This is a genomic window from Roseibium sp. MMSF_3412, assembly GCF_030733265.1.
In the GTDB taxonomy this organism is placed as follows: domain Bacteria; phylum Pseudomonadota; class Alphaproteobacteria; order Rhizobiales; family Stappiaceae; genus Roseibium.
Genome location: NZ_JASHJI010000010.1, coordinates 57,672 through 113,947, shown reverse-complemented (window position 1 = coordinate 113,947; position 56,276 = coordinate 57,672). Strand labels below are relative to the sequence as shown.

General features: G+C 59.2%; 52 protein-coding genes, 1 tRNA gene and 1 riboswitch (2 of these 54 cut by a window edge). Of the genes, 41 read left to right on the top strand and 12 right to left on the bottom strand.

The features are described from left to right. Both RBB49_RS17945 and RBB49_RS17940 read left to right on the top strand, forming a co-directional pair. Positions 1 to 472, top strand: partial view of a YebC/PmpR family DNA-binding transcriptional regulator gene (locus RBB49_RS17945; RefSeq protein WP_306144239.1) — the 3' portion only. It extends 275 nt beyond the left edge of the window; the window shows 472 of its 747 coding nt (coding positions 276-747); the start codon falls outside the window, past its left edge; the stop codon is at positions 470 to 472. Between the two features lie 111 nt (positions 473 to 583). After that, the gene (locus RBB49_RS17940) at positions 584 to 889 is read left to right on the top strand and encodes a MazG-like family protein (protein ID WP_306144238.1); all 306 of its coding nucleotides are present in this window, start codon (positions 584 to 586) and stop codon (positions 887 to 889) included. A gap of 3 nt (positions 890 to 892) precedes the next feature. On the opposite strand, the gene RBB49_RS17935 is transcribed toward RBB49_RS17940, so the two are convergent. Then, positions 893 to 1,654, bottom strand: a complete 762-nt coding sequence (locus tag RBB49_RS17935) for a sulfite exporter TauE/SafE family protein (RefSeq protein ID WP_306144237.1) — start codon at positions 1,652 to 1,654, stop codon at positions 893 to 895. 188 nt (positions 1,655 to 1,842) lie between these two features. Between RBB49_RS17935 and ruvC the strand changes: the two genes are divergently transcribed. From ruvC to serA, 18 genes are all read left to right on the top strand, one after another. Beyond that, positions 1,843 to 2,358, top strand: coding sequence for a crossover junction endodeoxyribonuclease RuvC (gene ruvC / locus RBB49_RS17930; RefSeq protein ID WP_306144235.1), 516 nt, complete (start codon positions 1,843 to 1,845; stop codon positions 2,356 to 2,358). After that, on the top strand, positions 2,355 to 2,972 hold the full coding sequence (gene ruvA, locus RBB49_RS17925) for a Holliday junction branch migration protein RuvA (RefSeq protein WP_306144234.1): 618 nt from the start codon (positions 2,355 to 2,357) through the stop codon (positions 2,970 to 2,972). Before ruvC ends, ruvA begins: the two co-directional genes overlap by 4 nt. Then, complete coding sequence (locus RBB49_RS17920; protein WP_306144233.1) at positions 2,969 to 3,214, top strand: endonuclease; 246 nt, start codon at positions 2,969 to 2,971, stop codon at positions 3,212 to 3,214. Before ruvA ends, RBB49_RS17920 begins: the two co-directional genes overlap by 4 nt. Further along, positions 3,204 to 4,244: a Holliday junction branch migration DNA helicase RuvB gene (ruvB, locus tag RBB49_RS17915; RefSeq protein ID WP_306144232.1), complete on the top strand. Its 1,041-nt coding sequence runs from the start codon at positions 3,204 to 3,206 to the stop codon at positions 4,242 to 4,244. The genes RBB49_RS17920 and ruvB overlap by 11 nt, the downstream gene beginning before the upstream one ends. 117 nt (positions 4,245 to 4,361) lie before the next feature. After that, a complete protein-coding gene (locus RBB49_RS17910; protein ID WP_306144231.1) occupies positions 4,362 to 6,473 on the top strand; it encodes a methyl-accepting chemotaxis protein in 2,112 nt (703 codons plus the stop codon). A gap of 81 nt (positions 6,474 to 6,554) precedes the next feature. Next, positions 6,555 to 7,019 carry a tol-pal system-associated acyl-CoA thioesterase gene (gene ybgC, locus RBB49_RS17905; protein ID WP_306144230.1) on the top strand — a complete coding sequence of 155 codons (465 nt, stop codon included), beginning with the start codon at positions 6,555 to 6,557 and terminating at the stop codon, positions 7,017 to 7,019. Positions 7,020 to 7,285: 266 nt separating this feature from the next. Beyond that, positions 7,286 to 7,993 carry a protein TolQ gene (tolQ, locus tag RBB49_RS17900; protein ID WP_306144229.1) on the top strand — a complete coding sequence of 236 codons (708 nt, stop codon included), beginning with the start codon at positions 7,286 to 7,288 and terminating at the stop codon, positions 7,991 to 7,993. Positions 7,994 to 7,995: 2 nt separating this feature from the next. Then, complete coding sequence (locus RBB49_RS17895) at positions 7,996 to 8,448, top strand: biopolymer transporter ExbD (protein WP_306144228.1); 453 nt, start codon at positions 7,996 to 7,998, stop codon at positions 8,446 to 8,448. A gap of 6 nt (positions 8,449 to 8,454) precedes the next feature. Further along, positions 8,455 to 9,384: a cell envelope biogenesis protein TolA gene (locus RBB49_RS17890; RefSeq protein ID WP_306144227.1), complete on the top strand. Its 930-nt coding sequence runs from the start codon at positions 8,455 to 8,457 to the stop codon at positions 9,382 to 9,384. 236 nt (positions 9,385 to 9,620) lie between these two features. Continuing rightward, a complete protein-coding gene (gene tolB / locus RBB49_RS17885) occupies positions 9,621 to 10,934 on the top strand; it encodes a Tol-Pal system beta propeller repeat protein TolB (RefSeq protein WP_306144340.1) in 1,314 nt (437 codons plus the stop codon). Positions 10,935 to 11,087: 153 nt separating this feature from the next. Continuing rightward, the gene (pal, locus tag RBB49_RS17880; RefSeq protein ID WP_306144226.1) at positions 11,088 to 11,573 is read left to right on the top strand and encodes a peptidoglycan-associated lipoprotein Pal; all 486 of its coding nucleotides are present in this window, start codon (positions 11,088 to 11,090) and stop codon (positions 11,571 to 11,573) included. 254 nt (positions 11,574 to 11,827) lie between these two features. Continuing rightward, the gene (gene ybgF / locus RBB49_RS17875; protein WP_306144225.1) at positions 11,828 to 12,790 is read left to right on the top strand and encodes a tol-pal system protein YbgF; all 963 of its coding nucleotides are present in this window, start codon (positions 11,828 to 11,830) and stop codon (positions 12,788 to 12,790) included. Continuing rightward, entirely contained in the window at positions 12,774 to 14,138 is a 1,365-nt protein-coding gene (tilS, locus tag RBB49_RS17870) for a tRNA lysidine(34) synthetase TilS (RefSeq protein ID WP_306144224.1), read from the top strand. Before ybgF ends, tilS begins: the two co-directional genes overlap by 17 nt. A 180-nt stretch (positions 14,139 to 14,318) precedes the next feature. Beyond that, the gene (gene ftsH, locus RBB49_RS17865) at positions 14,319 to 16,235 is read left to right on the top strand and encodes an ATP-dependent zinc metalloprotease FtsH (RefSeq protein ID WP_306144223.1); all 1,917 of its coding nucleotides are present in this window, start codon (positions 14,319 to 14,321) and stop codon (positions 16,233 to 16,235) included. Between the two features lie 174 nt (positions 16,236 to 16,409). Next, positions 16,410 to 17,753, top strand: a complete 1,344-nt coding sequence (glmM, locus tag RBB49_RS17860; protein ID WP_306144222.1) for a phosphoglucosamine mutase — start codon at positions 16,410 to 16,412, stop codon at positions 17,751 to 17,753. 218 nt (positions 17,754 to 17,971) lie between these two features. Continuing rightward, positions 17,972 to 18,766, top strand: a complete 795-nt coding sequence (locus RBB49_RS17855; RefSeq protein ID WP_306144220.1) for an outer membrane protein — start codon at positions 17,972 to 17,974, stop codon at positions 18,764 to 18,766. Between the two features lie 174 nt (positions 18,767 to 18,940). After that, entirely contained in the window at positions 18,941 to 20,119 is a 1,179-nt protein-coding gene (locus RBB49_RS17850) for a phosphoserine transaminase (protein WP_306144219.1), read from the top strand. A gap of 75 nt (positions 20,120 to 20,194) precedes the next feature. After that, positions 20,195 to 21,781: a phosphoglycerate dehydrogenase gene (gene serA / locus RBB49_RS17845; protein WP_306144218.1), complete on the top strand. Its 1,587-nt coding sequence runs from the start codon at positions 20,195 to 20,197 to the stop codon at positions 21,779 to 21,781. Between the two features lie 117 nt (positions 21,782 to 21,898). On the opposite strand, the gene RBB49_RS17840 is transcribed toward serA, so the two are convergent. Further along, positions 21,899 to 22,810: a DMT family transporter gene (locus RBB49_RS17840; RefSeq protein WP_306144217.1), complete on the bottom strand. Its 912-nt coding sequence runs from the start codon at positions 22,808 to 22,810 to the stop codon at positions 21,899 to 21,901. A gap of 167 nt (positions 22,811 to 22,977) precedes the next feature. Between RBB49_RS17840 and RBB49_RS17835 the strand changes: the two genes are divergently transcribed. From RBB49_RS17835 to RBB49_RS17815, 5 genes are all read left to right on the top strand, one after another. Next, positions 22,978 to 24,249 carry an MFS transporter gene (locus tag RBB49_RS17835; protein ID WP_306144216.1) on the top strand — a complete coding sequence of 424 codons (1,272 nt, stop codon included), beginning with the start codon at positions 22,978 to 22,980 and terminating at the stop codon, positions 24,247 to 24,249. Between the two features lie 196 nt (positions 24,250 to 24,445). Further along, a complete protein-coding gene (locus RBB49_RS17830; protein ID WP_306144215.1) occupies positions 24,446 to 25,738 on the top strand; it encodes an adenylosuccinate synthase in 1,293 nt (430 codons plus the stop codon). 245 nt (positions 25,739 to 25,983) lie between these two features. Next, positions 25,984 to 27,756: a hypothetical protein gene (locus RBB49_RS17825; RefSeq protein ID WP_306144214.1), complete on the top strand. Its 1,773-nt coding sequence runs from the start codon at positions 25,984 to 25,986 to the stop codon at positions 27,754 to 27,756. Between the two features lie 63 nt (positions 27,757 to 27,819). Further along, a riboswitch (TPP riboswitch) is annotated at positions 27,820 to 27,926 on the top strand. A gap of 299 nt (positions 27,927 to 28,225) precedes the next feature. Beyond that, positions 28,226 to 28,912, top strand: coding sequence for an ABC transporter permease (locus RBB49_RS17820; RefSeq protein ID WP_306144339.1), 687 nt, complete (start codon positions 28,226 to 28,228; stop codon positions 28,910 to 28,912). Positions 28,913 to 28,934: 22 nt separating this feature from the next. After that, complete coding sequence (locus RBB49_RS17815) at positions 28,935 to 29,876, top strand: ABC transporter substrate-binding protein (RefSeq protein ID WP_306144213.1); 942 nt, start codon at positions 28,935 to 28,937, stop codon at positions 29,874 to 29,876. Between the two features lie 111 nt (positions 29,877 to 29,987). On the opposite strand, the gene rpoH is transcribed toward RBB49_RS17815, so the two are convergent. Beyond that, positions 29,988 to 30,878 carry an RNA polymerase sigma factor RpoH gene (gene rpoH / locus RBB49_RS17810; protein WP_306144212.1) on the bottom strand — a complete coding sequence of 297 codons (891 nt, stop codon included), beginning with the start codon at positions 30,876 to 30,878 and terminating at the stop codon, positions 29,988 to 29,990. A gap of 176 nt (positions 30,879 to 31,054) precedes the next feature. Continuing rightward, complete coding sequence (locus RBB49_RS17805) at positions 31,055 to 32,080, bottom strand: RluA family pseudouridine synthase (RefSeq protein WP_306144211.1); 1,026 nt, start codon at positions 32,078 to 32,080, stop codon at positions 31,055 to 31,057. On the opposite strand from RBB49_RS17805, the gene RBB49_RS17800 reads away from it, so the two are divergent. Both RBB49_RS17800 and RBB49_RS17795 read left to right on the top strand, forming a co-directional pair. Then, on the top strand, positions 32,079 to 32,435 hold the full coding sequence (locus RBB49_RS17800) for a hypothetical protein (RefSeq protein WP_306144210.1): 357 nt from the start codon (positions 32,079 to 32,081) through the stop codon (positions 32,433 to 32,435). The two genes, RBB49_RS17805 and RBB49_RS17800, sit on opposite strands and share 2 nt — an antisense overlap. A gap of 155 nt (positions 32,436 to 32,590) precedes the next feature. Beyond that, positions 32,591 to 32,666 (top strand) — tRNA-Glu (locus tag RBB49_RS17795). A gap of 158 nt (positions 32,667 to 32,824) precedes the next feature. Here the strand turns inward: RBB49_RS17795 and RBB49_RS17790 are convergent. From RBB49_RS17790 to RBB49_RS17780, 3 genes are all read right to left on the bottom strand, one after another. After that, a complete protein-coding gene (locus tag RBB49_RS17790) occupies positions 32,825 to 33,601 on the bottom strand; it encodes a DeoR/GlpR family DNA-binding transcription regulator (RefSeq protein ID WP_306144209.1) in 777 nt (258 codons plus the stop codon). A 58-nt stretch (positions 33,602 to 33,659) separates the two neighbouring features. Further along, a complete protein-coding gene (locus RBB49_RS17785; RefSeq protein WP_306144208.1) occupies positions 33,660 to 34,982 on the bottom strand; it encodes a hypothetical protein in 1,323 nt (440 codons plus the stop codon). Between the two features lie 141 nt (positions 34,983 to 35,123). Then, positions 35,124 to 35,729, bottom strand: coding sequence for a DUF1134 domain-containing protein (locus RBB49_RS17780; RefSeq protein ID WP_306144207.1), 606 nt, complete (start codon positions 35,727 to 35,729; stop codon positions 35,124 to 35,126). 173 nt (positions 35,730 to 35,902) lie between these two features. On the opposite strand from RBB49_RS17780, the gene RBB49_RS17775 reads away from it, so the two are divergent. From RBB49_RS17775 to RBB49_RS17745, 7 genes are all read left to right on the top strand, one after another. Next, positions 35,903 to 36,340 (top strand): YHS domain-containing (seleno)protein, encoded by a 438-nt coding sequence (locus RBB49_RS17775; RefSeq protein WP_306144206.1) that lies wholly within the window; start codon positions 35,903 to 35,905, stop codon positions 36,338 to 36,340. A gap of 196 nt (positions 36,341 to 36,536) precedes the next feature. Then, a complete protein-coding gene (gene chpT, locus RBB49_RS17770; RefSeq protein ID WP_306144205.1) occupies positions 36,537 to 37,181 on the top strand; it encodes a histidine phosphotransferase ChpT in 645 nt (214 codons plus the stop codon). 133 nt (positions 37,182 to 37,314) lie between these two features. Further along, positions 37,315 to 40,113, top strand: coding sequence for a hybrid sensor histidine kinase/response regulator (locus tag RBB49_RS17765; protein WP_306144204.1), 2,799 nt, complete (start codon positions 37,315 to 37,317; stop codon positions 40,111 to 40,113). After that, positions 40,110 to 40,607: a chemotaxis protein CheW gene (locus RBB49_RS17760; protein WP_306144203.1), complete on the top strand. Its 498-nt coding sequence runs from the start codon at positions 40,110 to 40,112 to the stop codon at positions 40,605 to 40,607. Before RBB49_RS17765 ends, RBB49_RS17760 begins: the two co-directional genes overlap by 4 nt. A gap of 33 nt (positions 40,608 to 40,640) precedes the next feature. After that, positions 40,641 to 41,006, top strand: a complete 366-nt coding sequence (locus RBB49_RS17755; protein ID WP_306144202.1) for a PleD family two-component system response regulator — start codon at positions 40,641 to 40,643, stop codon at positions 41,004 to 41,006. Positions 41,007 to 41,027: 21 nt separating this feature from the next. Further along, positions 41,028 to 42,248 carry a chemotaxis response regulator protein-glutamate methylesterase gene (locus RBB49_RS17750; RefSeq protein WP_306144201.1) on the top strand — a complete coding sequence of 407 codons (1,221 nt, stop codon included), beginning with the start codon at positions 41,028 to 41,030 and terminating at the stop codon, positions 42,246 to 42,248. Continuing rightward, a complete protein-coding gene (locus RBB49_RS17745) occupies positions 42,245 to 43,129 on the top strand; it encodes a protein-glutamate O-methyltransferase CheR (protein WP_306144200.1) in 885 nt (294 codons plus the stop codon). The genes RBB49_RS17750 and RBB49_RS17745 overlap by 4 nt, the downstream gene beginning before the upstream one ends. 24 nt (positions 43,130 to 43,153) lie before the next feature. On the opposite strand, the gene RBB49_RS17740 is transcribed toward RBB49_RS17745, so the two are convergent. Further along, positions 43,154 to 44,047 (bottom strand): LytTR family DNA-binding domain-containing protein, encoded by an 894-nt coding sequence (locus tag RBB49_RS17740; RefSeq protein ID WP_306144199.1) that lies wholly within the window; start codon positions 44,045 to 44,047, stop codon positions 43,154 to 43,156. Between the two features lie 302 nt (positions 44,048 to 44,349). Between RBB49_RS17740 and RBB49_RS17735 the strand changes: the two genes are divergently transcribed. Beyond that, complete coding sequence (locus RBB49_RS17735; RefSeq protein ID WP_306144198.1) at positions 44,350 to 45,318, top strand: MBL fold metallo-hydrolase; 969 nt, start codon at positions 44,350 to 44,352, stop codon at positions 45,316 to 45,318. 137 nt (positions 45,319 to 45,455) lie between these two features. On the opposite strand, the gene ctrA is transcribed toward RBB49_RS17735, so the two are convergent. Beyond that, positions 45,456 to 46,148, bottom strand: coding sequence for a response regulator transcription factor CtrA (gene ctrA, locus RBB49_RS17730; RefSeq protein WP_029064643.1), 693 nt, complete (start codon positions 46,146 to 46,148; stop codon positions 45,456 to 45,458). 370 nt (positions 46,149 to 46,518) lie between these two features. Here ctrA and fliI point away from each other — a divergent pair, with 370 nt between their 5' ends. From fliI to RBB49_RS17715, 3 genes are all read left to right on the top strand, one after another. Then, positions 46,519 to 47,844: a flagellar protein export ATPase FliI gene (fliI, locus tag RBB49_RS17725; protein ID WP_306144197.1), complete on the top strand. Its 1,326-nt coding sequence runs from the start codon at positions 46,519 to 46,521 to the stop codon at positions 47,842 to 47,844. A gap of 28 nt (positions 47,845 to 47,872) precedes the next feature. After that, the gene (fliJ, locus tag RBB49_RS17720) at positions 47,873 to 48,280 is read left to right on the top strand and encodes a flagellar export protein FliJ (RefSeq protein ID WP_306144196.1); all 408 of its coding nucleotides are present in this window, start codon (positions 47,873 to 47,875) and stop codon (positions 48,278 to 48,280) included. Positions 48,281 to 48,491: 211 nt separating this feature from the next. Continuing rightward, positions 48,492 to 48,929, top strand: a complete 438-nt coding sequence (locus RBB49_RS17715; RefSeq protein ID WP_306144195.1) for a paraquat-inducible protein A — start codon at positions 48,492 to 48,494, stop codon at positions 48,927 to 48,929. 33 nt (positions 48,930 to 48,962) lie between these two features. Here the strand turns inward: RBB49_RS17715 and RBB49_RS17710 are convergent, their stop codons facing one another. Continuing rightward, on the bottom strand, positions 48,963 to 50,036 hold the full coding sequence (locus tag RBB49_RS17710) for a DUF2336 domain-containing protein (RefSeq protein WP_306144194.1): 1,074 nt from the start codon (positions 50,034 to 50,036) through the stop codon (positions 48,963 to 48,965). Between the two features lie 289 nt (positions 50,037 to 50,325). Between RBB49_RS17710 and RBB49_RS17705 the strand changes: the two genes are divergently transcribed. Next, positions 50,326 to 52,638, top strand: a complete 2,313-nt coding sequence (locus RBB49_RS17705; protein WP_306144193.1) for a mechanosensitive ion channel domain-containing protein — start codon at positions 50,326 to 50,328, stop codon at positions 52,636 to 52,638. A 23-nt stretch (positions 52,639 to 52,661) separates the two neighbouring features. On the opposite strand, the gene RBB49_RS17700 is transcribed toward RBB49_RS17705, so the two are convergent. Together RBB49_RS17700 and RBB49_RS17695 are read right to left on the bottom strand one after the other, a co-directional pair. Then, positions 52,662 to 52,856: a helix-turn-helix transcriptional regulator gene (locus RBB49_RS17700; RefSeq protein ID WP_306144191.1), complete on the bottom strand. Its 195-nt coding sequence runs from the start codon at positions 52,854 to 52,856 to the stop codon at positions 52,662 to 52,664. Beyond that, the gene (locus tag RBB49_RS17695; RefSeq protein ID WP_306144190.1) at positions 52,856 to 53,254 is read right to left on the bottom strand and encodes a hypothetical protein; all 399 of its coding nucleotides are present in this window, start codon (positions 53,252 to 53,254) and stop codon (positions 52,856 to 52,858) included. The genes RBB49_RS17700 and RBB49_RS17695 overlap by 1 nt, the downstream gene beginning before the upstream one ends. 338 nt (positions 53,255 to 53,592) lie before the next feature. Between RBB49_RS17695 and glpD the strand changes: the two genes are divergently transcribed. Both glpD and glpK read left to right on the top strand, forming a co-directional pair. Further along, positions 53,593 to 55,113: a glycerol-3-phosphate dehydrogenase gene (gene glpD, locus RBB49_RS17690; RefSeq protein WP_306144189.1), complete on the top strand. Its 1,521-nt coding sequence runs from the start codon at positions 53,593 to 53,595 to the stop codon at positions 55,111 to 55,113. 72 nt (positions 55,114 to 55,185) lie between these two features. Then, on the top strand, positions 55,186 to 56,276 hold the 5' portion of the coding sequence (gene glpK, locus RBB49_RS17685; RefSeq protein WP_306144188.1) for a glycerol kinase GlpK. The gene runs 403 nt beyond the window's last position; 1,091 of the gene's 1,494 nt are visible here — the first part of the coding sequence; it begins with the start codon at positions 55,186 to 55,188; its stop codon lies beyond the right edge, outside the window.

Genomic DNA, 56,276 nt, shown 5'->3' with positions numbered 1-56,276 from the left:
AGGTGTTGCCGTGGTCGTTGAAGCGCTGACCGACAACCGCAACCGCTCGGCCTCGAACATTCGCTCCTATTTCACCAAATGCGGCGGTTCTCTCGGGGAGACCGGTTCTGTTTCCTTCATGTTCGACCGGGTCGGAGAGGTTATCTACAAGCCCGAGGCCGGAGAGGCCGAAGCCGTGCTTGAAGCTGCCATCGAGGCCGGCGCGGAAGACGTGCAGTCCGACGAAAGCGGCCACACGATCTACGCCGCCTTTGAAGATCTGAACGATGTCGCCAAGGCGCTGGAAGAAGCGCTGGGCGAAGCGGACTCCACCAAGATCATCTGGAAGCCGCAGAACCTGACACCGGTCGATGCCGACAAGGCGCAGACCCTGATGAAGCTGATCGACATGCTGGAAGACGACGACGACGTGCAGAATGTCTATTCGAATTTCGACGTGGACGAGGAAACCATGGCGGCGCTCGCCTCCTGAGGTTTGCTGTTCCTGGTTTGTAAACCCCGGCCCGGCCGGGGTTTTTTGTGACCACGCGCGGTGCCAGCTGCGTGCGGCTGACCGTCAAGACAGAGCGCATCAGAGAAATCCATGGATAAAATATACGATCTGACGAAGGCCGATCCGAAATCGCTTCAGGAGCGGGCCCTGAAACTGTCCGAGGAAGCAGGTGAACTTGCACAGGCGGTCTTGTCTGTGACGAAGGCACCGGGAAGCGCCTACAAGAACCACTCGCTTGCCGATGTGCGCGAGGAAGCGGTCGATGCCGCGATCGTGTCGCTCAGTCTTCTGGCGCATGTCTCCGACAGCCGTGAAGATTTCGAAGCCGAGCTCGACAGGCTGATGACGCTCAAATGCGCCAAGTGGAGCGAAAAGCTCGAGCCCCGCGAAAGCTGAGATTCATCGCAACAGGAAATCGAGCGCCGGCATGCTGGTCAGCGCGGCGAGCGCAATCAGCACATAGGCAGTCTTTCTGTAGACTGCCGGTCTTGCCCTGCCGAAGCCCCTTGCCCCCAGAAAGAGCGCCAGTCCATAGACCGGTGCCGCGACGATGAGCAGGCGCGCCACGTCAGCCGTGAAAAAGCCGTGCATTGCATAGGCGGCGAAAGTTCCGACGCTCGCCAGGGTGAAAAAGACAATCAGGTTGGCCCTGACCACCAGCGGATCGCTGGAACTGGAGAGCCACATGGCGACGACCGGCGGGGCTGAGACCTGCGAGACGCCGCCCAGGACACCCGATACCCCGCCTGTGGCGAACGAAACGGCGGGATGAGGCGGGCGATGGTACCGCCAGCCGGACATGAGCAGACCCAAAAGGCTGACGACGATCGCGAAGATGATCCAGCGCAGCACCAGGACATTCGCGGTCGCCAGCAGCCAGGCTCCCAGGTGAACGAAAAGGATCGCGCCGAGAACGGCGGGCAGCACCGTGCGCCACAGGCAGGTCTTCACCGCGCGGACCAACAGCGGCAGCGTGACGATGCTGTCGACGACCAGGAAGGTGGCTGCGGCAACCGATGGCGGCAAAATGCTGGCAGCGACCGGTATGAAGATCATGCCGGCGCCAAAACCCGTAAATCCGCGCACGCACCCGGCAACAAACAGGACAATTGCGAGGAACAGCAATAGGTCGGGAGAAAAGGGTTCGAACAGGGCGGACATCCAGGCTCGCAGGCACTCGGAGACAAGGCGGTGACTGGGCCATCATTGACCGATTTTTTTGCGATTGCGACCAATTCCGCATGAACTTTGTCCATCCGGTGTGGCCGAACCGGTTTTGGACAGTCTTTCAGGCGGTCCTGCCCGCTTTCGCTGGCATCGGTGCTCAAGTTTTGTTACCGCTTTGTTCCATGACACATGCGATTCGATTGCTCGGTATTGACCCGGGACTGCGGCGCACCGGCTGGGGCATGATCGAGACAGCCGGAAACCGGTTGTCGTTCATTGCGTCGGGAACAGTGACGTCCGACAACAAGAAGAGCCTTGCAGAGCGCCTTGTCGAATTGCATGACGGGCTGTCCGCGATCGTGCGTGAGCATGATCCGATGGAAGCGGCCGTTGAACATACATTCGTGAACAAGGATGCCGGCGCGACGCTGAAACTCGGTCAGGCGCGCGGCATAGCGTTGCTCGTGCCGTCTCTTGCCGGCCTGCCGGTCGCCGAATATGCGCCGAACCTTGTCAAGAAAACGGTGGTCGGCACGGGCCATGCGGAAAAGGAGCAGATCCGCGCGATGGTGAAGATCCTCATGCCCAGGGCAACCTTCAATTCAGACGATGCCGCTGATGCGCTGGCCATCGCCATCTGCCATGCGCAGCATCGCGGCAGCGGGTCGGCACGCCTCATGGCGCAGGGGGCGGCATGATCGGCAAACTGAAAGGCACCATCGACAGTTACGGTGAAGACCACGTCATTCTCGATGTGCATGGCGTCGGCTACCAGGTGCACTGTCCCTCCCGTATCCTGCAGGGGCTGCCGAGGCCCGGAGAAGCTGCCGTCCTGTTCATCGAAACCATCGTGCGGGAAGACATGATCCGTCTTTTCGGTTTCGGACACGAGGCTGAGCGCGAATGGTTCCGCATTCTGATGACGGTTCAGGGCGTTGGTGCCAAGGTCGCGCTCGGTATCCTCGGTATCCTGAAGGCAAGTGAAGTTGCGAACGCAATCGCGCTTGGCGACAAGGCCACCATCTCACGGGCGCCTGGTGTCGGCAAACGCGTTGCCGAACGCATATTGAGCGAACTCAAGGACAAGGCCCCGGCCCTGGCGAGCGTCGATCAGGGGACGATTGCCGTGTCGCAAAGTGTTACCGACAATGTTGCCGCGCGTCCGGTCGCCGAAGCTGTCTCCGCGCTGGTCAATCTGGGCTATGCGCAGGCGCAGGCGAGCGCCGCCGTTGCCAAGGCGATGCAATCGGCCGGCGACGAGGCATCGACGGAAACCCTGATCCGACTTGGCCTGAAGGAACTTGCCGGATGATCGCGTTCACCTATGCCGTCATTGCCGTCGTGTTCGTCGTGCTGGGTATCGGCGGGATCATGTATCTCGACCACAAGTTCTCCCAGTCTGTCGGGGACCGGCAATTTGCCATCAAGGGTCGGCGCATCGATACGGATGATCCCTTTGTGCGCAGCCAGTTCCGGAAATTTTATGCTTTCAGGGTCGCGTGGTCGATCCTGCTCATCGTGCTCCTGTTTGTTGTGGTAAGCCATGTCGGATGATACCCGGATTGTCACGCCCGAAATCCGCGGTGACGAGATTGACAGCACCATGCGTCCGCAGGCGCTGGACGACTTTGTCGGTCAGGCGCAAGCACGCGCAAACCTGAAGGTGTTTATCGGGGCGGCGAAGGCGCGCGGTGAAGCGCTCGACCACGTTCTGTTCGTCGGTCCGCCGGGCCTCGGGAAAACAACACTTGCACAGATCATGGCGCGCGAGCTGGGCGTCAACTTCCGGGCAACCTCCGGCCCCGTTATTGCCAAAGCCGGGGATCTGGCCGCACTTCTCACCAATCTGGAAGAACGGGACGTTCTTTTCATTGACGAGATCCATCGTCTCAATCCGGCGGTCGAGGAAGTGCTCTACCCGGCGATGGAGGACTACCAGCTCGATCTGATCATCGGTGAAGGTCCTGCGGCCCGCTCGGTCAAGATCGATCTCGCCAAGTTCACGCTTGTGGCGGCGACGACGCGGCTCGGGCTGCTGACAACACCTTTGCGGGACCGTTTCGGAATTCCGGTCCGTCTTCAGTTCTACACGGTCGAGGAGCTGGAACACATCGTCAAGCGCGGCGCTGCGATCCTGGGCATCGGCATGGCGGAAGACGGTGCGCGCGAAATCGCAAAGCGCTCACGCGGGACACCGCGTATCGCGGGACGGCTCCTGCGCCGGGTCCGGGATTTCGCGGTCGTGGAAGGCATTGATCGCGTGGACATGGCGCTTGCCGACCGGGCGCTCCTGCAGCTTGAAGTCGACAGCGCAGGCCTGGACGGGCTCGATCGCAGATATCTCAAACAGATTGCCGTCAATTTCGGCGGCGGTCCCGTCGGGATCGAGACCATCGCGGCGGCGCTGTCGGAGCCGCGGGACGCGATCGAGGAAATCGTCGAACCCTATCTCATCCAGAACGGATTCCTGCAGCGCTCTCCAAGGGGGCGTCTGCTGACCCCGATGGCGTTCTCGCATCTCGGTCTTGCAGCACCGGAGAGGTCTGAGGTGTCGCAGATGGGCCTCTTTACCGACCCGGACTGATCCGTTCACCTGAAACAATTCGCCGTTCCAAGCATTCACCTTCTCGGATAGGTGGTATGGTTAAGCATTTGTTGGCGAATTTATTCTAATTGTCCTCGTAATTATTCGGGGGTCTCGATGCGCAAACGTCTTTCTTCAAAACTGGCACTCATGTTCCTGGCCGGGGCACTCACCATGTGTGTGGCAATCGTAACGGTCACATCAACCTTGTCGCGGGATGTCGCGAACGGCCAGGCGGATAACAGCCTGCAGAGTGCGACCAAGGCCAAACAGAAAGTGCTCGAGCTGGCGCTCGACCAGATCACGTACAGTGCCAAGTTCTTCGTCTCGCTTGAAGAGGCCAAGGACAGCCTCATGAAGACAATGGTCGGCTGGAAGAACTTGAAGGAGGGTCAGAATGAAACGCTTCGCAAGATCTTCGTTGAAGACAATCCGAACCCGCCGCATGAACGTCACCTTTTGACCGAGCCGGCTGAATCCAACTACTACGTGAACAATCACAAGGTTGTTCACCCGGTTTATCAGGACGTCATCTCGCAGGGCCTTTTTTCCGACGCGGCCCTCGCCAATCCGGACGGCTTCATCACCTACACCTACAAGAAGGGTCCCGAATTCGCCTTTCACGTCGAAGACGAGAGTATAAAAGGCAACCCGGTGCAACTGGCCATGGGCAGCCTCTACGAGGCGGCCAAGGCGGAAACGCTTGAGGCCGGCCAGATTTATTCCTCGGGCTTCGTGGCCGGACCCGGCAATTCGGTGTCGCTCGTCCTTGCAGCTCCGGTGTTCTATCTCGACCGTTTCTTCGGTGCAGTCGCGTTCACCGCCGACATGCAGAAGCTCGCCTCGCTCCTCAATGAGCCGACCGGGATCGGTTCGAGTGAACAGATCTTTCTGGTCGATGCCTTCGGGAAACTGGTCAAGCTCGATGGGGCCGGAGATGCCGCCATCGTTCACAACATGGCGGACATCGCATCGGGTGACCGCCTGATCAGCCTTGACGGAGCCGACTATCGGTTCGCCGAGGCGGAGAACACCTTCGAAAACACGCCCTACGGTGTTGTGCAGGCAGTGAAGCAGACGGAGCTATCCGCCGCGGCCGACCGCATCACCTATGGTGCCGTCATTTCAGGCTTCCTGTGTCTTGTCCCGATCGTCGGCCTGATCTGGTGGATCACGCGCCGCATGTTCGCGCCAATGGAAAACCTGGCCGTCGCCGCCAGCCGGATTGCCGATGGCGATCTTGAAGTTGCCGTCGAGGCGACGGAGCGCCAGGACGAGATTGGCCGCATGGCGCGCTGTATCGAGGTGTTCAAGGACAATTCCGTCGAACGGGAACGACTCGCGGCGGAACGCAAGGTGGGCCACATCGCCCGCGAGAAGCGTGAAAAGCTGATCGATTCCCTGATCGCGGATTTCCGTGCCGAATCCCAGTCGGTCCTGGAACTGGTGGAAACCAACATCGCGCGCGTTGAAGATGTGTCCTCGGCCCTCAACGAGCGGTCGGCGTCCGCGTCCGAACAGGGTCAGACGGCCGTTTCAACGTCGGAAAACGCCTCGTCAAACGTTCAGGCGGTGGCTTCGGCCACCGAAGAGCTGAATGCTTCCATTTCGGAAATCTCGCGGCAGGTCGAGACAACGGCATCGATCGTGGAACAGACGACGATGGCGGCGCAAAGCTCGAACTCCAAGATTTCGGGACTGGCAGAAGCTGCCAACAAGATTGGCGACGTCCTGTCGCTCATCTCCGAGATTGCGGAACAGACCAACCTTCTTGCGCTGAACGCAACCATTGAAGCCGCGCGGGCCGGTGATGCCGGCAAGGGGTTTGCGGTCGTCGCGTCCGAGGTGAAGTCTCTTGCCGGTCAGACCGCCAAGGCTACGGAAGAAATCTCCGCACAGATTTCCGCGATCCAGGCATCGACCTCGGAAGCGGTCGAGGAGATTGCCCGCGTTTCGGAATCGGTCGAGGAGGTCAATTCCTACACCACGACGATTTCCGATGCGGTCCAGCAGCAGGGATCGGCCACAAGCGAGATTTCCCGCAACGTTGCAGAAGCCGCAGACGGAACGCGCAGCGTTGCCACGACGGTCGTGTCCCTGAACCAGGGTGTCGAGGAGAATTCGGCCGCGGTCGGGGACATGCTTCAGGCCACGATCGAGATGAAGCAGCAGGCCGAACACCTGCGCGCCTCCGTCGAGAAATTCCTGTCCGAGGTTGCAGCCGCTTAAGTCAGCGCCTAGGTATGCAAAGGCCGCCCGGTCCTCAGACCGGGCGGCCTTTGGCTGTTTGAACGAAAGGACCGTTTCGCAATGCATTGGCCGGACTTGTCTGGACGCCTCGAAGACGGCGGTCACGTGCTTCCCGTTCGCGTCTACTACGAAGACACCGATTTCACCGGCATTGTCTATCACGGTGCCTATGTGCGTTTTTTCGAGCGGGCGCGGTCGGATTTCCTGCGCCTCATCGGCATCCACCACAAGGCTCTTGCCGATGGCAGGCACGGTCCTCCGCTGGCCTTTGCCGTTCGCGGGATGACGCTCGACTTCCAAAAGCCGGCCCGAATCGACGATACGCTGGAGATCCACACAAGCCTTTCCGAATACAGGGGAGCCAGAATAAAACTGGATCAGCTGGCCTACCGGGGCGAAGAACTGCTGGTTTCAGCCGCCGTGACCGTTGCCGTGATCACCGGCGAGGGGCGGCCGACACGCCTGCCCGTGTCGCTGTCGGAAAAACTCGCCGCGCATGCTCCGAGCGATTTTCCCGAAGAATGAATGATTTTAGCGAGAGTTAAGGCCACCCGGCCAAAAGAACACGGTAAAATGTTGTAAAACAGATCGCCGCGTTAATCTTGCAGTAACCTTAATTGATTCCTTTTAAGAAGGGCGCGCTTTACGCGGCAAAGTCCCAGTTTTGACAAATTCAAACGTCACAGAGGCGGCTGGCGATCGAATGCTGGCGTTTTGAAACCGGCCTGTTGCGGCAGCGTCCGGAGACTTAGGAAAAGACAACGTCAGACGGCCAAGGGGTCATTGAATTTATGGAAACACTTGTCCAATCGACATTGGCAGCGCCGGAAGGCGATCTTTCTTTTTTCTCGCTGTTCTGGCAGGCGCATTTCGTCGTGAAGGTCGTGATGATCGGCCTCTTGGCGGCATCGGTCTGGTGCTGGGCGATCATTGTCGACAAGGTCCTCCTGATGGGCCGTACACGGCGGCAGATGACCCGATTCGAAACGGTGTTCTGGTCGGGCCAGTCCCTGGAAGAGCTCTACGGAACGCTCCACAACCGGGTCAATCACTCCATGGCGGCACTGTTCGTTGCGGCGATGCGCGAGTGGAAACGCAGTCACGAGGGAGCCAAACCCGCGATCGGTTCCTTGCAGCAACGCATTGACCGGGTCATGGATGTCACCATCCAGCGGGAAGCCGAACGGCTTGAAGCAAGGCTGTTGATCCTTGCGACCGTCGGGTCGGCTGCGCCATTCATTGGCCTCTTCGGAACGGTCTGGGGCATCATGACCGCCTTTCAGGCGATCGCGGCTTCGGAAAGCACAAATCTTGCCGTTGTCGCGCCGGGGATCGCCGAAGCGCTGTTTGCAACGGCGCTGGGGCTGCTTGCCGCGATCCCTGCGGTGATTGCCTATAACAAGTTCGCCTCCGACGTCGGCAAGGCGGTCGCCCGCATGGAAGGTTTCGCAGACGAATTCTCCGCGATCCTGTCCCGGCAGATCGACGAAAGGGGCTGACGATGGCCATGCAGGTCGGTAGCGGGCAGGCAGGAGGCGGGCGTCGCGGACGCCGCCGCAGACGCGCGATTCTGATGACCGAAATCAACGTCACGCCCTTCGTGGACGTGATGCTCGTGCTCCTGATCATCTTCATGGTCGCAGCGCCGCTTTTGACGGTCGGCGTGCCGATCGATCTGCCCGAAACGCAGGCGAAAGCACTTGAGGGAGATACGGAGCCGATCACCATCTCGGTGAATTCGGCCGGTGAAATCTTCATACAGGACACGCCGATCATCCTCGATGAAGTGGTGCCGAAACTCGAGGCCATCGCGGCCAATGGATACGAGGAGCGTATCTATGTGCGCGGTGACCAGGATGCCGATTACGGAACAATGATGAAACTCATGGGCCGCATCAATGCGGCCGGTTTCAAACGCTTGGGCCTTGTCACTCTGGAAGAACGGGACTCGTAACGCGTCATGCGCGCAGGTCTCATCGCGTCTTTGACCGGTCATACGGTTATTTTGGTCTGGGGCCTGGTGGCCTTGCCGGGCGCAGAGAGCTTTCCGGAACCGGTTGTCGATTCCCTTCCGGTCGAACTTGTGTCGCTCAGCGAACTGACGGAAATCCAGATCGGCGAAACCGACGGTGACATCGAAGCCGCTCCAGCACCGAAGCCTGTCGAGAATCCGCAGCCCGAACCGCCCGAACCGGCAGAAACCGTAGCGCCTGAACCTGCGCCAGTCGCCGCAACACCGCCGCCGCCGACACCGGCACCGGCACCGGCTCCCACGCCGGCACCCGAACCCATCACCGCGCCCGACCCCGAGCCTGAACCGGCTCCTGTTGCAGAACCTGCACCGGAGCCCGAGCCCGCGGAAGAGCCGCAGCAGGCACCGCCCGAGCCTCAGCCGATCGTTACCAGCGCGGTTCCGAGGTCCAAGCCGGCGCCGCCTACGCGCACCGAGGAAAAGCCGGAAGAAATCCAGGTCGCCGATAACCCGGATCTCCTGAACAAGGTCAACCAGGCGCTTGCCAACACGTCCACGTCCCAGGCGCCGGCATCGGCCGGGACACGCAACGGCGTGCAACATGCCGGACTTTCGGCGAACGAGAAGGATGTGATCGCGCAGATGATCCGCGAAAAGTGGAGCCGTCTGCCCGACCAGTATCCGTCAGACCTGAAGGTGATCGTCCGGTTCAAACTGTCGCCGCAGGGTAAACTGTCCGGCGCGCCGACGGTTGAAAACTCTCACCCCGATCCGCGGTTCCAGGCTCTGGCATCAGCAGCGCTCAGGGCGGTTTACAGGGTCGATGCGGAAGGCGGTTTCTCAATCCTTCCGCGTGAAAAGTACGACGGACCGAACGGTTGGAACACAATGCAGCCAACATTGTATCCAAATGGCTAGGTGATGGACCCATAAATGAGACTGAAATGGCATGCGAAATGGCGAAATCCCGTCAGGAAGGGTGTGCGGAGCGGGCTTCCTGCCCGGTCGAGCACGCTGACACCACGGGGTGAAGCCACCTCAAACCATTCCGGCCTCATTTATGAGTCCATCACCTTGGGTACGGAACGCGCTTGATTGGCAGGAGGCCAGGCTAGATTATGAAGACCGACAGCTTTGATCGAATTGGTGCGAAAATGATCGCGGCATCAAGGACCCTCGCCATTGCTCTGGGCATGCTTCTGCTCGCGCTTCCATCGGCCCATGCGCTCGTGGAGATCGACATCCGTGGCGGAAATATCGAACCTCTGCCGATTGCCCTCCCGGACTTTTCCGCGGAAGGCGGCGACAGCAAGCTGGCGGCCGACATGACCGGCGTGATTGCCGCGGATCTCAGGCGGTCCGGCCTTTTCAATCCGCTGGACCCGGCAAGTTTCATTCAGAAAAACATGAGCGTAAACTCGACACCACGGTTTGGCGACTGGCGTCAGATCAGCGCGCAGGCGCTGGTGACCGGTACGGTGATCAAGCAGCCTGACGGGCGGCTTCGCGCCGAGTTCCGCCTGTGGGATGTCTTCGCGCAGGAGCAGATGCTCGGCCAGCAGTTCTACACGACGCCGGAAAACTGGCGGCGTCTGGCGCATATCATCTCCGACGCGATCTACGAGCGCCTGACCGGCGAAAAGGGGTATTTCGACACGCGGATCGTCTTTGTCGATGAAACCGGCACCAAGGACAAGCGGGTCAAGAGGCTGGCGATCATGGACCAGGACGGCGCCAACGTGCGCTATCTGACCAGGGGCGATGACCTCGTGCTGACGCCACGCTTTTCGCCGACAAGCCAGGAAATCACCTACATGTCCTACGGCGGTGCCGATCCGAGTGTTTATCTGCTCAATATTGAAACCGGGCAGCGCGAGATCGTCGGCAATTTTCCGGGCATGACCTTCGCGCCGCGCTTTTCGCCGGACGGACAAAGCGTTGTGATGAGCCTGCAGCAGGGCGGCAATGCCAATATATTCATGATGGACCTCAGGTCGCGCCGGACGACCCGCCTGACCAACACCGCCGCGATCGACACAAGCCCGTCCTTTTCTCCGGACGGCCGCCAGATCGTCTTTGAGTCCGACCGGGGCGGGAGCCAGCAGCTCTACGTGATGAATGCCGGCGGCGGCGAAGCGCAGCGTATTTCCTTCGGTCCCGGGCGCTACTCGACGCCGGTCTGGTCGCCTCGCGGAGATTTGATCGCCTTTACCAAGCAGCACCAGGGCCGCTTCATGATCGGTGTCATGGGCCCGGACGGCAAGGGCGAGCGTATCCTCACCGAGGGCTATCACAACGAGGGACCTGCCTGGTCTCCAAACGGCCGTGTTCTGGTGTTTTTCCGCGACACCCCCGGTGCCAATGGCGGACCGCAGGTCTGGACCGTTGATCTGACCGGGTACAACGAACAGCGCGTGGACACCCCGGCATTCGCGTCGGATCCGTCCTGGTCGCCGCTGATCAACTGAAATTGGACATGATGCCGGCCTGAAAACAGGCACGTCATGTCCTGTTAACCATGTTTGAAAAGACGCCCTTAACCAGGTTTGGCTAGAAAGCGTTTACCTAAAACCGGATGGAACCGAAGTCGGGTTGACGGGCTGGGGATGTAGGAGACGGGAATGTTGAAAAAAGAATTTGCCGGTCAGGGTGCAAGATGGCTTGTCGTCTGCTTTGCGCTCCTGTTTGCGGCAGCATGTGCCCAGACGAAGCCGGATGGGCTTTCCAGTAACGTGAAGCCGGGCACGGGCCAGGATTTTGTCGTCAATGTCGGCGATCGGGTTTTCTTCGAGGAAGACCAGTCCGTGCTGAACGCCCAGGGGCAGTCAACCCTGTCTGGCCAGGCCAAGTGGCTCAACAAGTATTCGCAATACACGATTACGGTTGAAGGGCACGCGGACGAGCGCGGCACCCGGCAGTACAACATTGCCCTGGGCGCGCGGCGCGCACAGGCGGCACGTGATTATCTTGTTGCACAGGGCGTGAGCGCCTCGCGTATCAAGACGATTTCCTACGGCAAGGAACGTCCGGTCGCGGTTTGCAACGACAGCAGTTGCTGGTCCCAGAACCGGCGTGCGGTCACGGTGCTGAACAACGCCACCAACTGATATAAGCAGAGTTGAGAGAGTTGACGGGGCCGGCATTCTGCGCCGGCCGCTTTGCTTTCCGGTGGGCAAATCGCCGCTTTCTGCCGTTCTGAAGACAGATTGTCAAAATTTGGCCGAAGTCCGGGCGCTCTCTCCCTTGAGTGCAGAGCCGGGCATGGCTAAGACTTGGTTGTGCAAGACAGTTGCGTTCGCGGGTTCGAAACCTGGTGTGACCCTTCTGTCTTTGTCGATGCATCTGTGACCCGGAGGACCGAATGCAGAAATTCAAGGCACTGGCCGGCATGTTCGTGATGCTTGCCCTTGTTGTCTCGACGAGCCCTTCCGAAGCCCAGCTGTTCGGGCGGAAGAAAGACGATTCATCCGTGAGGATCGGCCAGTTGGAGGAGCGTATCCGCACGCTGACCGGACAGATCGAACAACTGTCCTTCCAGATGCGCGAGATGCAGGACCAGATGCGCCGCATGCAGGAAGACAACGAGTACCGCTTCCAGCAGCTTGAGGGTGGAACACCCGGCAAACGGTCCGAGTTTTCACCAACGGGTGCACCGGGCAGCACGGCTCCCGGTCTCGCAGCCGACGGAACACCGCGCAGCGGCACGCTGACGGCTCCGAATGGCAGTGTGGCGACCCTGCCCGCCAACGGGTCCGGAGACGGCTCCTGGGATCAGAGCGGCGGTTACCAGGAGGAGCCCGGTCTTTCGACTGACGGTCCGATTGATCTGTCCGCGCTGGCGAACGGGCTGGAAACAATTCCGGGAACCGGCCAGGACCTCGTGCCCGGTCCGTCGATCGGAACGGAAGACGACGCCATCGCCAACATCATCGGCAGCGGCGACCCGAATTCCGACTATGACGCTGCCTACTCCATGGCGGTCAATGGTGACTACGCCGGGGCAGAGCGGGGGTTCCGGACATTTCTGGAGACCTACCCCGACAGCAACCTCGTCGTGAACGCGCAATACTGGCTTGGCGAAAGCCTGCTTGCGCAACAGGACTACCGTGGTGCGGCCGACGCTTTCCTCAAGACATACACCGACTATCCGGGAAATGACAAAAGCCCGGACAGCCTTTTGAAACTGGGTGTCTCATTGCGCGGCCTGGGCGAATCCGACGCCGCCTGCGCGACCTTTTCGGAACTGTTGAACAAGTTCCCCAATGCCGCACCGGCTGTATTGTCTCAGGCACGGGATGAACGTGTCCGTGCACAATGTTCCTGACAGCGGCTGCGACGGCGGCGGACTTTCCGCTGACGAGGCCGACACGCTTTTTTCAAGACTGATACCGTTTTCAAACCTTGCTCTGGCCGTCTCCGGCGGATCCGATTCCCTTTGCCTTCTGGTCCTTTTCAGCGAGTGGCGTCAGCGCAATCGCTGGGACGGCAGCGTTGAGATCCTCGTTGTTGACCATGGCCTGCGCCCGGAAAGTGCCGCTGAAGCACAGTTTGTCCGCGATGCGGCCGGCAGGCACGGCCTGGAAGCGCGGATGCTCCTCTGGGAAGGGATCAAACCCGTCAGCAACATGCAGGACGAAGCGCGGCGCGCACGCTACAGGCTCATGGCAGAACGGGTTGCCGAGACAGGGGCGCAGGCTCTGGTTCTCGGACATCACATGGACGACCAGGCCGAGACCTTTCTCGACCGCCTGACGCGCGGCAGCGGCGTCTCCGGATTGAGCGCCATGGCCATCGACGAGCCCGACGGGCCGGAAGGGCTGCGGCTGCTGCGCCCGTTTCTCGGTGTGCGAAAGACCCGGCTTGAGGCCAGCCTTTGTGAGCGTGGCCTCGACTGGTGCCGGGATCCGTCCAACGACAGCGCGAAATACAAGAGAAGCCGGCTGCGGCGGATCATGGCTCTTCTGGAAGCGGAGGGCCTGACGGCAGAACGTCTTTCCGAAACGGCGGGCCGGATGCGCCGGTCCCGTGCTGCCCTCGACACCGTGGTGCACGACATCGCCTCCAGACATCTGGAGCATCACATTTCCGGGCCGGCGCGCATGAACCGGGGTTTCTACCGGGACCTGCCGGAGGATCTGCGCTTGCGGCTGTTGAAGGAAATGGTTCTGGGTGTGACCGGCAGACGGCCGGAGCCGCGCCTCAGGCAGCTGGAAACACTCGATGCGTTTCTCTTATCCGGTCAAGACGGCCGGCAGACGCTCTGCGGTGCGACGTTCGAGGCAGGCAAGGCTTTGCTTTGGTGCTGGCGCGAAGCAGGGCGCACACCACCGGAGACGCTGGACGGGGTGACCGGCAGCGGTGTCTGGGACCGCCGGTACCGTTACGCAGTCCCCGGAGCGGATGCCGATGCGGCTTGCCGCGAGGGGCTGCGGCTTGGACCGCTGATGCATGCGCCGATCACGCCCAAAGACATCATCTGGCCACAGGGATGGCCTAAATCGGCTTTCGAGTGTTCTCCGGTCGTGTGGGACGGACAGGGAGCGGTTCTGGCGCATAAAGTCTGCCTGAAATCGCGCACTGGTGAAAATAACCATAGCTGCAGCTTGGATTTGGAGCGCGTGCCGATCCGGGGTAGATTATTGCTCGGCAGGGACGACAAACGGGTCTTTTGAAGGAATTCTGCGGTTTTCCTCTTTGCGAACTTCTGATAGAGGTCCGGGCTTAATAAATTAGTCAGCGCATATGCGCATTATGGCGCACCGCCTTGGCAGCGGGCCTTGGGCGACCTATCTTCGCTCTTAGAGAAATGTAACCGCGTGCAGTAAGTCGCGTTGGGCGGTTAAGGGAACGAAATGAACGCACATTTTCGCAACTTTGCTCTTTGGGTCATCATTGCCCTGTTATTGATCGCACTGTTCCAGCTGTTTCAAAGCCCTGCGCAGCAGGGTGCAACGAATGATATCGCCTATTCCGACTTCATGAGGCAGGTCGACAATGGTGAAGTCAGGTCGGTGACGATCCAGGAACAGAAGATCACCGGATTGTACAACAGCGGTGGTGCCTTTCAGACATACGCTCCTGACGGGGCGCAATATGTGGACGAACTCCGCGGCAAGGGCGTGCTGATCAAGGCCAATCCGCCCGCGGAGAACTCCCCGCTGCTCAGCGCATTGTTCTCGTGGCTGCCAATGCTGATCATTCTCGGCATCTGGATTTTCGTGATGCGGCAGATGCAGGGGTCCGGCGGCAAGGCCATGGGTTTCGGCAAATCCAAGGCCAAGCTGCTGACCGAGGCGCACGGACGCGTGACGTTCGAAGACGTGGCCGGGATCGATGAAGCCAAGGAAGACCTGCAGGAGATTGTCGAGTTCCTGCGCGATCCGCAGAAATTCCAGCGGCTTGGCGGCCGTATTCCGCGCGGCGTACTGCTTGTCGGTCCTCCGGGAACAGGTAAAACCCTGACCGCGCGCGCCGTGGCAGGTGAAGCCAACGTTCCCTTCTTCACGATTTCGGGCTCGGACTTCGTGGAAATGTTCGTCGGTGTCGGTGCATCGCGGGTGCGCGACATGTTCGAACAGGCGAAGAAAAACGCGCCCTGCATAATCTTCATTGACGAAATCGACGCGGTCGGCCGTCATCGTGGCGCCGGCCTCGGCGGCGGTAACGACGAGCGCGAACAGACCCTCAACCAGCTTCTGGTCGAGATGGACGGTTTCGAGCCCAATGAAGGCATCATCATCATCGCGGCGACCAACCGTCCCGACGTTCTCGATCCGGCACTGCTGCGACCGGGCCGTTTCGACCGTCAGATCGTCGTGCCGAACCCGGATATCACCGGCCGCGAAAAGATCCTCAAGGTTCATATGCGCAAGGTGCCGCTTGCACCGGATGTCGACGTCAAGACGCTCGCGCGCGGTACACCGGGCTTCTCCGGCGCGGACCTCATGAACCTTGTGAACGAAGCTGCCCTTCTGGCGGCGCGGCGTTCCAAACGCCTCGTGACCATGGCGGAATTCGAGGATGCCAAGGACAAGGTGATGATGGGCGCGGAACGCCGCACGCTCGTCATGACCGAGGAAGAGAAGAAACTGACCGCTTATCACGAGGCCGGTCATGCGCTGGTCGCGCTGCACCAGGAAGCATCGGACCCGATCCACAAGGCGACCATCATTCCGCGCGGACGTGCGCTTGGTATGGTGATGCGGCTGCCGGAAAAGGACCAGGTGTCGCTGACGCGCGCCAAGTGCAAGGCGGACCTCGCCGTTGCAATGGGTGGACGTGTCGCGGAAGAAATGATCTTCGGCTATGAAAAAGTGACCTCCGGCGCATCCGGCGACATCCAGATGGCGACAAAGCTCGCCCGCGCCATGGCCACGCAGTTCGGGATGTCGGACAAGCTCGGCCCGCTGCTATACGGTGAAAACCAGGAAGAGGTCTTCCTCGGCCATTCGGTTGCGAAGAACCAGAACGTTTCTGACGAAACCCAGAAGATCGTCGACGCGGAAATCAAGTCCTTTGTCAATCAGGGCTATGAAACCGCGAACAAGATCCTGCGCGATCACGAAGATCAGCTTCACACGATCGCCAAGGGCCTTCTGGAATACGAGACTCTTTCCGGTGACGAGATCAAGGATCTTCTCGACGGCAAACCGCCGGTTCGCGACACGGATGACGATCAGCCGATCGGACGTTCGTCGGCTGTTCCGACCGCAGGCGCCAAGCGCGGCGGAGACGAACCGAGCGGTGGCATGGAGCCTCAGCCCTCCTGAGGAAAACCAGCCTGAAACGCCTGATAGAAACTGCCCGGCATTGCCGGGCAGTTTTATTTTTTTGGCATTTGTGGATCGTCAGTGAATAGTAATATTTGCTCACATATTTTGAAGCACGCCCCGGCAGAATTGCGATAAAAGGGCGCAAACAACGTTTTCAGATGGGCATGATCGATGCGCAAGTTTTTCGGTACAGACGGCATTCGCGGACAAGCCAACTCCTATCCCATGACCGCCGAAATGGCCTTGAAGGTCGGCATGGCGGCTGGCCTTGTCTTCAAGAACGGACGCCACCGGCACCGCGTCGTCATCGGCAAGGACACCCGCTTGTCCGGATACATGCTGGAAACGGCTCTTGTTGCCGGCTTCACCTCAGTCGGCATGGACGTTTTTCTTCTCGGACCAATGCCGACGCCGTCCGTGGCAATGCTGACCCGGTCGCTCAGAACCGACCTCGGTGTCATGATTTCCGCGTCGCATAACGCCTTTCACGACAACGGCATCAAGTTCTTCGGTCCGGACGGCTTCAAGCTGAGTGACGAGATCGAACGGAAGATCGAAGACCTGATCGACGGAGACCTCACTCCGGCACTTGCCGGGCCGGGCGACCTTGGACGGGCCAGGCGGATCGATGGCGCTCAGCAGCGATACATCGAATTTGCCAAGAGAACCCTGCCTCGGGAAATGAGCCTTGAAGGTCTGAGGGTCGTCATCGACTGTGCCAACGGCGCGGCGTACAAGGTGGCTCCGGAAGCTCTTTGGGAGCTTGGTGCCGACGTGATTTCCATGGGCGTGACGCCGGACGGCTTCAATATCAACAAGGAATGCGGCTCGACCTCGACCGACGCGCTATCGAAAAAGGTGCACGAGGTTCGCGCGGATATCGGCATTGCGCTCGACGGTGACGCGGATCGCGTCATCATCGTCGATGAAAACGGTCAGGAGGTCGATGGCGACCAACTTATGGCCGTTGTTGCGCAATCCTGGCAGGCCAGCGAGCGCCTTTCCGGCTCGGGTATCGTCGCCACGGTGATGTCCAACCTCGGCCTGGAACGCTATCTGGGAAGCATCGGACTGGATCTGGCGCGAACAAGGGTCGGCGACAGATATGTTGTCGAACACATGCGTGCGAACGGCTTCAACGTTGGCGGCGAACAGTCCGGTCATATTGTGCTGTCGGATTTCGCAACCACGGGCGACGGGCTGATTGCGGCACTTCAGGTCCTGGCCTGCGTCAAGGACCAGGACAAGCCCGTGTCCCAGGTCTGCCGCCGTTTCGAACCGGTTCCTCAGATCCTCAAAAACGTGCGCTACAGCAGCGGCAAACCCCTGGAACAGGAAAAGGTCCGGTCCGCCATCGAAGATGGTGAGGCGCGGCTCGGAACATCCGGCCGTCTGGTGATCCGCGCATCGGGAACGGAACCCCTTATTCGCGTGATGGCGGAAGGGGATGATGCAGACCTCGTCAAGCAGGTCGTCAACGACATCGCAGGTGTTGTCGCGACAGCCGCTGCCTGAAGGTAATTTTACGGTCTTATCAAGTTGATCACGTCCGGCGAGGCGAAGCCCTGCCGCATGCATTCGTGTTTTCTTGTGTCATTAAGTTTTTGTTAAGGTAAAAAAACAGGGTTAAAGAACAGAGTTAAGCGACCTTTAATGAATTCACGTCACTATGCTTTCAAGTTTGATGTGTCCGGCACTCATAAAGCGGACGCTCACTGGAAGAGGACGAGGACATGAAATCATTTTTCAAGCGTTTGTCTTTGACCGGCTTTGCAGTCGCGCTTTCCACAACTGGTTTCGCCGCGGATCTGCCGACCCCGGTTATTGAGCATATTCCTGAAGTTCCGGCCGTCGGCGGCTGGTACCTGCGCGGTGATATCGGTTACAAGATCTATCAGGCTCCGGACATCAAATACGGGACACTCGATTTCTTCGACGAAGAAATGGACGGCACCTTCATGATCGGCGCCGGTGTCGGTTACAAGTGGAACAATCACTTCCGCACGGATCTGACGATCGACTACGAATTTCCGACTGAAGTCAGCGCCAAGGCCGACTGTAGCGCCGTCTGCGGATCGCCGGGATACTCGGTTGAAAAGGCCGATATCGATGTCTGGACCTTCATGATCAACGGTTATGTCGACATCGCCACGTGGAACCGGTTCACGCCTTATGTCGGGGCAGGTATCGGTGCCTCCTACGTTTCGACAAGCGATATCAACTTCCGCAATCCGGACGGTTCGACGGGTACCTACGAAAGCGACGGCAAGTGGAACTTTGCCTGGGCGCTCATGGCGGGTGCAAGCTATGACATCACGCCTAATCTGGCTCTGGATGGCGGATACCGCTACCTGAACATCGGGGATGCGCAGTCCAAGACGTTCAGCACAGCCGGCCAGACCTCGCGTATCGAGTATGAAGATCTGTCCGCGCACGAGTTCCGTCTCGGTGCCCGGTACACCTTCAACACGACCCACGCTCCGGCACCGATCATCTATGACAAGGGCCCGATCAGCAGCAATTTCTGATCACGCTCGCAGCGACCTTGCGATGGCCGGTCTTCTGGACCGGCCATTTTGCGTTTGACCGGACTTTTTGCTTCTGACCGGGAAGTGAATTGACCCGGGCGGCGGAAAGTTCTATTCCCGCAGGTGGGACACCCCTCCCCAACGAGGGGCAACTATCTGCGAGGGTAGACAGATATGACAGATCTTGCCGCAAAGCCGGACGAGCGTCCGGCCAATCCCCATTTTTCATCCGGACCCTGCTCCAAACGGCCAGGCTGGTCGCTTGAAGGCCTTTCCGACGCGCCGCTGGGCCGTTCGCACCGTGCGAAGCCCGGCAAGGCGAAGCTTGCCGAGGCAATTGACCTCACCCGAAAGGTACTCGAAGTTCCCGAAGACTACCGGATCGGCATCGTGCCCGCATCGGATACAGGTGCGGTTGAAATGGCACTCTGGTCGATGCTTGGTGCGCGCGGCGTCGAAATGCTGGCCTGGGAAAGCTTCGGCAAGGGCTGGGTCACGGATGTCGTCAAGCAACTGAAGCTTGAAGATGCAAGGGTTCTGGAGGCTGATTACGGCGAACTGCCCGACCTTGCGACCGTCGATTTTTCCAAGGATGTCGTCTTCACCTGGAACGGAACGACCTCGGGCGTCCGGGTTCCGAATGGCGACTGGATTCCTGCCGACAGACAGGGATTGACCATTTGCGACGCCACGTCCGCAGCGTTCGCGCAGGATCTGCCGTTCGACAAGCTCGATGTGGTGACCTTTTCCTGGCAAAAGGTGCTCGGCGGGGAAGCCGCGCACGGTGTCCTGATCCTGAGCCCGCGCGCGGTTGAGCGCCTTGAAACCTATACGCCTTCCTGGCCGATGCCGAAAATCTTCCGCCTGACGAAAGGCGGAAAGCTCATTGAAGGCGTTTTCAGGGGCGAGACGATCAACACCCCGTCGATGCTCTGCGTCGAGGACTATATCGATGCGCTGAACTGGGCGGATCGCATTGGCGGTCTCACTGGCTTGAGAAACCGGGCAGACGCAAACCTTCGGGTTCTGGCCGACTGGGTTGAAAAGTCGGGCTGGGCGGACTTCCTGGCAGTGGACCCGGCAACCCTGTCGAACACTTCCGTGTGCCTCAAGATCACCGATCCGGACATTCTCGCTCTTGACGACGCCGGGCAAGCTGCCTTCGCCAAGTCCGTTGCGGCCTGTCTCGACCGCGAGGGGGTTGCCCATGATATCGGTGCCTACCGCGATGCGCCGTCAGGTCTGAGGATCTGGGCCGGTGCGACGATCGAAGCCGACGATCTGAAGGCGCTGACCGCGTGGCTCGACTGGGCGCATGCGAGCGAAAAGGCGAACCTGTCCCAGGCGGCCTGAGCGCGTCTCCATTCCTGAAAGACCATCCGGGCGCCATGCCGCCCGGCACCCACTTGCATTCAAGGAGACGTCAACATGGCTCCCAAGGTACTTATTTCCGACAAGCTTTCTCCCGCTGCCGTTCAGATTTTCAAGGATCGTGGCCTGGATGCGGATTTCCTGCCCGACGTCGGCAAGGACAAGGAAAAGCTGCTCGAGATCATCGGCCAGTATGACGGCCTGGCGATACGGTCCGCGACGAAGGTGACCGAAAAGATCATCGCGGCTGCGGACAATCTCAAGGTCGTTGGCCGCGCCGGCATCGGCGTCGACAATGTCGACATACCCAAGGCGACCGCACGCGGCATCATCGTCATGAATACCCCGTTCGGCAATGCCATCACGACAGCGGAACACGCGATCTCGATGATGATGGCCGTTGCCCGGCAGATCCCGGCGGCCGATGCGTCCACGCAGGCGGGCAAATGGGAAAAGTCGCGCTTCATGGGCCGCGAACTCACCGGCAAGACGCTTGGTCTTGTCGGTTGCGGCAATATCGGTTCGATCGTCGCGGACAGGGCCATCGGCCTTAAAATGAAGGTCGTCGCCTTCGACCCGTTCCTGACACCGGAACGCGCGGTTTCTCTCGGCGTTGAAAAGGTGGAGCTGGACGATCTTTTCGCCCGCTCCGATTTCATCACCCTGCATACGCCCCTGACCGACAAGACGCGCAACATCATCAATGCGGATTCGATCTCGAAGATGCGCACCGGCGCCTACCTGATCAACTGCGCCCGCGGCGGCCTGGCGGACGAGGCAGCCGTCCGGCAGGCGCTGGACGAAGGCAAGCTGGCAGGGGCGGCTTTCGATGTTTTCGTGGACGAACCGGCCCGGGAGAACGTCCTGTTCGGTGCGCCGAATTTCGTATCCACCCCGCATCTTGGTGCTTCCACATCCGAAGCGCAGGAGAATGTGGCGCTGCAGGTGGCCGAACAGATGTGCGACTACCTGCTGGACGGGGCCGTGCGCAACGCACTCAACATGCCCTCCATCTCCGCCGAGGAAGCCCCCAAGCTCGCACCTTTCGTGCGTCTTGCCGAGCAGCTCGGTTCCTTCGCCGGCCAGCTGACCGAAACCGGGATTGAAGGGGTCAAGATCGAATATGCGGGCGCAGTCGGCGACATGAATGTTCAAGCCCTGACCGCGGCTGCCATCACAGGTCTTTTGACGCCCCTTCTTCAGACCGTGAACATGGTTTCTGCGCCGATCCTGGCAAAGGACCGGGGCATCAAGGTTGAGGAAATCCGCAGGGACAAGCAGGGTGCCTACGAAACCTATATTCGCCTGACGGTGATCACGGAGCGGCAGGAACGCTCGGTGGCCGGAACCGTTTTTGCAGACGGTAAGCCGCGCATTATCCAGGTGAAAGGCATCAACATGGAAGCCGAACTCGGCGAGCACATGCTTTATATAACCAACGAGGACAAGCCGGGTTTCATCGGTCAGCTCGGCATGGAACTGGGCAACAGCGGCGTCAACATCGCGACCTTCAATCTCGGCCGGCAGGCGCCTGGCGCCGATGCGATCTGCCTTGTCGAAGTGGATGGCAAGGTCGATACCGGGGTCATGAAACGGCTGGAGGCTGTTTCCCACGTCAAGCAGGTGAAAGACCTGAGGTTCTAACCATCGTCTGAGACGCGACCTTGAGCCAGTTGAGAAGGCCCGTGAGCGGGCCTTCCAACTCATGTCTCTCCGGCTTGCATTCCCGGAAACAATCGCAGCGCGAGCGCCAAGACCGCGTCAGGTCTGCTTGCCATCGGCGGATGCGGGGTGCGTTCGCCGGAACACCCTGCCGTCCAGCGCAACCAGCCCGATCAACAGAACGGCAAAACCGGCGAGTTGAAGAGCGCTGAGGTTTTCTCCAAGGATCAGCCAGCCGAAGAGCAGGGCGCTGGCCGGGACGATCAGCGTGACCAGCGAGGCGTTGGTCGCGCCGGCATCCGCCAGCAGCTGGAAATAGATCAGGTAAGCGAGCGCGGTCGCAATGATGCCGAGGGCGGCGACATTCGCCCAGGCGGTCATGCTGGTTCCGGACGGGCTCCATCCGGTGCCGAAGTAGACTGCGACAGGCAGCATGATCAGGCTTGATCCGAGCAACTGCCCGGCCGCGGACACCTGCGGGCGGACCTCCTTGAACCGGCGTGCATATGTGGCGGCGCACGCGTAGGACACAGCGGCGCCGAGGCAGCACACCTGCGCCCAGACCGGATCATTCGCAACGCCGGACAGACTGCTGGACAGCATGATCGCAACGCCCGCCACCCCGAGCAGAACCCCGGCGATCTTGTTGAATGGCAGGCTTTCCTGCCCGGTAAGGAGCCCGGCAACGATCACCGTGAAAATGGGGGTTGTCGCGTTCAGGATGGAGGCAAGCCCCGCACCGATCTCCGTCTGGCCGAGAAAAAGCAGCGAAAAGGGGATGGCATTGTTCAGCAGGCCCATGAGAAGGAACGGCAAGGCAAGGTCCAGTTTCAGCTGGCCGAGGAGCTTCTGATGCCAGAGGACGAGCAGCAGGACGGCACAGGCGCTGGATACGCGCAGGAACACCAGAACGAAAGGCGGAATTTCGGCGACAGCGACCTTCGCAAACAGGAAGGAACCGCCCCAGATGGCGCCCAGCACCGCCAGCATGACCCAGTTTCGAAGTGACATCAGATTTATCATTCCCGTTGGACTGTTCCCCGGGTATCACGATGGAGCGCCGCCAGACACCCGAAAAACGAGGGGTTCGCAGCCGGGCGGCTTGCGCAACGGTCTCAGTTCGGCAATGTAGGAAAAGACTTCTGCCGTTTCCGGCAGCTTCAGGAACCATCTTTCCCATGACGCAGACCGACACATCCTCCGAGACCCCGCCCCAAGCCGGGCGGCTCTATCCGTTGCTGATCGCCGCGGCCTGCCTTCTGGGAGCCAATGGCCTGTCCATGACGATGATTGCCGTGCGTGCGCGTGTGGAGGGGCTTCCGGACACAAGCATCGGTCTTCTGGGCTCGCTCTATTTCGCCGGGCTCATTTCCGGCGTGCTGCTTGCGCCGTTCCTGATCGCCAGGGCCGGTCATATCCGGGTCTTCGCAGCGCTTGCATCCATAAGTGCGATTGCCGTTCTTGCGCTTGCCTTTGCGCCCGCAGGCTGGCCGTGGATGCTTGCGCGCTTCGTGAGCGGAGCGGCCTTTTGCGGCACGGCCATGGTGCTGGAAAGCTGGCTGAACTCGATTGCCTCCAACACGTCGCGCGGACGCATTCTGTCGATCTACCGGATCGTGGACCTGGGCGCGGTGATGGGAGGCCAGTTCATCCTGCCCGTGTTCGGAGCGTCCGGTTCGGACATTCTCATGGTTCTCGCCGTGCTTTTCTGTTTCGCGGTCGTGCCGATTTCGCTTGCGCGCGGCGGCAACCCGCCCGCGCCGCCTGCACGGCTTGTCAATCCATTGATGTTGTGGCGGGTTTCCCCGGTCGCCATTGTCGGCATCTTCACCATCGGCCTGACAAACGGTGCCTTCCGCATGATCGGCCCGATCTATGCGGAAAGCATCGGTCTCGGGCTGGAGACAGTCGCGGCTTTCATCGCGATCTGGGTTTTTGCGGGCGCAATCTTCCAGTATCCGGCGGGGTGGGTCTCGGACCGCGTCGACCGGCGATTTGTGCTGATCGCCTTCACCATCGGTGCCGGGGCCGCCTGTCTGTTCATCGCGCGGTCAATGACCCAGGCCGAGCTGTTCCTCGGCGTTTTCTTTTTTGGCGGATTCGCGCTTCCGCTTTATTCGCTTTCCGCTGCGCATGGCAACGACCACGCCAAACCGGGTCAGTTCATCGATGTTGCCGCCGGGATCATGCTTGCCTTCGGCACCGGGGCGATGATCGGGCCTTTCGTGGCATCGGTGCTCATGGGCGCTTTCGGGCCGGCATCGTTTTTCGTCTACACCGCAACGCTGCATCTCATGCTGGTTCTTTTCATTATTGTCCGCATGTTCAGCCGTGATGCCGTGCCGGCCGATCAGAGGCGCCGTTTCGTCTGGCTGCTGAGAACCTCGCCGATGATGAACAGGCTGGCGCGGGGCGAAAAGCCCGACGAAAACGGCTCTGCGCCCAAATAACGCCAAAGATGCGTTTATAAGCGGTGCTTAACTGCCCACCGGGACGACATAAACTGCGCGCGTGGACTCGCGTGCGCGCACAAACCTGTCTATAGTCCGCGCCGTTTGCCCCGGTCCGGTTGCCGGGGCTTGTCGTGTTGGCATGCCGGACAGGCTCCGGTGGCAAAGAATCTGCTTTCAGGAGAGCAAAGACTAGATGGCGAATGTGGTTGTTGTCGGTTCGCAATGGGGTGATGAGGGCAAAGGCAAGATTGTCGACTGGCTGTCGGAACAGGCTGATGTCATCGTAAGGTTCCAGGGCGGGCACAACGCCGGGCATACGCTTGTGATCGATGGTGTCAGCTACAAACTGTCCCTGCTGCCATCAGGTGTTGCACGTCCGGGCAAGCTCTCCGTTATCGGTAATGGTGTCGTGCTCGATCCGCATGCGCTTGCCGAAGAGGTTGAACGCCTGGCCGGTCAGGGTGTCGTCGTGACGCCTGAAACGCTGCGTGTTGCGGAAAATGCGACGCTCATCCTGTCACTGCACCGGGAACTTGACGCGTTGCGCGAAAACTCGAACACGGGAACGCGCATCGGAACAACCAAGCGCGGCATCGGGCCGGCTTACGAGGACAAGGTCGGTCGCCGCGCGATCCGGCTGATGGATCTGAAGAACCTGACAACGCTGCCCGCAAAGATCGACCGCCTGCTGACCCACCACAACGCGCTCCGCCGCGGACTTGGCCAGGACGAGATTTCAGCCCAGGCGATCTATGATGAACTGGCGAGCGTTGCCGACAAGGTCCTGCCCTACATGGACAAGGTCTGGTATCTGCTTGACGACCTGCGCCGCCAGGGCAAGCGCATCCTCTTTGAAGGAGCGCAGGGCGCGCTTCTCGACATCGATCACGGCACCTATCCTTTCGTGACGTCTTCCAACACCGTTGCGGGTCAGGCGGCGACCGGATGCGGCCTCGGGCCGGGATCCGTCGATTTTGTCCTCGGCATTACCAAGGCCTACACGACGCGTGTCGGAGAGGGACCATTCCCGACCGAACAGCAAAACGAGGTTGGCGAGTTTCTCGGCACGCGCGGCCACGAGTTCGGAACCGTCACCGGCCGCCGCCGCCGTTGCGGCTGGTTCGATGCCGTCCTGGTGCGTCAGACGGTCTGCACGTCCGGCATCAACGGTATCGCGCTGACGAAGCTTGACGTTCTGGACGGCATGGACGAAATCAAGATCTGCATCGGCTATGAACTTGACGGTGAGCGGATCGACTATCTGCCGGCATCCCAGGGTGCCCAGGAAAGGGTCATTCCGATTTACGAAACGCTTCCCGGCTGGAAGGAATCCACGGAAGGTGCCAGGACGTGGGGCGAGTTGCCGGCGCAGGCAATCAAATATGTACGCCATGTTGAGGAACTCATCGGTGCCCCGGTTGCGTTGCTCTCGACCAGCCCGGAGCGCGATGACACAATTCTTGTGCAGAATCCTTTCCAGGATTGAGATCTGAGGTTGAACACGGTCAATATCAATTGGCTGACATAAAACTGCGAATCACCATTCGCGAGAAATGAGTGCTTGGACGCGTGTTGGATATGCGTCCTTTAGACTGTGATAGAATAAAGCCGAGCATGGCTTTCGGATTGCGCAAGTGCGAAGAATTGGCACCGATCTTCAAAAACTTGCTATAAGCCTGAAACGATTGGGCTGACGGAAGTGACACATGCAAGTGGCCGGTAGGCAGGAAGATGGCTGATTACTATTCAATATTGAAGAAAACAATCGCGTCTTTGCCCGAAAGCAACGGTGCCGCGCGCCGCAGTGTCTACAGCCGCGCGCGCAATGCCATCGTCAATCAGCTCAAAGCCTACGAACCGCCCTTGTCTCCGTCGGAGATCACAGCAGAACAGTTGCGCCTGGAAGAGGCGATCCGGAAGGTCGAAGCGGAAGCCGCGCGCGAGAGCCTTGGCCTGACACCTGCAGCCGTCGCCGCCGCTCCGGCGGAGCCTCCACCTGTTGAAACGCCCGAAAGTGCATCGGTGGAACCGCAACCGGAAGCGGTTGAACCCTCCGCGCCTGCCGTGCCGGAAACGGAAGTCCACACCGAGCCCGCAGCAGACGTCCCGCCGCCGAGCGATACCCTTGCCGAAGAAGAGATACCGTCTCCCCTGAAAGAGACGCTGTCGGAAGCCGAAGCGCTTGGTTCCGCAGCCAATCAAGCTGTACAAAATGCCAAGGAAGCCGTTGAAACGACGGAAGCGAGCCCGGCATCAGAACAGCGTCAGGAACCTGTCTTTGCAGAGGACGCATCCACAGACCAGACAGCGCCCGAGGATGCCGCCGCCGCCGCCGAAGAACCGCCGCTTTATGCAGATGAACCGGATGCCGCACCGGAACCCAAGACCCGTACCAAGCGCGAACGGCCAAGAGCTTCCGAGGCACTGAGGGGGGGCTCGTCCTCCAGCCGGGCTGTTCCGATATCGCTGGCTGTTGTTGCAGTTGCCATCCTCTTGGGTGCCGGTGCCTATTTCTTCCTTCCGCTCGACACGCTGATCTCGACCAATCGGGAGCAGGCAGGTACGAGCGAAACGCAATCGAGCGATGCCTCGCAGCCCGATACCCCGTCATCCGAACCCGCACTGGCGTCCAGTTCGGATCCCGATGAGGGCACCAAGAATACCGATCGCCTGCTTGACGCCGGCGAGGAGGAAGTGATCGCGCCCGATGCGCGCACGGTCACGACGACAACAATTAATCCGCAAAGCAACGAACCGGTGCCTGCGCCGGCCGAACCCGCAATCACGGCCGGAAACCAGCAGGTTCCGGCCCTTGTTCAGCCTGTGCCTGTCCAACCGGAAGCTGCCACGCCTCCCGTTCCGGGAACAGGGACGCCACCGGCCGGCGGCGAGAGTGATGTCGCGGCTGTCGACACACAACAGGTTGCTCCCGACGCCTCCTCGCCTGCACCTGCGGGCGACGGTGCGCAACGCTCGATCCTCTACGAGGAGGGTGAAGATGCCAGCGGCACGGGAACCGCGTCCGAGGGTGCCGTGGTCTGGGGTTTTGCCGAAGAGGCCGATGTCGATGGCCAGCGGCAGTCTGTTCTGACCGCTTCGGTGGATATTCCGGAGCGGGATGTGAAAGTCGACATTCGCATCAAACCGAACGAAGATCCCTCGCTTCCGGCAAGCCATCTCGTGGAGATCAAATATGATTTCCCGGAAAGTTTTGCTGCCGGGGACGTTGTCAATGTTCCGGGCCTGGTGATGAAACCGACCGAGGAAGCGCGCGGAGACGCGCTGATTGGCGCGTCGGTCAAGGTCCAGCCGGGCTTTTTCTGGATTGCCCTGTCGAACCTTCCAAACGAGCAATTGCGCAACCTGAACCTTCTGCGTGAGCGTGGCTGGATCGACATTCCCATGCTCTACGAGAACGGCAAGCGTGGCATCCTGACCCTTGAAAAAGGGGCTGACGGCACTGAAGCCGTCAGACAGGCCGTCGCGGCCTGGCAAGCCGGCTAGGGACGCTCTCTACTAAACCTGAATTGACGGCTTGCCTTTTCCGACAGGGCAAGGCATGTTCCGTCTTGGTCCGAGGGGTGTTCCGGTTTCCGGAACTGAGATGGCTTACCGCCGAACCCTTAGAACCTGATCCGGGTCATGCCGGCGAAGGGACGGAATCCTTAGCCTATTCCCGGATCTCCAATGTCAGTTTCGGCCGTGTCAGCGGACGCTTGATCGTGTCAGATCGATTGTCCTCTGAAGATGGCCAGGGAGCGTGAACGTCTTGCGGGTAAACGGATCGCAAGCGGCATCGCTCCGGGACGGGAGATCCTTTGATGTGTTCAGATCTGACTTCGGGTCGGTGCCTGGCCGTTGATAAAGTCACTGGCGTGACGGCTTTTTCCAGAGGAGCCCGAACGTGACGGCATTGCTTTTGAAAAGCGGCAAGGCCGCACTCGGGCTCGCCGTGTGCGTCGCCTTGTGGGCGATGCTTGTGCGGACGCTGAACATAGAGCCCTACATGCTGCCCGGTCCGGAGCGGGTCTGGTTGGCGTTCACCTCGAAGCCGGACTTCTTTTTGCACCATGCCGGCATCACCGCCTACGAGACGGTGCTGGGGCTTGTGTTCGGTGTCTTGGCAGGGGCGACCAGTGCTATCCTTTTGTGGACGTTTCCCCTGACACGGCCCGCGCTGCTTCCGCTTATCCTCGTGACGCAATCCCTTCCGGTTTTCGCGATCGCGCCGATCCTGGTGTTGTGGCTGGGGTGGGGACTGGCGTCCAAGGTCGTGATGGCCGTTCTGGTCATCTTTTTCGCGGTCACCTCAACCATGTATGACGGCCTGCGGCGGATGGATCCCGGCCTCGTTGATCTTGCCCGGCTTTACCGGCTGCCCCGCCTTACCGAACTTTGGATGCTGCGCCTTCCAGCAGCTCTGCCGGCGCTCGCCTCGGGAATCCGGATCGCTGCCGTGTTTGCTCCCATCGGCGCGATTGTCGGCGAATGGGTGGGCGCGAAGGGCGGGCTTGCCTTTGTCATGCTGCACAGCAATGCGCGGGTGAAGACCGATGAAACCTTCGCCGCCCTCATTCTGCTGGCGGTGATGGTTCTTCTCTTGCGGGCCGCGGCGGACGCGTTTGCCCGGATGATTGTCCCCTGGCAGGTCGAAAACTGACTGCCTTTTCCTGGAGGAATGAATGAAAACCAACGTCCTTTCATTGGCACTTGCCGCGGCTTTGCTTGCAAGCGCACCGGCTCACGCCGCGGACAAGCTGACCGTACTGCTCGACTGGTTCACCAATCCGGATCACGCACCGGTCATCACCGCGCAGACAAAAGGCTTCTTTGAAGCGCAAGGCCTGGAGGTCGAACTGATCGAACCGGCCGACCCGGCGATGCCGCCGAAACTGGTCGCGGCCGGGCAGGGGGATATCGCGATCTCCTATCAGCCGACGCTGCATGCTCAGATCGAAGAAGGCCTGCCGGTCTCCTGGATCGGGACACTGGTTGAAACACCGCTGAACTCGCTGATTGTTCTGGAAGATGGTCCGATCAAGAAGCTTGAAGACCTCAAGGGAAAAACAATCGGTTATTCGGTTTCAGGCTTCGAGGATGCCATGCTCGGACAAATGCTGAAATCGGTCGGCCTGAGCGTTGATGATGTCGAACTGATCAACGTGAATTTCTCCCTGTCGCCCGCGCTCATGTCCGGCCAGGTGGATGCGGTCATCGGCGCGTATCGAAACTTCGAGCTCACGCAGCTTGAAATCGAGGGAAAAAAGGGCGTTGCCTTCTTTCCGGAAGAAAACGGCGTGCCGATCTTCGACGAGCTGATTTACGTTGTGAACAAGGACAAGACGGGCGACCCGCGCTTTGCGAAATTCCTGGCTGCCATCGAGGCCGCCACCGTCTATCTCACGAACCATCCGGATGACGCGTGGGATGCCTTCATCGAGGCCTATCCTGAACTGAATGACGAATTGAACCGGCGCGCCTGGGCGGACACGCTGCCGCGATTTGCCAAGCGTCCGGCAAGTCTCGACGAAGGCCGGTATCAACGTTTTGCCGAATTCATGGCCGAGGCGGGGCTTATCAGCAAGGTCGTTCCGGTCGAGAGCTATGCCGTCGAGATCAGATGACGACAGCCGGGGCCGGGGGCCGCATCGTTTCCTGTCCTGAATGCTCTTGCAAAAGCAAAAAACGCCGGGGCTCTGCCCCGGCGTTTTTTGTTGGTTCAGCAGCGTCTGCCGTCAGGCGACCGGCTGCTGTTGTTCCTGAGCGCGCGCATTGTTGCGCACCGCCTTTTGAACTTTTTCAAAGGCACGCACCTCGATCTGGCGCACGCGCTCGCGGCTGACACCGAATTCGCCTGACAGGTCTTCCAGTGTCATCGGGTCCTCGGCAAGACGGCGCGCTTCGAAGATGCGGCGCTCACGCTCGTTGAGCACATCCATGGCATCGCTCAGAAGCTTGCGGCGCATGTCCAGTTCTTCCTGGTTGGCGAGCAGGGTTTCCTGGCTGTCGCTTTCATCAACAAGCCAATCCTGCCACTCGCCTGCGTCCGCCTCGGCGCGCACCGGTGCATTGAGGCTGGCATCGCCGCCCAGGCGCCGGTTCATGGATACCACTTCTTCCTCGGAAACTCCGAGGCGCGTTGCGATCTCCTTGACCTGATGCGGTTTCAGATCACCCTCATCGAGCGCCTGGATCTTGCCCTTCAGGCGGCGCAGGTTGAAGAACAGGCGTTTCTGGTTGGCGGTCGTGCCCATTTTCACGAGCGACCAGGATCTCAGGATGTATTCCTGGATCGCTGCCTTGATCCACCACATGGCGTAGGTCGCCAGGCGGAACCCCTTGTCGGGTTCGAAACGCTTGACTGCCTGCATCAGGCCGACGTTGCCCTCCGACACGACTTCGCCGATCGGCAAGCCGTAGCCGCGATAGCCCATGGCTATCTTGGCGACCAGTCGAAGGTGGGAATTCACGAGACGTTCGGCAGCTTCAGGGTCTTCATGCTCCTTGTAGCGCTTGGCGAGCATGTACTCTTCCTGCGGCTGCAGCATGGGAAACTTACGAATCTCATCCAGGTAGCGGCTCAGGCCACCTTCCCCGGCTGTGAGAGTAGGTACGTTTTGGGCCATATTATGCACCCCCTTTCGTCATGTCGCATCCTCCCTGCCTCCCGCTGCTCCGGTTTACGCAAGCACTCCATGTCAGAGGAAAGGTGGACGCAGAATCGTGTCCGTTAAAGGCACACAAGAGATACTAATATAGGTTGGAAAATGCCGATTGCATGGCACGTTCGCGCAATTCCATCCTAAAATTTTTGTAACGAAGCCAAAAGATGTGCAAAATCAGCTGGATAGGGACTTTCAAAACGCAGTGTCTCGCCGTTTGCCGGATGCATGAAAGCCAACAATCCGGCATGAAGGGCCTGTCTGCCGAAGCCCGATACTGTGCTTTTGAGAGGTTCATCCAGGCGATTGATCTTCGTCTTGAAGCCGGAGCCGTAGTCCCCGTCACCGATCAGCGGGTGTCCGATATGGGCCATGTGAACACGGATCTGATGAGTGCGGCCGGTTTCCAGGCGGCATTCGATCAATGACGCGAGATCTGCCTGTTCGGCCGGACCGAAACGCTCCTTGACCTGCCAGTGCGTAACGGCTTGCCGCCCGCTGGTCTTGACCACAGCCATTTTCTGCCTGTTGCTCTGGGAGCGGGCCAGATTGGCGTCGATCGTGCCCTTCAGGCTGGCTGGAGCTCCCCAGACGATCGCGGCATAGGCACGCTCAAGCGGGCCGCTGCGGCCATGATCTGCGAACTGACCGGTCAGTCCCTGGTGCGCCTGGTCCGTTTTCGCCACCACCAGAAGACCGGAGGTGTCCTTGTCTATCCGGTGCACGATCCCCGGACGTCTGACGCCGCCGATACCCGACAGGCTGTCGCCGCAATGATGGATCAGCGCGTTGACAAGCGTGCCGGTCCAGTTTCCGGCCCCCGGATGCACAACAAGTCCGGCAGGTTTGTCGACAACGATCAGATGTTCATCCTCGTAAACGACATTGATCGGGATGTTCTCGCCTTTCGGCGTGGGATCTTCCGGTTCCGGCAGCGTCAAAGTGAGCGCATCTCCTTCATTGACCCGGAATTTGGGTTCCACTATTTTCGCGCCGCCGACGGTGACGTCTCCGGACTTGATGAGGGACTGGATCCTGTTGCGGCTCAGCGCATCCAGATGCGCTGCCAGAACCGCATCCAGCCGTTTCCCGGCATCGGCTGCATCTACTGTCAATCTGAAATCCGTGTCGGGGTCGACCGGATCTTCATGGGAAACATCTGTCATGTCACACCCTGATTTTCGGGACGAGGACCAGAAAGAACCGCCGCTCGATCCGGCTGCCGAACGCATCCAGGCAAGACTGAAACGCCTGCTTTTCGGATCGTCCCTGATCATGTTCGCGGGTTTGTTCGCTGTCTTTGCAGCAATTCTCTACAAGATCAACACCGATGATACCGATATTTCGCAGGATGCGTTCGCCTCGTCCATTGTCGTCGGCCCGGATGCCGAAGTGCTTCAGGCAACCGTTGCCGACGGAATTATCTTCGTTCTGGTGAAAGAGGGGAGCAAAACGGCTCTTCTTCGCATTGACCCGGTGAGCGGCAAGCAGATCGGCCGGACCGATTTCGTTGCGCGGTGAATCGCTGCCGTCGGCGGTGCAGGATCGTCATTCGCGTCGATTTGATGAAAAACACCGGCCGGTGACACCAAAGCGAAAAAAGGGCTTGCGTCTTTGGCCGCGCGGTCTTATACGCACGAACCTCGGCTTGATACAGACATGTTTCGAGCCATTGCGCGCCCATCGTCTAGCGGTCTAGGACGCCGCCCTTTCACGGCGGAAACACGGGTTCGAGTCCCGTTGGGCGTGCCACTTTCCTCGAGCATATTCCCTAAGCACGTTGCGCATGGAGCCGCCGGCTTCGTGACCGGCTCGAGGCGCGCTTCTTCGGCGATCTCGCGCAATGCCTGCCGCGTGTCCCTCGTTCAGTTCCGGCACCGGCCGTTCGGATTGGACCCGCAAGGCAGGCGTCACGTCTCAGGGGGACGTTGCCCGGTTTCAATCAGTTTGACCTCGGCATCGCGCGCGATTTTCGCGAAATTCGGATCGGGGCAATAATCGGTCACGAACGTGGTGACCTGAGAAAGATGACCGACCCGCACCGGTGCCGTCCGCTCGAACTTGGTGCTGTCGGCGGCAAGGATGACATGGCGGGCGTTGTCCATGATGATCTTGGTGACCTTGACCTCACGGTAGTCGTAATCGAGCAGCGACCCATCCGGATCGACGGCCGAAGCGCCGATGACCGCAAAGTCGACCTTGAACTGGCGCATGAAGTCGACCGCCGCCTCACCGACGATGCCGCCGTCGGCGTGACGCAACACGCCGCCCGCGATCACCACTTCGATCTGGGAATAGCCGCGCATCAGGCTGGCGACATTGATGTTGTTCGTGATCACCATCAGCCCGCGGTGTTGCAGCAGGGCCTGAGCCACTGCTTCCGTCGTCGTGCCGATATTGATGAAGATGGAAGTATTGTCAGGGATGAGCGCGGCGACGCTTTCGCCGATGTCCGCCTTTTCCTTGCTGGAAATGATCCGCCGGGCCTCGTAGCCGACATTCTCGATGCCAGAGGAGAGCAGGGCGCCGCCATGTGTTCTGGCAAGCAGGCGCCGTTCGCACAGTTCGTTCAGGTCCTTGCGGATTGTTTGCGGGCTGACGTCGAACCGTTGTGCCAGATCGTCAACGCTGACGCGCCCCATCTGCCGCGCAAGTTCGAGAATTGCATTGTGACGTTCAATCAGCATTTAAAGGAGGCTTTCAGGGGAATGATCCGAGCGCCGCGCAACCCGATGATTGCGGCGTTCAGGCAACAACTTTCTTGTTTTGTTTGGTGGGTTTGTCTTCCGGGTCGGTGTCGGTTCCATTGTCGGTGTTTACCTCCGTTTCTACCGGCGCGCTGTTTTCTTCCGCCGGCTTCTTTCGATTGGAGGCAACGATCCTGCTGACAAGGGCCTCGGCAGCCGTTGCGATCTCGGTTGGCTTTGCGGCAGGTGCCTCTTCCTTTCGGGGCGCTATCTTTGCCGCTCTGACCCTTATCGACCTCGGTTTGGCGGTCTTGCTGTTCGCCACGACCACGTTCCGCGTCTTGCTTTTCCCCTTCTTGTCGTCTGATCCGTCTTCAGCTGCCGGGGCGTCAGTCTGCGTTTCTTCGGGCGCAGCTCCATCGACGGTGCCGGCAAGTCTGGCGGCGAGCGCCTTGAACTCCTGCCTGAGTTCAATCAGGCCAGGGGCTTGCACAAGGTCGCTCTTGAGCTTCTCCAACTGACCGGTCATCCTGTCCAGGGTGCGGTCTTTTGCAACGAGTTCAGCTTTCTGCTGGACGTTCATGCGTTTGAGTTCGTCGACCTCTTCCGAAGGCGCATCTGTCTTTTGCTGGATGTCGCCGGCATCCCTCACTTCTCCGGCGTCCAGAAGCAGTGACAATCTGGTCACTTCCGCCTGCGCGGTCACGTATTTCGATTCCGTATCGACAAGCTGCGCTTCCAGCTTGGCGATCTCGGACACCTCCGGGCTGTCCTGTGCCGGTTGCGCCGGCAGGTTTTCAACCGCCTCATATTTGGACAAACGAGATTTCAACGTCGCCACTTCCGCTTCCAGACCTGTGATCTGGGCGAGTGCCATCGTACCGGCTGCCGGGAGCCAGTCATTGCTGTCCCCGGTTTTGTCCTCGGGCTTTTGCAACGGTTCTTCGTGGACGGGTGTTTTCCAGCTTTCGGCGAGTGCGGCTTCCGTTTCCGCAAGCTTCTCCTTCAAGGTAGTCACCTCGGAAGACAGAAGGTCAACGGCTTTCTGATCGCCATGCAGAGCGCCAAGCTTGGATTCCAGTCCCGAAACCTGGGCCTTGTGTCCGCGGTTCAAACCTTCAATTTCTGTTCGCAGACGCGACACTTCCAGATGATGCTTGGCGGCCTTGGCGCGTTCGTCATCGAGTTGCCGCTCAACGCGCCTGAGTTCGATGGCGTGCCGTGCTCTTGCCTGGTCCTGCGCTGCGCGAACTTCGGCGTAGCTTGACGGATTGACGGCGCGCAGCGCTTCTTCGGTCAATCGGGAGGCCCTCCGGTAGAAGGCAGGGAGTATCGCAAGACCGATCAGGCCGGCCGCGCAAAACCCCAGTGCAATATACATGACCGCTTCAATCACGTCGGGTTCCCGGTGGTTCTCCCAATTTCATATTCAATCATTAGACGACACAGACCGTTTCGCCAAGAGCCGACAGACTTTGGCAAGATCAACTTCCCGCCTGTGCATATTGACGAATCCGTTTCGTCAGAACGGATTCCAGGTCGGTTTCGGTGTGAACTTCAGGTAACCCATGTTCAGGCCGAGACGTGCTCCGACGCCCGCTTTCACGGGAACAAGAATGGTCTCGTTTCTCAGGAGCACGGTCATGCCGGCTCCGCCGACCAGATAGGCGGACCCGTTGACGCCGGCGAACCGGTCGTAAATGGAATCCACGCTTGGAAGCTTGTAGACGAGCATCATGACGCGCGCGCCGTCGGCGCCGAAGTCCCATCCAAGCGACGGACCCTGCCAGAAGACCTTATGGTTGCCGGCATTGCGCGTATAGAGGTGGCCCTCGCCATACCGGGCACCGGCGACAAATGCTCCCGATCCCTCTTCGCCGAGGATGTAGCCGTTCGGTTCGCCGTATCTGGAAAAGGCGCGTTCAATGACGGAGGCAAGTCCGCCGGAGACCGAGCCGAAGAACTCGTGGCCTGTCTTCAGGATCTCGTCTTCGTCGTAGGTCTGGGCGCTGTCGATCGGTTCCGCACCGGATGTTTGAGCCAGGGCGAAGCTCGGAACGGCAATCAGACAAAAGCACAGAAACACAGCTTTCAACAGGGATGCCACTTGCCAGTCTCTTGTTGCCATTAATTGGGACTCCTCATCATCTGCCGGATGAGGCGCATTGTCTTGAAGTGCCTCAGCCCGTACGCTGGATCGCAATAGAATCAAACTGATTCGCGCAAGCCTCGGTACACTACATAGCCGAATCGATGAAAAGCTGGCCTGAAAAAAAGACATGGATATGTCTTTCCATTTCAATGAGCACCCTTCTGGGGGCTTTCGCCTATGAAGTTGCCGCGCGTCCCCAACTTTTCGTGCCCGACCCGATTACCGGATACGCCATCGGCGGGCACGACCCGGTCAGCTACTTTGTTGACGGACGTCCGCGCAAGGGTGACAGGCAAAATGAGCTTGCGTGGGGAGGGGCGGAGTGGATCTTCGTGAATGAAGGCAACATGGCCGCCTTTGAACGCAATCCGGAAACCTATGCGCCCATGTTTGCAGGTTGCGGCGGCTATGCACTGTCAGAAGGCTTTGCCACCGCAGGAAATCCATTCATTTACGCTGTTGTGGAGGGGCGGCTCGTCTTTTTCCATTCCGTCGTAAATCGCTTCTTATTTGTGATCAACGGCGCCCAGCTTGCCAAGGACGCGCAATCCAACGCGCGCAGCGCCGGCTGCACGCCTGCGCTTTAGGTCTTTTCGATCGCCTTAAGGTTGCTCGAATCTTGTCTCAACCGCTGAAATCCGCGAAACAGGCAACTTTCATCTGGATGATTCGGTCTGGGCAGCGGCGTTGTCTTGGCAGCGGCTTTGAGGATGTGTAACCCTTGCGCAACGCAACGCGAATCAGATTTTCGCTTAGACCCTTTCAAAAGAGCCTTACAACGTCATGTCAGCACTTAAAGAGCTTTCCTCCCTGGACCTAGCCGCCCTGGTTGCCAGCCGCGTGTGTCACGACATCATCAGCCCGGTGGGTGCGATAACGAACGGTCTTGAAGTCCTCGACGAAGAAGGCTCCGAAGACATGCGCGATTTCGCGATGGACCTCATTCGAAAGAGTGCGCGGCAGGCATCGGCGAAACTTCAGTTCGCGCGCCTGGCATTCGGCGCGGCCGGCTCCGCGGGGGCGGAGATTGACCTGGGTGACGCCCAAGTTGTTGCCACAGGCTTTATGGAAAACGAAAAATCCGATCTAGTTTGGCAAGTTTCCCGGCATCTGATGCCGAAAAATTACGTTAAACTCTTGCTTAACCTCATTCTCATTGCCAATCAGTGCGTGCCGCGCGGCGGTGAAATCAAGGTGGATATGGAAGGGGATCCGCAATCGCCATCCTTCACCTTGCATGCCAGCGGACTTAATCCGCGTATCCCGCTTGGAATGAAGGAAACGCTGGACGGAGAGGAACCGGAGCGCATCGATGCACACTCGGTTCAGCCGATCTACACTTTGCTTCTGGCGCGTGAATCCAACATGGTATTAACAATAGATAAACAAGAAGAATTGGTAAAAATCACGGCCCTTCCAAAGGTCTGATACACTTCGATAAAAGTGTCCGCTCGTTTCAGCGTATCTTAACTCTTTGCCGTCAACCTACTCTCATGGACTTTTCGGTCCAGACATCCGTTTAAGGATGCGGAACCAGTAACAAGTCGGGTGAGAGCAGGCCATGGACGACCTCCTCAGGGAATTTATTACCGAGACGAACGAGAGTCTCGATGTTGTTGACGTAGAGCTCGTGAAATTCGAGCAGGAACCCAACAACGCAACAATTTTGGATAACATTTTCCGTCTGGTGCATACGATTAAAGGCACCTGCGGATTCCTGGGCCTTCCCCGGCTTGAAGGTATTGCGCATGCGGCGGAAACGCTCATGGGCAAGTTTCGCGACGGCGCACCGGTCACGCAGGAAGCTGTCTCCCTGATCCTGATATCGATCGACCAGATCAAGGACATTCTGGGCGACCTGGAAGCTGCCGAGGGCGAAGAGCCGCAAGGTGACGACAGCGAACTCATCGGAAAGCTCGAGGATATGTCTGCCAAGGCGGATGCCGCGATGGCCGGTGAGACCGTAGAGGAAGCCGAAGCGGCTCCACAGGAAGCGGAAGCCGAGGAACCGGCTGCGGAAGAGGCGACCGATCAGACGCTTGAACGCCCGCTGAGGCCTGGCGAAGTTTCCCTCGATGAGCTTGAACGTGCTTTCCAGGAAACCGAGATCGAAGTCGAGGTGGCCGAAGCGGAAGTCGTTGAGGCCGAAGAAGCGCCCGAAGAGGCAGAAGAGCCTGCACCAGCGCCCGCTGCCGCCAAGGCGGAAACCAAGGAACAACCGAAAAAGGCTGAGGCTGCGAAAAAGGCCGGCGGTGAAGGCGGCGAAAAGAAAGCTGCCGGTGGCGGGGTTTCCAACCAGAGTATCCGCGTTGCAGTCGATACGCTTGAGCATCTGATGACGATGGTCTCGGAGCTTGTGCTGACCCGCAACCAGCTTCTTGAAATCGTGCGCCGTCACGAAGACAGCGAATTCAAGGTGCCGCTGCAGCGCCTGTCCAATGTAACTGCCGAACTGCAGGAAGGTGTCATGGCGACACGGATGCAGCCGATCGGCAACGCCTGGCAGAAACTGCCGCGTATTGTGCGCGACCTGAGCCAGGAACTCGAAAAGCCGATCGACCTGGAAATGATCGGCGCCGATACCGAACTTGACCGTCAGGTCCTTGAAATGATCAAGGATCCCCTGACCCACATGGTGCGCAACTCGGCCGACCACGGTCTGGAACGCCCTGAGGAGCGGCGCGCCGCCGGCAAGCCCGAGAAGGGTATCATCACGCTGGCCGCTTATCATGAAGGCGGGCATATCATCATCGAAGTCCGCGACGACGGTAAGGGCATCGACGTTGATCGCGTGAAGGCCAAGGTTCTGGAACGGGGACTGGCCTCGGAATCCGAAGTCGAGAAGATGACGGACAGCCAGATCCACAAGTTCATCTTCCACGCGGGCTTCTCCACCGCAGCCGAGGTCACCAGCGTCTCTGGACGCGGCGTCGGCATGGACGTGGTGCGGAACAATATCGAACTGATCGGCGGTACCGTCGATCTGCGGTCGGCGACCGGCAAGGGCTCCAGCTTCATCATCAAGATCCCGCTGACCCTGGCGATTGTCTCCACACTGATCGTCGAGGCAGGCGGTGACCGTTTCGCCATCCCGCAGCTCTCGGTCGTGGAACTCGTGCGCGTCCAGACCAATTCGGAGCACCGGATCGAGCGGATCAAGGACACGCCGGTCCTGCGCCTGCGCAACAAGCTGCTGCCATTGGTGCATCTGTCGCAGCTTCTGGGAATTTATGAAGGCGAGGACGCCGACAAGGCGATCGACGAGGACAACGGTTTCATCGTTGTCATGCAGGTCGGAAGCCAGACATTCGGCGTGGTCGTGGACGGTGTCTTCCACACGGAGGAAATCGTCGTCAAACCGATGTCGACCATGCTCCGCAACCTCAACATGTTCTCCGGAAACACCATTCTGGGCGACGGTTCGGTTATCATGATCATCGATCCGAACGGTATCGCCGGCGCGATGGCGAGCCACGCATCGAGCTCGGTCGCCGAGTCGGAAGAAGAGGAGCAGGACGACCTGCAGAGAAGGTCCATGTCCGGTCAGACGTCTATCTCGCTGCTGCTGTTCCGCGCGGGTGCCCCGGAGCCGAAGGCGGTGCCGCTGTCGCTAGTCACGCGTCTCGAGGAATTCGAGGTCTCGAAGATCGAGCGTTCCAACGGCCGCGACCTCGTGCAGTACCGCGGCGCGCTCATGCCGCTGGTCTATGTCAACGAAGGCGATTGCCACAAGACGGAAGGCACGCAGCCGATGCTGGTCTTCTCCGATGCCGGCAGGTCCATGGGTCTGGTCGTCGACGAGATCGTCGATATCGTCGAAGACCGCATGAACATCGAAGTCGGATCGGAACGTCCCGGTATTCTCGGATCGGCGGTCGTCAAGGAACGCGCGACCGAGATTATCGATCTGGGCTATTACCTCCCGCAGGCCTTCGAAGACTGGTTCATGCGCAAGGAGATGGATATCGAAGCGCTGACGAAGAAAGTACTCTTCGTGGACGACAGTTCGTTTTTCCGCAACATGCTGACACCCGTCCTGAAAGCGGCCGGATATGATGTGACAACATGCACCGGACCTCAGCAGGCGTTCGAGCTTCTGGAAAACGGCGACAAGTTCCACGCGATCGTCAGCGATATCGAGATGCCTGAAATCAACGGTTTCGAGTTCTGCGAATCCCTGCGCCGCGATCCGCGCTTCCGCAACATGCCGATGCTCGCGCTTTCATCGCTGGTGACGCCGGCTTCGATCGAACGTGGCCGCCAGGCAGGCTTTGACGACTACGTTGCGAAATTCGACCGCCCCGGGCTGATCGCCGCCCTGAAAGATGTCTTCTCCAATGAATTGGGAGTAGCAGCATGAGTGTGCTGGAACACAAACTCAATGCGGACGCGGATGAAAACGCCGCAAGCGACATGATCCAGTATGTGACCGTGGTGATCGGCGGACAGCTGTTCGGGCTGCCGATCTCCCAGGTACATGACGTTTTCGTGCCGGAGAGCGTGACGCGCGTGCCAATGTCGGCGCCGGAGGTGCAGGGGGTTCTCAACCTGCGTGGCCGCATCGTCACTGCAATCAACATGCGTCGCCGGCTGCACCTGCCTCCGCTCGAAGACGAGCAGATGATGGCGGTCGGCATCGAGTACAAGCATGAAAGCTATGGGCTCGTGATCGATACGGTCGGAGAGGTTTTGAATCTTCCGGCCGCCTCGGCGGAATCGAACCCGTCGAACCTGGATCGCCGGTGGGCGGAAATCTCGGGCGGTGTGCACCGTCTCGACGGACAGCTGATGGTCATTCTGGATGTCGACCGTCTGCTGGGTGCAATGTTTACCGAACCGATGGCAGCAGCGTAACGGGCCAATGGCCCACGAGTGGAGTAACAGGTGATGAAACAGTGCCTCGTCGTTGATGACTCGAGTGTCATCCGTAAAGTGGCCCGCCGGATTCTCGAAGACATGAACTTCGAAATCGAAGAAGCGGAAGACGGGCAACAAGCGCTCGACGCCTGCCGCAAGACAATGCCGGACGCGATCCTGCTGGACTGGAACATGCCCGTCATGGACGGACTGGAGTTCCTGACAAGTCTGCGGACGGAAGAAGGTGGCGAAAATCCCGTGGTTGTTTTCTGCACGACCGAAAACGACGTCGCGCATATTGCCCGCGCTATTCGTGCAGGGGCAAACGAGTACATCATGAAGCCGTTCGACAGGGAAATCGTCGAAGCCAAGTTTCAGGAAGTCGGTCTTATCTAGTTTCGAGTTTGGGCAGTCTTTATGGCATTAGCGCAGAGAAGTGCTCCTGTGGGCGCTAACCCCGGCAGTGACCCTATCAAAGTCATGGTTGTCGACGACGCCGTCGTTATTCGCGGTCTTCTGACCCGTTGGCTCGGTGATGACAAGGGCTTGAAAGTCGTGGGTTCTCATCGGAACGGCAAGCTTGCCGTGGACGATATTGAAAAAAGCAATCCGGACGTCGTTGTTCTGGACATCGAGATGCCGGAAATGGACGGCATGACGGCGCTGCCGCTGATGCTGGCCAAGAAGCGCGACCTTGTTGTCATCATGGCGTCGACGCTCACCAGGCGAAATGCCGAAATCAGCCTGAAGGCGCTGTCGCTCGGCGCGGCAGATTACGTTCCGAAGCCTGAATCGAATTCGGAAGTCACAACATCGGTCGATTTTCGCCGAGAGTTGATCGACAAGGTCAAAGCGCTTGGAGCGCGCGCAATCCGCATGCGCGGCCCGGCGAGAACCATGCGCGCAGAAACACGGGCTGGAAAGACCACTCAGCCGGTCAGGCCAGTTTCCGCGCGGCCGGCGACCGATACGCGCGCCAGTTTCCGCGGTGCTGCCCAACCTGCTGCCGCTGCAGCTGCGCCGAAATTCAAGACACGGCCGTATTCCTCGGCGCGCCCGCGTATTCTGACGATCGGATCATCCACCGGCGGTCCGCAGGCGCTACAGGAGATGATGAAGGAAGTCGGCACCGCGATAAACGACGTTCCTGTCGTTATCACACAGCACATGCCCCCGACTTTCACGTCGATCCTTGCCGAGCATCTCGGCAAAGCCGCTCTCAGGCCTTCCAAGGAAGGTGAGGACGGCGAGACGCTCAAGCCTGGCAACATCTATGTTGCACCAGGCGGCAAGCACATGATCATCGAGAAGGATGGCGGGGCAGTCAAAATACGACTGACAGACGGCCCTCCGGTGAATTTCTGCAAACCGGCCGTCGATCCGCTTTTCGACAGTGTTGCCAAGGTCTATGGCTCGGCAAGCCTTGCCGTTGTCCTGACCGGAATGGGACATGACGGCGCGGACGGGGTGAAAACCATCGCGTCCGGCGGCGGCAGTATCATCACGCAGGACGAGGCGACAAGTGTTGTCTGGGGGATGCCGGGCGCTGCCGCGGCGACCGGCATGTGCTGCGAAATCCTGCCGCTGAACCAGATTGGCCCGAAAGTTTCACGCGTATTGAAGGGGAATACACGATGACTCCCGGCGAGTTCGAATTCCTCAAGACGTTTCTCAAGACGCGTTCTGGTCTGGTGCTGTCCAATGACAAGCAGTATCTTGTCGAAAGCCGGCTGCAGCCGATCGCCCGGAGCTCAAAGCTGGAGACACTGAGCGCGGTGATCCAGACCTTGCAGCGCGGTGGCAACAGGGCGCTTGAAACGGAAGTCATCGAAGCGATGACGACCAACGAGTCGTTCTTCTTTCGCGACAAGACGCCGTTTGACCACTTCAAGGACACGATGCTTCCGGCTCTTCTGGAAGCGCGCAGTACACGCAGACAGCTGAAGATCTGGTGCGCGGCGGCGTCGACCGGACAGGAACCCTATTCGCTCGGGATCTGCCTCAAGGAAGAAGCATCCAAGATGCCGGGTTGGCGCACGCGGGTTCTGGGAACAGACCTTTCCCAGGAAGTGCTTGAAAAGGCCAAGACCGGTCTTTACAGCCAGTTCGAAGTCCAGCGCGGCCTGCCGATCCAGATGCTGCTCAAGTATTTCGACCAGAAGGGCGACATGTGGCAGATCAACGCCGGAATGCGGGCGATGATCGAATGGAAGCAGTTGAACCTGCTTGAGAGCTTCACGCATCTTGGCGAATTCGACATCGTGTTCTGCCGCAACGTCCTGATCTATTTCGATCAGGCGACGAAGTCCGAAATTCTCGGCCGGCTTTCCCGCACACTTCCCGATGACGGCTATCTCGTCCTTGGGGCGGCTGAAACGGTGGTCGGTCTGACCGACGCCTTCAAGCCGGTGCCCGGAAAACGGGGCCTGTTCCAGAAGAAGCAGGCTGTTCAGGCAGCCACAGGAACGCCTGCTGGGCCGCAGCTGGCTGTCGGCGGCGGAGCCAGTTTCCGGCGATAACAGTCTATAGGGATCAAAGGGCGGTCAGGTGGCCGCCCTTCTTTCTTCCGCGTCCAGGGCTTCGACTTTGCCGCGCACCACATCGGCGTATTTGCGGCTTACCGGCACGCGTTCGCCATCTGTGAGTTCAAGCCAGAGCCGGCCGTCCTCCTTGAGCAGACGGATCATGGCTTCAAACGCGACCCAGTGACTTCGATGCACCTGCATGCCCGCCTCAGCAGGCAATTCCGCAACAATGTCGTTGAAGCGATATAGCACCATCCGGTTTTCCGATGCGGTGGTCAGACGGACATAATGCTCCTGCGCCTCGGCGCGCAGGACCGGTGCCGTCAGCGGCGGCTCAAGATGGCGCTGATATCCGCTATCTGGAACATGTTTTTCAGCGGGAGTGGGATGCGCCTGCTCCGGGCCGTCCGATGGCATCTCCGTTTCGGGCGCAACCTGGCCGGGTTTCCTGCGCGTTGCTTGAAAAAACAACGGGATCGACAGGAGAGCGCAAAGCACGAAGTGATTGTCGGACAAATAGACGATTTCCAGCAGGAACGAACCGATATGTGTCTGACCGCCTGACGGCGTGCTTCCTGCGGCTGTTGCAGATGCGCTGGTTCTGACCAGTTCGTTGAGCTCCGGCAGTCCCAGAATGAGGTCGAGAGCGGTCACCGCAAGGGCGAACGGGACGAGGCTGACCAGAGCGGCCAGGACAACCGACCATCCGATCCGGCCCCAGGTGCCGGGCAGCCTTGCAAACAACTCGAGAAAAGCGACGAAAAGGCCTGCTTCCAGCAGAATGCGGATGCTCCAGTAAAGATAGAGCCCTGCCAGAGGCCAATTGTCCGGACGCTGGATCTGCGTCGATGCCAGCAACCCGGCTGAAGCCAGCGCCAGCAGAAATGCCTGAATTTTATAGGATCGGATCATTGAGCGACTTCTGATTTCGGCTGCCGAAGTATGGCAAAACCATCACGTCATTCAAGAAGCATGAAATTTTTTTCCGATAAAATATTGAAAAATATGAACTAATGACTGTCGCAGTCTGATTGAAGAAGTCGCGAAATAACAGGTCTTTGAAGAAGAAGCGGGTTTCCTTTCGGCTTTATTGCGCCAATTTGACCGCAAGGGCGACGCGGTAAGCGAGACACAATCCTGAAATTGAATTGGCCTCGGGTTGTTTCTTTCCGCTTGTCCAGGTTGAAAATGTCGAGGCTGCCGGAGAGACTGAAATGGGATTAAAAGTTGAACTGACGCGCCGGGCCGCTCTTCTGGGAGCTGGCGGAGCGATCGCCGGCGCAAGCCTGACGACAGCGGGTGTTGCACATGCTGCAGCGGAAAAGCAGGGTGCCATGACGGCCCCCGTCGCGCGGTACAGCGTTGGCGAATTTGAAGTGAACACGCTCCTGGATGGCGCGGTCACGGTCGGCGAACCGCAGAAAACCTTTGGCATGAATGTCGAGCCGGACGCGTTCGTTGCCCATTCCGACGACAATTTCATTCCGTCCGATACATTCAGGGCCTATTTCACCCCGACCCTGGTGAACACCGGCAGCGAACTCGTTCTTTTCGACACGGGTGTCGGTGAAGGCGGGCGTCCGGCACGCGGAAACATGCGCGCAGCGCTGGAGAGCGCCGGTTATACACCTGAGCAGGTCGATGTCGTTGTCATCACGCACATGCATCCGGACCATATCGGCGGCCTAATGGAAGGCGGTGCTCCCGCGTTTCCCAATGCGCGCTATGTGATTGCACAGAAGGAGTATGACTTCTGGGCGGCAATGGACCCGGAAGCAAACGGCGTCACCAAGCTGATGACCAAGAACGTGAAGCCGCTCGCAGAAAAAATGACGTTCCTCAACGGTGGCGGCTCCGTGGCCTCCGGCATTACCGCGATGGATGCCCATGGCCATACGCCGGGTCACACGGTCTATATGCTGGAAAGCGGCGGCGCGCAGCTCCTTCTGGCGGCGGATCTTGCAAACCACTATGTCTGGTCGCTGGCACGCCCGGAATGGGAAGTGCGCTTCGACATGGACAAGGAAGCCGCAGCTGCGACTCGCCGGTCCGTTCTCGACATGCTTGCGGCCGACCGGATCCCGTTTGTCGGCTACCACATGCCGTTCCCGGCCGTCGGCTACGTTGCCGTTGATGGCAGCGGTTTCCGTTACGTCCCGGCGTCCTACCAGATGCATCTCTGATCTGATCAATACTGTGCACACACGAAAAGGCCGGCATCGCCGGCCTTTTTTTATGCGCGGTCTCCGAGACCAAAAGAAAAAAGCCCCGGATGATCTTTCCGGGGCCTTTTTGATGAATTTCAGCGTGGTCCAGCCGGTTATGCCGCCGCTTCGACCTCGGGTTCGCGCAGAACATATCCACGGCCCCAGACCGTTTCGATGTAGTTCTTCCCTGACGTAGCGGAAGCGAGCTTCTTGCGCAGCTTGCAGATGAAGACGTCGATGATCTTCAGTTCCGGCTCGTCCATTCCGCCATAAAGATGGTTCAGGAACATTTCCTTGGTGAGCGTCGTGCCCTTGCGCAGCGAGAGCAACTCCAGCATCTGGTACTCTTTGCCGGTCAGGTGGACACGCTGTCCGCCAACTTCGACTGTCTTGGTGTCCAGGTTTACCTTCAGGTCGCCGGTGACGATGACCGATTGGGCATGTCCCTTGGACCGGCGGACAATCGCATGAATGCGGGCGACCAGCTCGTCCTTATGGAACGGCTTGGTCATATAATCGTCAGCGCCGAAGCCCAGACCGCGAACCTTGTCTTCGATGCCGGCATTTCCGGACAGGATCAAGATCGGTGTCTTGACCTTCGACACGCGAAGTGTCCGGAGAACTTCGTATCCGGACATGTCCGGCAAGTTCAAATCCAACATGATGATGTCATAATCGTACAGTTTGCCGAGGTCGATGCCTTCCTCGCCAAGATCTGTCGTGTAGACGTTGAAGTTCTCGGACTTCAGCATCAACTCGATGCTCTGCGCGGTGGCGCTATCATCCTCAATCAACAATACACGCATGCCAATCCCCTTGTTCTGCCTTTCCTGGGCAAGTCGCAACGGCTCTGTCGGTGCGCTACGAAGGACTGTTGTTAACCCCGACTCAAAGCTACCGGCTAATGGTTAACAAAATATGATTCGCAGCGGCAAGCTCCGAAGAAATGAATCTGTGAACAACGGACAACTTGTTGAATCCCCAAAAAAAACACGAATTCACAAAGCTTAATGTTGAACATTAAGAAACAGATCTAACCGATTCCGTTCAGATTCCTTTCGACAAAGCCGGTCTGACTTCGAAATGGCTATCGCTTGTCAGCCTTCCAAAGGTTAAGATTAACCAGAGTCGTAAACGATCGGTTACCAAAACGGTTAACAGTGAAAGGAATTTCGTTTGAAGGCGCTTTTTGCCGAGATTGATTCGCTTTTGCCGACCGAAATTTACGGTCGGGTCACGGCGGTTCAGGGCCTGCTTGTGGAAATCGCCGGTCCGATCCACGAGATGAGTGTCGGCTCGCGTCTGCTGATCGACAATGGCGAGGACAATCCCAAGGTACCGGCGGAGGTTGTCGGCTTCAGGGAAGACAAGGCACTCTGCATGCCGTTTTCCGGGCTCGAGGGCGTGCGCATGGGATGCCGGGCCGTCATCAGCTCCCGCGAGAGCGTCGTGCATCCCGGCGAGGCCTGGCTCGGGCGCGTCGTGAACGCCCAGGGGGAGCCCATCGACGGCAAGGGCGCAATCGCCAACGGGGCGGTTCCCCGCAAGTTGCGCAGCGCGCCGCCGCCGGCTTCCGAGCGGCAAAGGGTCGGTGCACCGGTTGATCTGGGCGTGCGGGCGCTGAACACGTTCGTAACCTGCTGCGAAGGGCAGCGCATGGGCATCTTCGCCGGATCGGGGGTCGGCAAGTCGGTTCTGATGTCGATGCTGGCACGAAACACCGATTGCGATGTCGCCGTGATCGGTCTGATCGGCGAGCGCGGGCGCGAGGTCCAGGAATTCATCGAAGACGATCTGGGGGAAGAGGGCCTGTCACGGTCCGTCGTCGTCGTTGCGACATCCGATGAAAGCGTGCTCATGCGCCGGCAGGCGGCCTATCTTGCCATGACGGTCAGCGAACATTTTCGTGACGAAGGCAAGAATGTGCTTTGCATGATGGATTCGGTCACACGCTTTGCCATGGCGCAGCGGGAGATCGGGTTGTCGGTCGGCGAGCCGCCGACATCCAAGGGCTATACCCCAACCGTTTTTACGGAGTTGCCGCGCCTTCTGGAGCGGGCTGGTCCGGGCAAAACAGGCACGGGGTCGATTACCGGCCTGTTTACCGTGCTTGTAGAAGGCGACAACCACAATGAACCGGTCGCGGATGCGGTGCGCGGGATACTGGACGGGCATATCGTCATGGAGCGCGGCATTGCGGAGCGCGGACGCTACCCTGCCATCAATGTGCTGAAGTCCGTATCCCGGACAATGCCGCGATGCGTCCCGGCCGAGCACCAGCCTGTTCTGCGCAAGGCGAAGCAATTGCTGGCGACCTACACGGATATGGAAGAACTCATTCGCCTTGGCGCTTACCGGAAGGGGTCCGACCCAACGGTCGATGAGGCCATCCACAGATTCGAGCTGATCGATGACTTTCTGAATCAGGGCAAGGACGAGGCGACGTCACTTTCTGAAGGTTATTTGCATCTTGCCAACCTTTTGGAAATGACTCCGGGGTAGACTGCCCATGTTAGGGGAGTATTGAGTTATGAAAACCCGCGACAGTTTGATCCGTTTGAAGCGGTTTCAAGTTGATGAAAAACGGCGCCAGCTTGCGCAGATCGAGAGCATGATTGCCGAGTTCAATCGCATGGCCGATGAACTGGATGATCAGATCCGGACTGAGCAGGAACGCGTCGGCATCACGGATGTCACACATTTTGCCTATCCGACCTTTGCCAAGGCGGCTGCCGACCGCCGCGATAATCTGCGGAATTCCGCGCATGAACTCGATGATCAGCTGCAGCGCGCGCAGGATGAACTGAGCGCGGCGATCGAAGAGCTGAAAAAGTTCGAACAGTTGGAAGAACGCGACCACCAGCGCGAGCGAACGGCCCAGGAAATGGCCGAGCAGGAGCAACTCGACGAAGTCGCAGCGAGAGCACGCCTGCGTTAACACGCGTATTTCTTCTTCCCCTGACCGGTTCGTCGGCGCTTGCCGGCAAGCTGACAGCCCTCTCTCCTGACCGCAGCATTTGCGGTCGGGCGGCGCCGCAACAAGCTCCACAATTTGTCGTTTTTGGCAGCTACCGCGTTGCAATCCGGTTCGCGCGTGGTCAATTGTCTGTGACTGTGATTCTTCGCATGCCACGGAGCGCCCTTTTTCAATGAAACTGTTTCTGGCTTTGTTGCTGCCATTGTCCACGTTTTCGTTCGCGCTCGGGCTGACCCAGCCGCTGATGCGGTTTGAGAAGCTCTATTTTCTTGAAGAACGTCCTAGTCTCATCGAATTGATCCAGGGACTCTGGATACAGGGAGATGCTGCGCTTGCGATCGTTGTAGGGCTTTTCTCGGTCGGCTTTCCAGCCGCGAAGATCCTGCTTATCCATGTTGCCGCGTTTACCGGGGGCGGCGCGTCCCGTTCGCTGGCACTGTTATCGACTGTCGGCAAATGGTCCATGCTGGATGTGATGCTGGTTGCTCTCGTCCTGTTTGCAGCGAAGACAAGCGGATTGGCCGCCGCAACGCTTCTACCCGGTCTGTGGTTCTACGCCGGTGCAACGCTCTCGACGGCCGCGGCAGCCAGTCTCTGCAAGCGGATCTAGCGACGTGAGCTTCGATGGGGCAATGCCGCGTTTTCAGGCCTTGTCGCGCCGGCGCGCCTGAAAGTCGTCGCAGCGGTCCTCTCTGGCCTTGGCCGCATCTGCGATCTGTTTCGCATAGGCGCCTGTCCATTCGCCGCCTTGTGCGGCCGGCAATTTGAGATGCGCGCAACGCGCCTTGGCAAGGAGCGCAAATGCCGGAACGTCGAGCCCGGCCTTGGCTGCCGTTCTTATGACGACATCGCGCTTGCCGTTGAACATGGCGTCCTTGAGCGCGGACTGCGCGATCCTGCCCCTTGCGCCCAGCAATTCGATTGCATGATGAAACCGGCCATCCTGCAAGAGCAGGATCATGAGCTCATCCAGCGTCACTGCCGAACGCTCTGCCTCGCGCCACAGAGTTCCGATATCCTGGTTGCCCAATGCTTCGCCGAACGTCTTGCGCAGAACCTTCAGCCGGGCAATCTGGTCGAGCTGTTCCTTGGAAAGCGACCCCTCAATGGCGGTGCGCAGCCGTTTCTTTGCTTCGTCGTCGACAAGCGGCAGCAATTCCTGGCAAACAGCAGGGGGCAGGTCGTTCCTGTTTGCGAGTCCGTTCCGAAGCGCACCGTCTTCAGCGGCAAGTTTGACGAGGCCGTTCATGGTCTCGCGCGACAGCGTTATGTGCGTGTTCGCTGCAAGTATCCTGAGAACGGCTGCGCTGCCTTTCGCGGCAAGAGCGTCTGAAACCTCGACGGGCAAATCCTTGCGGCGTGCCAGAACCTGTATGTGCTCCTCGCTGACCTGTTCGACAAGGTCCAGAAGATCCTGTCTTGTCAGCGTCTGACTTTCAGCCAGGACAGGGCTCGCGATTTTCACTTCGTCGCGTGCGATCCTGCGGAGCAATTCCGCCGGGCTGTGTGTACTGGGCGCGAGTTTCTGGGCCAGTTGCAATCTGTCGTCGGTCGCGCTGCTGCCATAGAGCTTCAGCATGACATCCGCGAACAGTTCAAGCTCGGAGTCGGATCTGTCTTCCAAATCCGATGCGACAAGCCTGCTGACCTCGGCAAAAAGTCTTTGCCTCGCTTCCGCAGTCTCATCTTTTGCAAGCCTGATGAGTGAACTGGGCATTTTTCCTCCGTACGAGGAATAATTAGTCAATATTGTTATTTTTACGTTACCGAAAAGTGGGCCAGCAGTAGTTCAGCTGAATAGTCTTCAACGGGACGTCGAGGAGAGGGTGTAATCCTGCAATTAATTGATCAGATTAAAGAATTTTTCGATAAGAGATGTCTTCGAATTCCCGTTCTTCGAAAACCGTTGGATGTATAGGCAAACGGCTTTCCTTCCGGCTGTGCTCCTTTCTATTCTTCGGGTATGAAAGAGTGCGCCCCTCGCGCATCAACAAAGCGAATACAACATGAAGATCATGCGCCTGTGCCTTGCTGTTTTTTTCGGGTTCTTTCTGCTCTCGGCGGTTCCTGCCGCAGGCCAGACTGAGAGTGCGGCTTCGTCCGGAGGGAGCGCCTCCAGTGAGACGCCCGACGTCAAACAGGCGAGTGAGGCGCTAATCAAGATCCTCAACGATCCCAAGAGCCGCGACGAACTGATCGAACTTCTGGAGAAGAATGCAGGCGGCGAACCGGCGGCAGCTGATGAGGGAGCGGGCGATGGAAACTCGGCGGATACCAAGGAAGCGTCCTCTGGCGATGCCGTTTCCGCGGGTCAGAGTTTTGTCATCCGGGTCGGCGAATACACGCGCGCGCTTGCCGACGAGATCGGCGTCATTCTGGATCGCTCACGCCATTCCCTGAGGGGTCTGCTGCTGGTCCTGCGGGGAGACATTCCGATCAAGTGGGACCGGGTGCAGGAGGTCCTGCTGCAGGTCGCCATCGTTTTGGCGGTGGCTTATGCCGCGTTCCTCGCGGCGCAGTTCGTGGCGCGGCTGATCTATCCGAAAATGTCCATGCGTGCACGCTATGGCGGTGGATTGATGCGCGCCGGCATTCTCATGGTCACGACCACGATCGATGCCATCACCGTGGCGATAGGGCTCGGTGTCGGTTACCTGGTGGCATTGGCCGGTTTCGGCGGTCTTGAAACCGGGGTCACGATCCAGGAAAGCCTGGCGCTCAATGCCTTCTTCATTACAGGCATGTCGAATGTCGCCTTGCGTTTCGTGTTCGCACCCAAGCGGCCGGAACTGCGTTTGCTGCCGTTTTCCGACGCGGGTGCGGATTACTGGTATTCGCGTCTGCGGATCTACATGTACTGGAACAATTTCGGTGTCTTTCTGGCGGTGCCCGCGGCAAACCTGGCCGTCTCGTTCGTGCTCGGCAACGCGCTCCGGTTCATTATCGTGCTCACCGGGATGATCTATCTCATGGTGCTGATCAAGAGGAACCGGGTCAGCGTTCGCGAAGGCGCGAAAGCCTATGCCGAAACCATGCACACCACATTGGCGCAACGCGCGCTCGCCAATCTCGGCAACCTCTGGCACGTCGGTGCCTATGGCTACATCATCGCCGTCTTTCTCGTCTGGGTCACGCGCCCCTTCGATGCGACGACGATTATCCTGCGTGCAACCGCCCTTTCGATCGTGACCATCATGGCTGGTATGCTGCTGTCGCTTGTCATGACCCGGGCCATCAAGGGCGGCATCAGGCTGCCCGAAGACATTCACCAGAAACTCCCCGCGCTTCAATACCGGCTCAACGCCTTCGTGCCGCGCCTGTTGAAGATCATCCGCTTCGTGGTGTTCCTCGGCACGATCCTGCTGCTCCTGGATATCTGGGGTCTTCTGGCGGTGATCGACTGGTTCTACAGCGAAACCGGGTCCGCGCTGGTGAGCAGCTACGGGGCTGCGATCATGGTGCTGCTGGTGGCCTTCCTGGTCTGGCTCGCGGTGATGTCCTGGGTCGATCTGCGCCTGCAGTCGCGGGCAGGCTACATTGTCAGCGCGCGTGAGCGGACCCTGTTCCAGCTGTTCCGCAACGCCTTCACCATCATCATCATGGTGATGGCCGCCCTTCTGGCGCTGTCCGAAATCGGGGTGAATATCGGACCGCTGATCGCCGGTGCCGGTGTGGTCGGCCTGGCGATTTCCTTCGGTGCACAGACGCTGGTGAAGGACATCATCACCGGCGCTTTCATCCAGATCGAAAACGCCATCAACGAGGGCGACGTCGTCACGGTGGCCGGCATCACGGGTACAGTGGAAGGCATCACAATCCGCTCTGTCCGCATCCGGGATCTCGATGGCACGACGCATATCATTCCGTTTTCGTCCGTCGACATGGTGTCTAACTTCATGCGCGGCTTCTCCTATCACGTCGCGCTTATCGGCGTTTCCTATGACACCGACATTGCCTATGCCAAGGAGGCGATGGTCGAAGCCTTCAGGCGCCTGCAGGAGACCGATTTCAAGTCCAAGATCTTCGGCGATCTGGAGATGCACGGCGTGACCATGTTCGGTGCCAGTTCGATCGATATCCGCGCGCGGATCAAGACAACGCCGGGTGACCAGTGGAGTGTCGGGCGGGCCTATAACGAGTTCATCAAGCAGGTGTTTGACGAGCGGAACATCGAAATCCCGTTCCCGCAGGTGACCTATCATGCCGCGACGCCGCCCTTCGCGGCGGAGGATGCGCTTCAAAAGGCAGGCGGAAAGAAAAAGAAGACGGACGTGCCTGAGCCGACGGACGACGCGCCGCCGGAAGAGGATGGGCGCTAGGCGTGCGGCGCAGGCCTTTCCGGTCAGTCCTGGTCATCAAAAATGTCTTCGATCGATTGTCCGAACAGCCGCGCGATCTTGAATGCCAGGGGCAGGGACGGGTCGTATCGTCCAGCCTCGATGGCATTGATCGTCTGCCTGGAAACATCGAGTTGATCCCCGAGAACGGACTGGGACCAGCCGCGCTCCGCCCGCAGCGCCCTGAGGCGGTTCTTCATCAAAAGACGCCTTCGCGTTTCGAGATAACGGTGGTCGCAAGGCCCTGGACCGTCCAGAAAACCGGGAGAAGCCAGAACACAGGCAGCCTCGGCACATCCGCCAGTCTTTCGAGCTGACCCCATCCGGACGCAATGATCATGATGCAGGCAACACCGATCAGAGTTCCCTTTATCTGGATCAGCCGGAGGAACTCATCAAGCTCCATGGCAAAGCGCCACTGTGCCCAAAAAGCGGCGAAGATTGCGCCAATCGGAACGAGTGTCAGAACATACAGGACATGGGGTGATAGAGCGTGCCGGTCTGAAAGCCACACGATTCCGGCGGTGGTTGCAACATAGAGGATCATTGCCGGGACAAAAACTTTGAAAAAGCGGAAATTCGCCTGTTCGGTTGTCATGTTCAAACCTCCAGAATGTAAAGCTTCCTTTCCATATCGCATTTTGACGAAATGTAAAGGGTATTTTACATTTTGGCGTGTGAGCAAGCACTGTTCTTCGATGCAAGTCAGCCATTTTTAAGGCTGCATGGGCTGGTGGCGGTGACCTGTTTCCGGAAATTCATACCAGTATTGGATTTCAAGTCGTGCGGCTTTCGGACGTGTTTTCCCAACCTTTCCAGAGGCAGGAAAAGCACGGGAAGCGGTTCGACGAGAATCATTGATTGAATTTCGCAAAGTTTCGCTTTATTTTCGTTTTAGGATGATTGCGCATATCAATTCGAGCCGGAGACGAGGCAATGGCGGCTGACTACGACCTGTTGGTTATCGGGGGTGGCATTAACGGAACCGGGATCGCCCGGGATGCGGTCGGACGGGGTGCGTCCGTCCTTCTCGCCGAAATGGGAGATCTCGCCGGAGCGACGTCTTCCGCATCCACCAAGCTGATCCACGGCGGACTGCGCTATCTTGAATATTACGAGTTCGATCTGGTCCGCAAAGCGCTGAAGGAACGCGAGGTTCTGTGGGGGATCGCGCCGCATATCGCGTGGCCGCTGCGTTTCATCCTGCCGCATCACAAGGATCTTCGTCCGGCCTGGCTGCTGCGCCTGGGACTTTTCATGTATGACCATCTGGGCGGACGCAAGCGCCTGCCCGCGACCAAGACGGTGCGGCTGGATCAGGCGCCCTTTTCGCAAGGCCTGAAAAAGCTGTTCCACAAGGGGTTTGAATATTCCGATTGCTGGGTCGACGATGCGCGTCTCGTCGTGCTCAACGCGCGTGATGCTGCCGACCGGGGTGCGGAAATCCTGACACGGACCAAATGCGTGAGCGCGCGACGCGACGGTGACAAGTGGTCGGTCACGCTGAAGGATCTAGCAACCGGAGACGAGAGAACGGTAACCGCCGGCACGCTTGTCAATGCGGCCGGACCGTGGGTTGCCGATTTTCTTCATGGCGTTGTCGGCGAGAACGACACGTCCGGCATTCGTCTCGTCAAGGGCAGCCACATCATCGTGCCGCGCCAGTTCGATCACGACCGCTGCTTCATCTTCCAGAACGGGGACGGCCGGATCGTCTTCGCCATTCCCTATGAACAGGATTTCACCCTGATCGGGACGACGGATGTCGACTATCAGGACGATCTCAGCGACGTGCGTATCTCTGAGGACGAGGTCTCCTACCTGTGTGCTGCCGCGAGCGAATACCTGGACAGGAAGATCACGCCGGAAGACGTGGTGCACACCTATTCAGGTGTCCGGCCGCTTTATGATGATGGGGCGAAGGACGCGAAAGCGGCAACACGCGACTACGTTCTTGAGGTTGACGGTGACCATGAGCGGCCGGTTGTCCTGTCCGTCTTCGGCGGCAAGATCACGACCTACCGGAAACTCGCCGAACAGGTGCTCGCGAAACTTGAGGTTTTCGTGCCCTTCAAGAGCGGCCTCTGGACCGACAAGAAGCCGCTGCCCGGCGGCGATTTCCAGGTCGATGCGTTTGATGCTGAAGTTGCCGCCCTGGAACGCGATTATCCATTCCTCGACACCGGTTTTGCGACACGGCTGACCCGTCTTTACGGGACGGATGCCAGGCGGATACTGGGTGAGGCGGCTTCCCTGGATGATCTCGGCAAGGCGTTCGGCTCCAATCTCCATGAAGCGGAAGTCAAGTGGCTGATGAACCGCGAATGGGCACGCACGGCCGAGGATGTTTTGTGGCGGCGTACGAAACTCGGGCTGCGCATCGGCAAGCAGGAAGCTGAGGCACTCGATGCCTACATGTCCGGCCATCTTGCAGACCAGACCGGGGCTGCTGCATAGTCGGAAACAAATCAGGCTGCCGGGCGCGCCGGCAGCTCTTTACAAACAAGCAATAAAATTGGGAGGTGCGCCATGGCCGGATGTGTTTTGGCGATAGACCAGGGCACAACGTCAAGCCGTGCGATCGTCTTCGACGACGGCTTCAGCCCCATCAGCGTGGGACAGCAGGAGTTTCCGCAACATTTTCCGAAGTCCGGATGGGTGGAGCATTCTCCGTCGGATATCTGGACCAGCACGCTGCGGGTCTGCCGGGAAGCGATGGAAAAAGCCCCGGACCAGGGCGCGGGCGTCGAGGCGATCGGGATCACCAATCAGCGCGAAACAACGCTGATCTGGGACAGGTCGACCGGCGAGCCGGTCTATAATGCCATCGTGTGGCAGGACCGGCGGACCTCGGAATTCTGCGCAGGCTTGCGCGAGCAGGGGCTTGAGGAGACGTTCACCGCCAAGACCGGGCTGTTGCTGGATCCGTACTTTTCCGGAACAAAAATCGCCTGGCTGCTCGACAATGTCGATGGGGTGCGGGCGCGTGCGGAGCGGGGCGAGCTTGCCTTCGGAACCGTCGACACCTGGCTGATCTGGCAGCTTACCGGCGGCACCGTACATGTAACCGATGCAACGAATGCCGCGCGCACGCTGATCTACAACATTCATGAAAACCGCTGGGACGTGGACCTGTGCAAGGTGCTCAACATCCCGATGAGCCTTTTGCCGGAGGTCAAGGACAGCGCAGACGAGTTCGGCGCAACAGATGCGGAACTGTTCGGCAGACCTATCCCGATCCTTGGGGTTGCCGGCGACCAACAGGCCGCGACGGTCGGGCAGGCCTGCTTCAAGCCGGGCATGGTGAAATCGACTTATGGCACGGGCTGCTTTGCGCTCATGAACACGGGCGAAACCGCTGTTCGCTCGCACAACCGGATGCTGACGACGATCGCCTACCGGCTGAATGGCAAGACCACCTATGCTCTGGAAGGATCGATCTTCGTTGCCGGTGCGGCGGTGCAATGGCTGCGCGACGGGCTTGGGCTGATCGACAGCGCCGAACAGACGCAGTCACTCGCTGAACAGGCCGACCCGAACCACGACGTCTACCTGGTGCCGGCATTCGTCGGGCTTGGCGCACCCTATTGGGACGCGGATGCCCGCGGTGCGATGTTCGG

What these genes read in the sequence shown, in the direction of transcription:
- RBB49_RS17815 (WP_306144213.1), top strand. Translation starts at nt 28,935, where the DNA reads ATGAAAACCAACGTCCTTTCATTGGCACTTGCCGCGGCTTTGCTTGCA.
- RBB49_RS17760 (WP_306144203.1), top strand. Translation starts at nt 40,110, where the DNA reads ATGAGTGTGCTGGAACACAAACTCAATGCGGACGCGGATGAAAACGCC.
- RBB49_RS17710 (WP_306144194.1), bottom strand. Translation starts at nt 50,036, where the DNA reads ATGCCCAGTTCACTCATCAGGCTTGCAAAAGATGAGACTGCGGAAGCG.
- tolB (WP_306144340.1), top strand. Translation starts at nt 9,621, where the DNA reads ATGATCGCGGCATCAAGGACCCTCGCCATTGCTCTGGGCATGCTTCTG.
- RBB49_RS17940 (WP_306144238.1), top strand. Translation starts at nt 584, where the DNA reads ATGGATAAAATATACGATCTGACGAAGGCCGATCCGAAATCGCTTCAG.
- glpD (WP_306144189.1), top strand. Translation starts at nt 53,593, where the DNA reads ATGGCGGCTGACTACGACCTGTTGGTTATCGGGGGTGGCATTAACGGA.
- rpoH (WP_306144212.1), bottom strand. Translation starts at nt 30,878, where the DNA reads ATGGCCCAAAACGTACCTACTCTCACAGCCGGGGAAGGTGGCCTGAGC.
- ybgF (WP_306144225.1), top strand. Translation starts at nt 11,828, where the DNA reads ATGCAGAAATTCAAGGCACTGGCCGGCATGTTCGTGATGCTTGCCCTT.
- pal (WP_306144226.1), top strand. Translation starts at nt 11,088, where the DNA reads ATGTTGAAAAAAGAATTTGCCGGTCAGGGTGCAAGATGGCTTGTCGTC.
- tolQ (WP_306144229.1), top strand. Translation starts at nt 7,286, where the DNA reads ATGGAAACACTTGTCCAATCGACATTGGCAGCGCCGGAAGGCGATCTT.
- RBB49_RS17910 (WP_306144231.1), top strand. Translation starts at nt 4,362, where the DNA reads ATGCGCAAACGTCTTTCTTCAAAACTGGCACTCATGTTCCTGGCCGGG.
- RBB49_RS17850 (WP_306144219.1), top strand. Translation starts at nt 18,941, where the DNA reads ATGACAGATCTTGCCGCAAAGCCGGACGAGCGTCCGGCCAATCCCCAT.
- RBB49_RS17920 (WP_306144233.1), top strand. Translation starts at nt 2,969, where the DNA reads ATGATCGCGTTCACCTATGCCGTCATTGCCGTCGTGTTCGTCGTGCTG.
- RBB49_RS17755 (WP_306144202.1), top strand. Translation starts at nt 40,641, where the DNA reads ATGAAACAGTGCCTCGTCGTTGATGACTCGAGTGTCATCCGTAAAGTG.
- RBB49_RS17790 (WP_306144209.1), bottom strand. Translation starts at nt 33,601, where the DNA reads ATGCTGATTGAACGTCACAATGCAATTCTCGAACTTGCGCGGCAGATG.
- RBB49_RS17855 (WP_306144220.1), top strand. Translation starts at nt 17,972, where the DNA reads ATGAAATCATTTTTCAAGCGTTTGTCTTTGACCGGCTTTGCAGTCGCG.
- ybgC (WP_306144230.1), top strand. Translation starts at nt 6,555, where the DNA reads ATGCATTGGCCGGACTTGTCTGGACGCCTCGAAGACGGCGGTCACGTG.
- RBB49_RS17705 (WP_306144193.1), top strand. Translation starts at nt 50,326, where the DNA reads ATGAAGATCATGCGCCTGTGCCTTGCTGTTTTTTTCGGGTTCTTTCTG.
- RBB49_RS17825 (WP_306144214.1), top strand. Translation starts at nt 25,984, where the DNA reads ATGGCTGATTACTATTCAATATTGAAGAAAACAATCGCGTCTTTGCCC.
- serA (WP_306144218.1), top strand. Translation starts at nt 20,195, where the DNA reads ATGGCTCCCAAGGTACTTATTTCCGACAAGCTTTCTCCCGCTGCCGTT.
- RBB49_RS17805 (WP_306144211.1), bottom strand. Translation starts at nt 32,080, where the DNA reads ATGACAGATGTTTCCCATGAAGATCCGGTCGACCCCGACACGGATTTC.
- RBB49_RS17765 (WP_306144204.1), top strand. Translation starts at nt 37,315, where the DNA reads ATGGACGACCTCCTCAGGGAATTTATTACCGAGACGAACGAGAGTCTC.
- RBB49_RS17835 (WP_306144216.1), top strand. Translation starts at nt 22,978, where the DNA reads ATGACGCAGACCGACACATCCTCCGAGACCCCGCCCCAAGCCGGGCGG.
- RBB49_RS17785 (WP_306144208.1), bottom strand. Translation starts at nt 34,982, where the DNA reads ATGTATATTGCACTGGGGTTTTGCGCGGCCGGCCTGATCGGTCTTGCG.
- RBB49_RS17715 (WP_306144195.1), top strand. Translation starts at nt 48,492, where the DNA reads ATGAAACTGTTTCTGGCTTTGTTGCTGCCATTGTCCACGTTTTCGTTC.
- RBB49_RS17695 (WP_306144190.1), bottom strand. Translation starts at nt 53,254, where the DNA reads ATGACAACCGAACAGGCGAATTTCCGCTTTTTCAAAGTTTTTGTCCCG.
- RBB49_RS17895 (WP_306144228.1), top strand. Translation starts at nt 7,996, where the DNA reads ATGGCCATGCAGGTCGGTAGCGGGCAGGCAGGAGGCGGGCGTCGCGGA.
- RBB49_RS17820 (WP_306144339.1), top strand. Translation starts at nt 28,226, where the DNA reads ATGCTTGTGCGGACGCTGAACATAGAGCCCTACATGCTGCCCGGTCCG.
- ruvC (WP_306144235.1), top strand. Translation starts at nt 1,843, where the DNA reads ATGACACATGCGATTCGATTGCTCGGTATTGACCCGGGACTGCGGCGC.
- RBB49_RS17890 (WP_306144227.1), top strand. Translation starts at nt 8,455, where the DNA reads ATGCGCGCAGGTCTCATCGCGTCTTTGACCGGTCATACGGTTATTTTG.
- ruvA (WP_306144234.1), top strand. Translation starts at nt 2,355, where the DNA reads ATGATCGGCAAACTGAAAGGCACCATCGACAGTTACGGTGAAGACCAC.
- glmM (WP_306144222.1), top strand. Translation starts at nt 16,410, where the DNA reads ATGCGCAAGTTTTTCGGTACAGACGGCATTCGCGGACAAGCCAACTCC.
- RBB49_RS17745 (WP_306144200.1), top strand. Translation starts at nt 42,245, where the DNA reads ATGACTCCCGGCGAGTTCGAATTCCTCAAGACGTTTCTCAAGACGCGT.
- ctrA (WP_029064643.1), bottom strand. Translation starts at nt 46,148, where the DNA reads ATGCGTGTATTGTTGATTGAGGATGATAGCGCCACCGCGCAGAGCATC.
- chpT (WP_306144205.1), top strand. Translation starts at nt 36,537, where the DNA reads ATGTCAGCACTTAAAGAGCTTTCCTCCCTGGACCTAGCCGCCCTGGTT.
- RBB49_RS17840 (WP_306144217.1), bottom strand. Translation starts at nt 22,810, where the DNA reads ATGTCACTTCGAAACTGGGTCATGCTGGCGGTGCTGGGCGCCATCTGG.
- RBB49_RS17700 (WP_306144191.1), bottom strand. Translation starts at nt 52,856, where the DNA reads ATGAAGAACCGCCTCAGGGCGCTGCGGGCGGAGCGCGGCTGGTCCCAG.
- RBB49_RS17740 (WP_306144199.1), bottom strand. Translation starts at nt 44,047, where the DNA reads ATGATCCGATCCTATAAAATTCAGGCATTTCTGCTGGCGCTGGCTTCA.
- RBB49_RS17830 (WP_306144215.1), top strand. Translation starts at nt 24,446, where the DNA reads ATGGCGAATGTGGTTGTTGTCGGTTCGCAATGGGGTGATGAGGGCAAA.
- RBB49_RS17750 (WP_306144201.1), top strand. Translation starts at nt 41,028, where the DNA reads ATGGCATTAGCGCAGAGAAGTGCTCCTGTGGGCGCTAACCCCGGCAGT.
- ruvB (WP_306144232.1), top strand. Translation starts at nt 3,204, where the DNA reads ATGTCGGATGATACCCGGATTGTCACGCCCGAAATCCGCGGTGACGAG.
- ftsH (WP_306144223.1), top strand. Translation starts at nt 14,319, where the DNA reads ATGAACGCACATTTTCGCAACTTTGCTCTTTGGGTCATCATTGCCCTG.
- RBB49_RS17775 (WP_306144206.1), top strand. Translation starts at nt 35,903, where the DNA reads ATGAGCACCCTTCTGGGGGCTTTCGCCTATGAAGTTGCCGCGCGTCCC.
- fliJ (WP_306144196.1), top strand. Translation starts at nt 47,873, where the DNA reads ATGAAAACCCGCGACAGTTTGATCCGTTTGAAGCGGTTTCAAGTTGAT.
- RBB49_RS17800 (WP_306144210.1), top strand. Translation starts at nt 32,079, where the DNA reads ATGTCACACCCTGATTTTCGGGACGAGGACCAGAAAGAACCGCCGCTC.
- RBB49_RS17935 (WP_306144237.1), bottom strand. Translation starts at nt 1,654, where the DNA reads ATGTCCGCCCTGTTCGAACCCTTTTCTCCCGACCTATTGCTGTTCCTC.
- RBB49_RS17735 (WP_306144198.1), top strand. Translation starts at nt 44,350, where the DNA reads ATGGGATTAAAAGTTGAACTGACGCGCCGGGCCGCTCTTCTGGGAGCT.
- RBB49_RS17780 (WP_306144207.1), bottom strand. Translation starts at nt 35,729, where the DNA reads ATGGCAACAAGAGACTGGCAAGTGGCATCCCTGTTGAAAGCTGTGTTT.